Consider the following 51,073-nt stretch of genomic DNA (forward strand, 5'->3'; position numbering starts at 1 on the left):
CAAAGGCACAAGGCCAGTCAGACGAAGGGTCACGCCTACCGCTGCCAGCTATCAGCTCATCACTGCTGAACCGACCCCACCAGCCTCACAGTCAGCCGAGGTCGACGGCCGGGTAGAGCGGGAAGCCACTCAGCAGGTCGCTGGCCTGCTTGCTCACCGTTTCGGCCAGGGCCGGGTCGAGGACGTACTTGGCCTTGGACGGGGTGCCGTCGGCGTTGGCGCCCGGCGTGGTCTGGCCGAGCACGGTGTGGATCAGCTCGGCCGTGGTGTCCATCTCGGTGGCGCCGAGGCCGCGGGTGGTCAGCGCCGGGGTGCCGATCCGGATGCCGGAGGTGTACCAGGCGCCGTTGGGGTCCTGCGGGACGGCGTTGCGGTTGGTCACGATGCCGGAGTCGAGCAGGGCCTGCTCGGCCTGCCGGCCGGTGAGGCCGTAGCCGGAGACGTCGATGAGCACCAGGTGGTTGTCGGTGCCGCCGGTGACCAGCTTCGCGCCCCGCCGCAGCAGCCCGTCGGCGAGCGCCTGGGCGTTGTCGACGATGCGCTGGGCGTAGCCGGCGAAGTCGGGGCGGCGGGCCTCGGCCAGGGCGACGGCCTTGGCGGCCATCACGTGGGGGAGCGGGCCGCCGAGCACCATGGGGCAGCCGCGGTCGACCTGGTCGGCCAGTTCCGGGCCGCAGAGCACCATGCCGCCGCGCGGGCCGCGCAGCGACTTGTGGGTGGTGGTGGTGACGATGTGCGCGTGCGGCACCGGGTCGAAGTCGCCGGTGAAGACCTTGCCGGCGACCAGCCCGGCGAAGTGCGCCATGTCGACCATGAAGGTGGCGCCGACCGAGTCGGCGATCTCCCGCATGATCCGGAAGTTGACCTTCCGGGGGTACGCCGAGTAGCCGGCGACCAGGATCAGCGGCTTGAACTCGCGGGCCGCCTCGGCGACCTTGTCGTAGTCGATCAGCCCGGTGGCCGGGTCGGTGCCGTAGCTGCGCTGGTCGAACATCTTGCCGGAGATGTTCGGCCGGAAGCCGTGGGTGAGGTGGCCGCCGGCGTCCAGCGACATGCCGAGCATCCGCTGGTTGCCCAGCTCGCGGCGCAGCGCGAACCAGTCCGCCTCGGTGAGCTCGTTGACCTGGCGCACCTGGGCCTTCTTGAGCGCCGGGGACTCGACCCGGTCGGCCAGGATCGCCCAGAACGCGACCAGGTTGGCGTCGATGCCGGAGTGCGGCTGCACGTACGCGTGGGCCGCGCCGAACAGCTCCTTGGCGTGTTCCGCGGCGAGCGCCTCGACGGTGTCGACGTTCTGGCAGCCGGCGTAGAAGCGGCGGCCGATGGTGCCCTCCGCGTACTTGTCGCTGAACCAGTTGCCCATGGCCAGCAGGGTGGCCGGGGAGGCGTAGTTCTCGCTGGCGATGAGCTTGAGCGACTCGCGCTGGTCGGCGAGTTCGGCCCCGATGGCGTCCGCCACCCGCGGCTCGACGGCGCGGATCACCTCCAGCGCGCTGCGGAAGGCGGTGGATTCGGCGTTCAGCGACATGCGACCTCCTGGTGACGTGCGGAAGGCCCAGGCGCTCGGCGTGCGTCCTCATGACGGGACCGCTTCCCGATGGTTCTCCATCCTCACGCGCCAGTCACGGCCCGCGCCGATCCTACCGGGTGCGCCGGAGCCGGGCGGGCGCACCTCCGCCGGGTGCGGCCGGGTTGGGCGGCCCGGGGCTGGGCAAACCCCGGGGGGAGGGGCGGGGCCGCGCGGCCCGCGTCCGGGGAGGGAGACCGGAGGATGAGCACACCGACCAGCGGCGGTCCGCTCGCCGTGGTGACGGGCGCGTCCAGCGGCATCGGGTACGAGTTGGCCGCCCAGTTCACCGAGCACGGGTACGACGTGGTGGTGGCCGCCGAGGACCCGGGGATCGCGACGGCGGCGCGGAACCTGCAGCGCGACAGCGGCCCGCAGGCGTACCCCGTGCGGGTGGACCTGGCCACGCCCGACGGGGTGGAGCAGCTGGCGCGGGCCGTGACGGACCTGGGCCGTCCGGTGGACGCCCTGGCGCTGAACGCCGGCCGCGGCGGGCGGGACCTTCGTGGGCGGCACCGACCTGAGCGACGAGCTGAACATCGTCGACCTGAACGTGCGGTCGACCGTGCACCTGGCCAAGCGGCTGCTGCCGGCCATGGTCGAGCGCGGCCAGGGGCGGGTGCTGTTCACCTCGTCGATCGCCGCGACCATGCCGGGGGCGTTCCAGCGGTCTACAACGCCTCGAAGTCGTTCGTGCAGTCGTTCGCCGAGGCGCTGCGCAACGAGTTGAAGGACAGCGGCGTCACGGTCACCTCGCTGATGCCCGGCCCGACCGACACCGGGTTCTTCGCGCGGGCCGACATGGAGGACACCCGGGTGGGCCAGGGGAAGAAGGACGACCCGCGCGCGGTGGCCGAGGACGCCTTCGAGGCCCTCATGAAGGGGGAGCACAAGGTGTCCGCCGGCTCGCTGCTCAACAAGGTGCAGACCGCGGCCGGCAAGATCGTCCCGGACCGGTTAAAGGCGGAGCAGCACCGGAAGATGGCCGAGCCCGGCTCCGGCAGCTGACCCGCACGACGAACGGCGGGACCCGGCCGGGGCCGGGTCCCGCCGACACGTGGTGCGTCAGGCGACGACGGCGTCCAGCGACTTCTTCAGCGCCTTCGGGGCGGTCGGGGTCTTCGGCGCCTTCGGGCGCAGGTCGATCATGCGCTGGCCGATCTCCTGGAGCTGGTTACGGCCGAGCGCCTCGCGGACCTTGGGGAACCACTCCTGTTCCTCCTCCTCGACGTGGTGCAGCACGTTCTCGATCAGCACCGTCGTCTTGGCGTTGTAGCGCTCGTCGTCGGCGTCCATCGTGAACAGCTCGAAGCAGAGCACGTCGGCCACGTGGTGCTCCTCGTACGACTCGAGGATGTCGTCCTCGACGTCCGGCACGAGCTTGCGGACCTCCGGGTACATCACCTCGTTCTCGAGGTAGGTGTGCACCGTCAGTGCCTCGAGGATCTGCGTCACCAGCTTCTTCCGCTGCGCCGCCGGACCCTCTTCGGCGTCCTGGAAGGCCTTGAACAGGCGGCGCATCTCCTTGTGGTCCTCCTTGAGCAGGACGATGGCATCGGTGGACACCGGTTACCTCCTAGAGTCGGCTGATGTCGCCCCGGTACCCCCGTCCCGACCAGGACAAACGGACGGGGCCCGGCGACACGTCGCCGGGCCCCACCACGCTGGTGCTACCGCTACTTGACCACGTTGTACGCGTCGACCATGCCGGCGCCGTAGAACGAGTTGCGCTCCCCGCCGGAGCAGGTCGCGTCGTAGGCGTGCGGGCCGCTCGGGTGCAGCGGCACAAGGTTGTAGACGCCCTCCGGGCAGGACTGCGCGACCGACGTGCGCTCCAGGAACGACGCCAGCTGGCCCGGGGTCATCCCGGGGTGCGCCGACAACGCCAGCGCCGCGACGCCGGTGGCGTGCGGGCCGGACATCGAGGTGCCCTGCTTGTACCCCCAGCCGTTGGTCCGGGTGGCGGTGTTGAAGGTCGTCGACAGGATCTGGTCTGCGGTGGTCGAGCTGGCGCCCTGCGTGCGGACCCACCTGTCGCCACCCGGCGCTGTCACGTCCACCACGCCCTGGCCGTACGAGGAGTAGTAGCTCTTCGCGCCGGTCGGACCGACCGCCGAGACGGTCACCACGCCCGGCGCCTCGGCCGGCAGGTCGAGGCAGGCGTTGGTGAGGTTCTCACGGTTCTCCGGCGTCCCGTTGTTCGGGCTGCCGGTGTCCGTGATCTTGTGCGCCAGGTCGTAGTTGGAGTTGCCCGCGGACGCCACGTTGAGCACGCCCTTGGACTGCGAGTAGCGGATCGCCCGCTGCACGGCCTGCCACACCGGACGCTGGCGGGCGTCGTTGCGGCAGTTCAGCTCCCACGGGTCGATGTAGTAGCTGTTGTTGGTGACCTGCATGCCGTGGTCGGCGGCCCACATGAACCCGCAGACCGCGGCCTCCGGGAAGATGTAGCCGCCGTCGTTGACCACCTTGACGGCGGCGACCTTGACGCCCGGAGCGATGCCGGTCACGCCGACGCCGTTGACGGCGGCGGCGATGGTGCCGGCCACGTGGGTGCCGTGGTCGCTGGTGGTCGGGTTCCACGCCGCCTCGGTGGTGTTGGTGACACCGCCGATGCAGGACGTGCTCTTGTCCTTGGCGATCTGGGTCGCCAGGTCCGGGTGGGTGCTGGAGATGCCGCTGTCCAGCACGCCGACGACGACGTTCGGGCTGCCGTTGTTCACCGCGTGCGCCTGCGGCACGTGGATCATGTCCATGTCCCACTGCTGGCCGTAGAGCGGTTCCTTGGTCGGGTCGCCGGTGGCGGCGGCGACGTCGGCCGCGGAGACCTCCACGGTCTCGCCCTCGTCGAGGGCGGTGCCCAGGCCGGCGGTGGACGCGACCGACTCGACGCCCGCCCCCGCCACCTGGGTGGCGAAGTCCGGGTTGGTCGAGCGGGCGACGAGCACGCCGATCCGGTCGTAGGAGGCCACGACGGTGCCCTTGGCGGCCGCCACGCGGGCGGCGGCCTTGCTGGTGTTGGCGCCCTGCGGGGCGAGGACCAGATAGGAGGTGTCCGGTCCGGCGGCCGCCGCCGGTGCGAGCCCGCCGGTGAGGGCGAGGCCGACGCCGAGCGTCGTGGCGGACGCGGCGGCCAGTGTCTTGCGACGGAGGTTCTTCACACAGACTCCCAGGGGGCCGATCCCGGCCGGATCCCACTCCCTGGAGGGAAGCGGGCCGGCGGAAGACGGGCAGGCTGCCCGCCTTCGAGGGTTCAGCGACGGGAGCCGGTGTGGTGTTACACACACCTGAACCGTCGGACAACACCCGTCAGACGGTGGCCACCGTGTAGGGGATCTCGTCGAGCAGTTCGCGGGCCAGGAAGCCGATCCGCCCGTAGCGGGGGACCAGGCGTTGCCCGCTGACCGCGTGGGCGAACGCGGCCCAGCAGGCGGCCTGGGCCGGCTCGGCGCCCCGCGAGAGCAGCCCCGCGAGCAGCCCGGCCCGGACGTCGCCGCTCCCCGAGGTGCCCAGGCCGGCGTCGCCGCTCTCCTCGCGCCAGGCCCGCCCGTCGGGAGTGGCGATGTGGCCGTAGAGGGAGACCACCGCGTCGTACCGGCGGGCCAGGTGCACGGCCTCGGCGTCCAGGTCGTCGCCGGGTTTCCGGTCGAGCAGGTGCCGGGCCTCGGTGAGGTTGGGCGTGAGCACCACCTTGCGGCCCGAGCCGACCAGCAGGTCCGGCTCGTGGCTGAGCGCGCCGAGGGCGTACGCGTCGAGCACCAGCGCGGTCTCCGGGCCGGCCGCGTCCAGGATCACGTGCAGCAGCGCCCGGGTGGCGTCGATGTCCTTGAGGCCGGGGCCGACCGCCACCACGTCCGCCTCGGCGATCAGGCCGTCGAGCAGCTCGCCGGGGTCGCCCCGGACGGCACCGTCGGCGGTCTCCGGCAGGCCGACCACCAGCGCCTCGGGCACCTGGATGCTGAGCGCGGCGGCGGTGGACTCGGCGGCGGCCAGTTGCAGCACGCCGGCCCCGGCGCGCAACGCGGCCACCCCGGCGAGCAGCACCGCGCCGGGGGTGAACCGGGACCCGCCGACCACCAGCACGGTGCCCCGGGCCTCCTTGCCGCCGGTCGGCACCGGGAGCGCCCAGTCCCGCAGCAGCGCGGGGGTGATGACCTCAGACCGGCTCGGCATGGACCTCGTCCTCCCTGGTCGAACGCGCCCCCTGCCGGTGCAGGTGGGTGACGTCGTTGAACACGTCCGGCGTCAGCCGGCCGGTGGCGTCGGCCGACCAGCCGGTGACGGAGCAGTTGGCGATCACGTGCTCCCGGGTCAGCGCCATCAGCTCCGCCTCGGTGAGCCCCTCCACGAGGTACCGCAGCAGGAACACCAGCGCGTCGTGGCCGAACAGCAGCACCCGGCCGCCGGCGTGGTCCCGGCGCAGGTCGCCGAGGAGCGCGCGCAGCCGCAGCGCCACGTCGGTCCAGGACTCCCCGCCGGGCGGGCGGTAGTAGAACTTGCCGAGCCGGTCCCGGCGCGCCGCCTCGTCGGGGTACCGCCGCCGGACGCCCTGGCCGGTCAACCCGTCGAGGATGCCCAGCTCGCGGTCGCGCAACCGTTCGTCGCGGCTCGCCGGCACGCCGGTGCCGGCGAGGGCCAGCTCGGCGGTCCGCACCGCCCGCAGGTACGGCGACACCACCGCCACGTCCGGCCGCCGCGCCTCGGGCAGCCCGGCCAGCCAGCGTCCGGTCGCCCGCGCCTGCTCCTCGCCGGTGGGCGACAGCGGCACGTCCGCGTCCCGGTGGGTCAGCTCGATCAGCTCGGCGCCCGACGCCTCGGCCGCCGTGGCCGCGACGTTCGCCGTGCTCTCGCCGTGCCGGACGATCCAGAGCGCTGCCAGTTCCGCCATGCGGCCTCCGGTACCCGGGGTCTCCCGGGGGTAACCGTGCCGGTCGGTGGCGGCCGGCACACCCGGGGCGTGAACCGCGGCCGGGCGGGTAAGCGCGGTCGGCCCGGAAGCGGGCGAAGCCGACCCAGGGGAGGGTGCCGTGGCGACGATGGTACGAGAGCCGATGAGCCCGGTAAAGGACAAGAACTACGACCTGATCCACACGGTGCAGATGTCACTGCAGCACGTCTGGCAGATGGAGACGTACATCGCCGACGCAGAGGATCGGGGCGACACCGAGCTCGCCACCTGGTTCCGCAAGATCCAGGAGAACAACCGCAAGGTCGCCGACCAGGGCAAGAAGATGCTCGGCGACCGGCTCCACAAGGAGAACGGCTGACCGTACGCGCCGGTGGCCGGGTGGGTGCGCCCGCCCGGCCACGAGCGTGTCCCGGGACCGCAACGCCGCGCGGGCGGCGCGGGGTGGCATCGACCGGGCAGAATGTCGTCCGGCACCGGCGTGGGCCCGGTGGCGGGGAGGCGGACGCGTGGCGACGGTCATCAGGGGTCTGCGGGAGGCGCTGGTGCTCTTCCTGATCGCGGTGGTGACGATCGGGATCGCGGTGGGCATCTGGGTGGGGGTCAGCGGCGGCGACTTCGTCCACCGGCTCGGCGTGGCGTTCATGCTGGTCGGCGCGGTGATCGGGATGACCGGTGACCTGACGCTGAGCCGGATCGGCATGCTGCCGGCCCGGTCCACCTTCGGCCTGGCTCCGGAACGGGAGGACGGCGGCGGGGGCCGGGTGCTCACCGGCGTCGGCATCTTCCTGTTCGTCTCGGTGCCGCTGATCGTCGTCGGGGTCCTGCTGATCACGTGACGACATCCCCGCGCCGCGACCGTCCGCGTCGTACGGTGTGAGGCGTGGCGACCACGGCGGCCGAGGAGATCCGGGTGGGTGAGCGGCTGGTCCGCGTCTCCAGCCCGGACAAGCCCTACTTCCCGGAACGCGGGCTGACCAAGCTGGACGTGGTCCGCTACTTCCTCGCCGTCGGTGACGGCATCCTGCGGGCGCTGCGCGACCGACCGACCATGCTGGAGCGCTGGCCCCGCGGCGTGTTCGAGGGCGCGACGATCGCCACCCGGCAGACCAACAAGGGTGACGCGTTCTACCAGAAGCGGCTGCCGGCCGGCGCGCCCGACTGGGTGCGCACCGCGCACATCACCTTCCCCAGCGGCCGGACGGCCGACGAGGTGGCCCCGAGCGAGCTGGCCGTGGTGATCTGGGCGGTCAACCTGGGCACCCTGCGGTTCCACCCGTGGCCGGTCTCGGCGGGCGACGTGGAGCGCCCCGACCAGCTCCGCATCGACCTGGACCCGATGCCCGGGGTGGACTTCGCCCAGGTCGTGCCGGTCGCCCACGAGGTGCGCGCGTTCCTCGACGAGCTGGGCCTGGTGGGCTACCCGAAGACCACCGGCGGGCGGGGCATCCACGTCTACCTGTCCATCGAGCCGCGGTGGAGCTTCGGCGACTGCCGGCGCGCGGTGCTGGCGCTGGGCCGGGAGATGCAGCGCCGGCTGCCCGATCTCGTCACCACCACCTGGTGGCGGGAGCAGCGGGACCGGCCGGTCTTCGTCGACTACAACCAGATGGCCCGCGACCACACCGTGACCTCGGCGTACTCGATCCGGCCCACCCCGCGGGCGCTGGTCTCGGCGCCACTGTCCTGGGCGGAGCTGGACGACGCCCGGCCGGAGGACTTCGACGTGGTCAGCATGCCGGCCCGGTTCGCCGAGCGGGGTGACCCGCACGCCGGCCTGGACGAGCGCCGGTTCTCGCTGGAGCCGCTGCTGGAGCTGGCCGACCGGGAGGGCCTGGAGGCCCCGCCGGAGCGGTAGGCGCTCACTGCCAGGGGCTCAGCGTCCCGTCGAACTCCTCGAAGACCAGCCAGGTCCGGGTGGACAAGACCCCGGCGATGCTCTGCACCCGGTCCAGCACCACGTCCCGCAGGGTGGCGTTGTCCGGCGCCCGGACGAGGGCCAGCACGTCGTGCTCGCCGCTGAGCAGCGCCGCGTGCTCGATGTAGCGCACCCGGGCCAGCTCGGCGGACACCTCGCGCCAGGTGTTCTGCTCGATGGTCAGCGCGATGTACGCCGAGGTGCCCAGCCCGGCCGGCTCGGGCGCCACCTGGGCCCGGAACCCGGTGACTACCCCGTCCCGCAGCAGCCGCTCCACCCGCGCGTACGCGTTGGTGCGCGAGACGTGCACCCGTTCGGCCAGCGTACGGATGGACAGCCGGGCGTCCTCGGTCAGTTCGCGCAGGATCCGCCGGTCGACCTCGTCGAGTGGCCCGGCCGAACGTCCCGTTCCGCCCGCCGTGCCCGGTGTGGTTCCGGTCTCCTGGCTCATGAGGGTCGCCTTCCGGTGCCATTCGTCCTGCGTTCACGCCGGATGTTGAGTCAATCATCCGACAGCGGAAGCATAGGGCCACCACACGTCCAGGAGGTCCCCGCCGTGACGACCACACCCCAGGCGGTCCGCAGGGCATCCCCGCGCACCCGCCGGCCGGCAACCCCGGCCGCTCCCGACCCCACCGACGGCCTGTTGCCGAAGAGCGAGCCGGTCCGGCTGCTGAACCCGGACGGCACCCCGCTGCCGGCCCGGGACGACTACCCGGAGCCGCCGGTCGAGGCGCTGCGCGAGATGTACCGCCGGATGGTCGTCGGCCGTCGCTTCGACGTGCAGGCCACCGCGCTGACCAAGCAGGGCCGGCTCGCCGTCTACCCGTCCTCGCGCGGCCAGGAGGCCTGCCAGGTCGGCGGGGTGCTGGCGCTGCGCGACACCGACTGGGTCTTCCCGACCTACCGGGAGTCCATGGCGCTGACCGCCCGCGGCATCGACCCGGTCGAGGTGCTCACCCTGCTCCGCGGCGACTGGCACTGCGGGTACGACCCGACCGCCGTGCACACCGCGCCGCAGTGCACCCCGCTCGCCACCCAGTGCGTGCACGCCGCCGGGCTCGCCTACGGCGAGTCCTACCAGGGGCGGGACACCGTGGCGCTGGCCTTCATCGGCGACGGCGCCACCAGCGAGGGCGACTTCCACGAGGGCGTCAACTTCGCCGCCGTGTTCAAGGCCCCGGTCGTGTACTTCGTGCAGAACAACAAGTACGCGATCAGCGTGCCGCTGTCCCGGCAGACCGCCGCGCCGAGCCTGGCCTACAAGGGCGTCGGCTACGGCGTGCCCAGCGAGCAGGTCGACGGCAACGACCCGGTGGCCGTGCTCGCCGTGCTCAACCGGGCCGTCGCGCACGCCCGCGCCGGCAAGGGGCCGTACCTGGTCGAGGCGCACACCTACCGGATGGAGCCGCACACCAACGCCGACGACCAGACCCGCTACCGGGACGCCGAAGAGGTCGAGGCGTGGCGCGACCGGGACCCGATCGCCCGGCTGGAGGCGTACCTGCGGAACCGGGGCGCGCTGGACGACGCCGCGGTCGCCGAGATCGCCGAGGAGGCCGAGGCGTACGCCGCCGCGCTGCGCGACCGGATGAACGCCCAGCCCGAGGTGGACCCGCTCAGCCTCTTCGACCACGTCTACGCGGAGCCGACCCCGCAACTGGTCGAGCAGCGGGACCAGGTCCGTGCCGAGCTGGCCGCCGCCCGCGCCGAGGAGGGGGACGCCTGATGGCCACCATGACCATGGCGAAGGCGCTCAACGCCGCGCTCGCCGATGCGATGCTGGACGACGAGCGGGTGGTCGTCTTCGGCGAGGACGTCGGGCAGCTCGGCGGCGTCTTCCGGATCACCGACGGGCTCCAGGCCCGGTTCGGCGACAAGCGCTGCTTCGACACCCCGCTCGCGGAGGCCGGCATCGTCGGTTTCGCCGTCGGCCTGGCCATGTCCGGGCTGCGCCCGGTGGTCGAGATGCAGTTCGACGCGTTCGCGTACCCGGCGTTCGAGCAGATCGCCTCGCACGTGGCGAAGCTGCGCAACCGCACCCGGGGCGCGCTCAGCGTGCCGATCGTCATCCGGGTGCCCTACGCCGGTGGCATCGGCGGCGTCGAGCACCACTGCGACTCGTCCGAGGCGTACTACGCCCACACCCCGGGCCTGAAGGTGGTCACCCCGGCCACCGTCGAGGACGCGTACTCGCTGCTGCGCGAGGCGATCGACGACCCGGACCCGGTCGTGTTCATGGAGCCTAAGAAGCTCTACTTCTCCAGCGCCGAGGCGGAGCTGCCGGCCCGGACCGCGCCGTTCGGCAAGGCCGTCGTGCGCCGTGCCGGCACCGACGCCACCCTGATCGCGTACGGGCCGGCGGTGCCGGTCGCGCTCGAGGCCGCCGAGGCCGCCCGCGAGGAGGGCTGGGACCTGGAGGTGGTCGACGTGCGGACCATCGTGCCGTTCGACGACGCCACCGTCACCGCCTCGGTGCGGAAGACCGGCCGCTGCGTGGTGATCCAGGAGGCGCAGGGCTTCGCCGGTGTCGGCGCCGAGATCGCCGCCCGGGTGCAGGAGCGCTGCTTCCACGCCCTGCACGCCCCGGTGCTGCGGGTCTCCGGGCTGGACATCCCCTACCCGGCGCCGATGCTGGAGCACACCCACCTGCCGTCGGTGGACCGGGTGCTGGACACCGTGGCCCGGCTCCAGTGGGACGACCAGCCGGACGAGCGGTGGGTGGCGGCATGAGCGAACGCACCGAGCGAAGCGAGGGCCGTGAGGGCATGCCCGGCCAGCGCGGCATGACCACCGCGACCGGAACGCGCGACTTCCTCCTGCCCGACCTGGGCGAGGGGCTGAGCGAGGCGGAGATCGTCGAGTGGCGGGTCGCCGTCGGCGACGTGGTCACCGTGGACCAGACCGTGGTGGAGGTGGAGACCGCCAAGGCCGTGGTCGACGTCCCCTGCCCGTACGCCGGCCGTGTCGTGGCCCTGCACGGCGCGGCGGGTGAGGTCCGCCCGGTGGGCCAGCCGCTCATCACGATCGCCCCGCTCGACGGCGACGGCGGCGACGACCCGCACGCCACCTACCGCGAGGAGGAGCGGGCCGGCTCCGGCAACGTCCTGATCGGGTACGGCACCGGCCACGGCGGCGCGGGCCGGCGGCGGCGACGCCCCCGGCTGGCCCTGGCGCCCGAGCCCGACGTCACGCCGGCGACCGCCCCGGTCACCGGCACCCCCACGGCCGACGGCCCGGACCGCCCGCCGCGCACCGCGCCGCTGGTCATCTCGCCGATCGTCCGGCGGCTGGCCCGGGAGCGCGGCCTCGACCTGGCGGCCCTGCGGGGCACCGGGCCGGGCGGGGTGATCCGCCGCGCCGACGTCGAGGCGGCGTCCACCGCGCCGGCCGCGCCGCTCGCCGCCGTGCCGGACGCCCCGGCCGCGCACGTCGGGCTGGCCCCGGCCGGCGACGGCGACGTGGTCATCCCGCTCACCGGCATCCGCAAGGTCATCGCCGACAAGCTCTCCCGCAGCCGGCGGGAGATCCCCGAGGTGACCATCTGGGTGGACGTGGACGCCACCGGGCTGCTGGCGACCCGGGCCGCGATCAACGCCGCCACCCCGGAGTCGCCGGTCAGCATCCTGGCCCTGCTGGCCCGGATCTGCCTGAGCGGCCTGCGGAAGTATCCGCAGCTCAACGCCCACGTCGACACCGAGGGGCAGCGGATCGTCCAGTCCGCCGGCGTGCACCTGGGCATCGCCGCGCAGACCGACCGGGGCCTCGTCGTCCCGGTCCTGCGCGATGCCCAGCGGCTGACCACCCGGGAGCTGGCCGCCGCCCTCGCCGAGACCACGGCGGCCGCCCGGGCCGGCACCCTGCCCCCGGCGCGGCTGACCGGCGGCACCTTCACGCTGAACAACTACGGGGTGTTCGGCGTGGACGGGTCGACCCCGATCATCAACCACCCCGAGGCGGCGCTGCTCGGCGTCGGCCGGATCGTCGACAAGCCCTGGGTGGTCGACGGGCAGCTGGCCGTGCGCAAGGTGACGCAGCTCAGCCTCACCTTCGACCACCGGGTCTGCGACGGCGGCGTGGCCGGGGGCTTCCTGCGGCACGTGGCGGACTGCGTCGAGCAGCCCGCCCTGCTGGTCGCGAACGTCTGAGTCCCGGCCCCGGTCCCGGCCACCCCGCGGGGCCGGGGCCGAACCGGTCGTTCACGGCACGCCGCGCAACCCGGTCGCCGCCGTGACGTCCCGCCCGTCGACGTCGCCAATTCCCATTTCCGTACGCCGGAGTCGAAAGCGAAGTCAGCCGCCCCGAGCAATTCCGCCGAATATGCCACGCCGTCCCGAGGGCCATACAGAATGTGAGCCAAGGGGAGCGGAAATGGGGTGCGGAATATGGATGTGAGGCGGCGATTCACGCTGTTGGCGGTAACCATCGCAGCCACACCGTTGGTGGTCGGCGGGTGCACCGCCGGCCAGAGGGATGCCGTGAAACACGGCCACGGCAAGGCGGCCGCGGCGCCGTCGGTGACCGTGACCCCGGCGGACCGGACGAAGGGCGTGCCGGTCAGCGCCGAGGTGGGGACCACGGTCAGCGGCGGCAAGGTCACCGCCGTGAAGCTCACCGACGACAAGGGCCGGCCGGTGCCGGCGCAGCCGCGTGAGGACGGGTCGGGCTGGGTGCCGGACAAGCCGTTGGAGAACTCGCGGACGTACACCGCGGAGGTGACCGCGACCGGCGATTCCGGGCGGACCACCACGCAGAAGACGACGTTCACCACGATGGCGAAATCCACCAAACCGGCCGTCACCAGCGAGCTCTATTTCACCGGTAATCAGACGTACGGGACGGCCATGCCGGTGGTGGTCGCATTCGATCCGCCAATTCCGAAAGAGGCCAGAGCGGACGTGCAGCGCCGGTTGTTCGTGAAGACCGACCCGCCGCAGCCCGGCACCTGGTCGTGGGAGTCGGACGGCAAGCAGGTCGAATACCGGGCGCCCGACTTCTGGAAGTCCGGCACGAAGATCAGTGTGCGGAGCGCCCTGCAGGGGCTGCCGATCGGCAAGGACGCCATCGGCGACGCCGACCACAGCGCGACCGCCAAGGTCGGGCGGCAGGTCTCACTCGAGATCGACAACGCCACGAAGCAGATGTCCGTCTACCAGGACGGCAAGCTGCTCCGCAAGGTGCCGGTGAGCCTCGGCAAGTCGAGCACGCCCACCTCCAGCGGCAAGATGGTGATCATGGAGAAGTTCGACCGCACCACCTTCGACACCCGCGGTTCGGCCGATCCGTACGTGGTCGACGTGGACGACGCCCAGCGGCTCACCTGGGGTGGCGAGTTCATCCACTCCGCCCCGTGGTCGGAGGGGGAGCAGGGCTTCAACAACACCTCACACGGCTGCACCAACGTCTCCGCCACCGCCGCGGACTGGCTGATGGGCATCACGCAGGTCGGCGACCTGGTGACCGTCAAGGGCACCGAGGTGAAGCTGGATCAGGGCAACGGCTTCACGGCCTGGAACGTGGGCTGGGACGAGTTCGTCAAGGGCAGCGCGCTGCCCGTACCGGCGGGGTTGAAGCCCACCCACAGCGCCACGCCGCATCCGGGCGCGGTGGCCGGCGGGTCGTCGCCCGCCCCCGCCCCGTCCAAGAGCAACAGCGGCGGCTGACCACCGGGGAGGAACGGCACAGGGCCGGCCCGTAGACACTGCGGGCCGGTCCCGCGCCGGTCAGTCCAGGTCCACCCGGGCCACGCCCGTCGCGGTCAGGCTGCCCAGCCAGAGGCGCCGCCCGTGCTGCCGCACGCCGGTGACCATCGGGTACGCCCCACTCGGGCCGTGCAGCGTGCGCAGCACGCGCCCGGCCCCGTCCACCAGCGCGACCAGCGCGTAGCGGCGGGGCTGCGGCTGCACCGCCCCGGGGAGCAGGGCGACGAGCTGGCGCACCCGGGGATGTGGCAGCAGCTTCTCCATGATCGGCAGTCGGGGGCTGGGCAGCGCGATCCAGTAGGTCCCGTCGCCGACGGCCGAGACGTTGTCCGGGTAGGCCGGCAGGTCGGCCAGCACGGTGGCCCGGCCGTCGGGCAGGTCCACCCGGAGCAGCCGGTGGGTGGCCGTCTCGACCAGCATCAGCGCGGACTCGTCCGGGGTGAGCGCCACCCCGTTGGGGAAGTAGAGGCCGCCCGCCACCACCTCGGTGCGCCCGGTCCGCCGGTCGTAGGCCAGCACCCGGCCGTTGGGCCGGTGCTCCAGGAGGTCCCGCTTCCAGTGTGAGAGCGGGAACCGGTCCGACGAGTCGGTGAAGTAGATCGTGCCGTCCCGGGCCACGGCGGCGTTGTCGGCCAGGTGCACCGGCGGCGCCGTCCCGGTCAGCTCGTGCACCGCGCCGTCGGGCGTGACCCGCAGCAGCCCCCGGTAGGCGTCGCAGACGATGAGCCCGCCGTCGACCGGGTCCAGCTCGATGCCGAGCGGGCGCCCGCCGGTCTCGGCGAGCAGCGTGGGGCGGGTGCCGGCCGGGGCGTCCGCCGGCCACCACCAGAGCCGGCCGTCCTCGTCGCCGCTGACCGCCCGGCCCTCCGGGTCGATCAGCACGTCCTCCGGGCCGTGCGCGCCGTCGGGCAGTGGCAGCAGGTCGGCCCGGTCGAGCCGTACGTCGGCGGGGGCCCACGGCCCGTCCAGCGGCGGTGGCACGGTGGCCGGCTCACGGACCGGCCGGATCAGCAGGGGCACGCGGGGGCGGGGAACGGCCATCCGGCCATTCTTCCCCGCCGATGCCCCGGCCGGGAATCCCCGGCGGCGTGTCTCCGCCGCGGTCGCGGCCCTGCGGGATGACCCCGAGGCCGCTCAGGGTCGCACCCGGGACGTACCCGGAACCCCGCCCGTGAGCGGCCGGAACTGTCGGTGGTGGGGGATAGGTTCGGGGACATGCGAGAGGGCGGCGACCGGTTCCACGTGGCGACGAGCGTCAGCGACCACGTGGTGGACGTGCGGGCGGTGGGCGAAATCGACATCGCCACCGTGGCGGCGTTCCGGGCTGCGCTCTGGGCCGCGCCGGCACGGCCGGTGCTGCGGCTGGACCTGTCCGGCGTGCGCCTGCTGTCCGCCGCCGGGGTGCGCGCGCTGGTCGCCGCCCACCTGCGGGTGCGGGCCCGCGGCGGCGAGCTGGTGCTGGTCGACCCCGACCCGGTGGTCGCCCGGGTGCTGCGGGCCACCGGCCTGCACCGGGTGCTGCCGATCCGCGAGTCGGCCCGCGATCTGGTCACCTGCGCCGCGGCCTGACGCCGCAGGGCCGCCGGCGCGCCGCCGACGGCCCTGCCACACGGTCTCCGGTCAGCGCACGCCGACCAGGTCCACCACGAAGACCAGCGTCTCGTTCGGCTTGATCGCGCCGCCGGCGCCCCGGGCGCCGTAGCCCAGGTGCGGCGGGATGGTCAGCCGGCGCCGGCCGCCGACCTTCATGCCGACCACGCCCTGGTCCCAGCCGGCGATGACCTGGCCGCCGCCCAGCGGGAACTCGAACGTGTCACCCCGGTTCCACGACGCGTCGAACTCGCGGCCGGTCGAGTGGGCCACGCCCACGTAGTGCACGTTGGCCAGCTGGCCGGGTCGGGCCTCCGGGCCGTCGCCGACCGTGATGTCCTCGATGACGAGATCGGCGGGCGGGGCGCCCTCGATCGGGCCAACCTCGGGCTTCTCCATGAGCGGGTCTCCTCGGTGCTGACAGGTGCGGTCCCCGTCGATCCTGCCGGATCGCGGCCGGCCGATACGCGTCGGTCCCCGTTACGGCGTGGCGGCGGGGACCGGTGGGCGGCACGGGAGTGGCGGGCGCGGCTCTCCGGACCGGCGCCCTGGTCCGGTGTCGACACGGCCCGGTCGGCGCCGGCGGCTCGTTCAGGTGTCCGTGGCGAGCTGGGCGGCGAGCAGGGCGGGGGCCTCGGCGAGCGACGGCCCGTACCAGGTGAGGTGCCGGCCGGAGACCAGCGCGGCCGGCACGCCGGGGAACGCCTCCGGCCCGTCGTCGGCGGTGAACCGGTAGGGCTCGTCCGGCAGCACCACGAGCTCCGGTTCCCGGGTGCGCAGCTCGTCGAGGCCGGGCCGGGGGTAGCGCTCCGGGTGGTCGGCGTACCGGTTGGTGACGCCGAGCCGCAGCAGCACGTCACCGGCGAAGGTGTCCCGGCCGAGCACCACCCAGGGGCGCCGCCACACCGGCACCACCGCCGCCCGTCGCGTGGCCGGCGCGGGCGGCGCGGCCCAGGCCCGGCGCGCGGCTCGCAGCCAGTCCGGCTCGGCGGGCACGCCGAGCGCGGCGACCAGCTCGCCGAGCTGGGTCAGCGCCTCCGGCACGGTACGGGGAAAGGTGACCCGCACCGGCACGCCGGCCGCCCGCAGCGCGTCCGCGTCGGCGAGGCGGTTCTCCTCCTCGTTGAGCAGCACCAGATCGGGCTCGAGCGCGCGCACCCGGTCCAGGTCCGGATACTTGCTCCCGCCGACCCGGGCGACGTCCAGCCCGGCCGGGTGGGTGCACCAGTCGGTGGCGCCCACCAGCACCTCGGGGCGGGTCAGCGCCACCGCCTCGGTCAACGACGGCACCAGCGACACCACCCGCACGACGGCTCCCTCCCTCGCCCCGGCCCATCGTCGCCCATCGACGGTCGTCCGTGCGGGGGCCGGTAGCGGTCAGCCGCTGGTCTCGTCCACCAGCGCCGTCACGTCCAGGTGGGCGGGGCGGCAGCCCACCGTGGCGGCGAACCGGCGTACCGCCGCGTCGACGTGCGCGCGGGCCGCCCCGATCCCGGCGGACGGGGCCAGGCGCACCTCGACCCACACGTCCGGGCCGGTAACCGGGCCGGTGAGGACGACCCGCGCCCGGCGGACGCCCGGCGCCCGCAGCAGATCGCGTTCCAGCGCGCCGGTCAGCACACCGCTCGCCACCCGGGTGCGGCCGGCGCCGTCGCCGCGGTGCGCAAGCGTGCCGCCGAGCCGGTCCGGGACCCGCCGCGCGGCGGCGAGCAGCCGCTGCCCGAGCAGGGCGAGCAGCAGCCCGCCCACGGCCACGGCGAGGCCGCTCCACGGCGCGCCGGCCCGCCACCAGCTCACCGGCCCGGCCCCGACCAGCGGCACGCCACCGCCGGGCAGCCGGCCCGCCCCGACCGCCCACGCCGTGCCGCCCGCCGCCACGAGCAGCAGGGCGAGGACGGTCCACAGCAGCCGGTGGGCGGCGTTGCTCACGGCGTCCGCCGGGCGGGGACGAGCCGGACCTCGATGGGGCCGCGGCGGGGCGCGGTCAGCCGGTCCAGTTCCCGGCGCAGCGCGAACTCGACGTCGGCTCGGGCGGCCGGGTCGCCGGTGGCGGTCACCCGGGGCCGCCAGGCGTCCCCGCGCCGGCGGACGCGGACCCGGGCCCGGCGGACGCTCGGCACCGACCGGACCGCCCGGGCCAGCCGCCGCTCCACCGAGCGGCGGTGCAGGTGCCAGCCGTCGTCGTCGGTGAGCCGCAGCCGGGTCGGCCGCCACCGGCGCAGCTCGGCGCCGAGCACCACGAGGCCGAGGAGGGTGACGGCGGCGGCGACGCCGCGCACCGGCGCGTCCGCCCAGCGGGCCGTGGTCAGCGTGGCCGACCACCCGGACGGCAGGGGACCGGGGCGGCCCAGTGCGGCGAGCAGCCCCGCGACGGCCACCAGCACCCCGCCGCCCAGCAGGGCCACGGCGAGCAGCAGGGTGGCGGCCCGGTTCACCGTGCGCACGGTCCACTCCGCTCGCCCCCGGTGGCGTTCATGTCGCCTCCCGCGGGTCCGCTGCCCGCTGCCGGTCGCGGTCGTCCCGGTCGACGCTCGTCGGCTCGCCGGGCAGGCGCAGGTCGACCACCGTGAGGGTGACCGCCTCGACGGTCAGGCCGGTGTGCGCCTCGATCCGGGCGGCCACCCGGCGGCGGACCGCCTCGGCCACCGCGGTCAGCGGCGCGCCGTGCGTGACCACCACGTCCAGGTCGACCCGGACGGCGCCGCCGTCGACGCGCACCGTGGCCACCGGGCCGGTGACGGACGGGGTGCGGCGCGCCGCGTCCTCGGCGAGCGCGGCGGTCCGCTCCTCCGACCAGGTGGCCGGCGCGCGCGGGGCGGTGGCGCGCCGGGGCAGGGTGCCGGTCATCGTGAACCCGCCTCAGCGACGCCGGTCGGCGGTGGCCCGGTCGGCGAGCCCGGGCAGGCTGACGTCCCCGTCGCGCACCCGGACCAGCAGCCACCCGACCAGGCCGGCCACGGTCGCGGCGGCCGCCGCCCCCGCGCCGCCCAGCGCCCAGACCGCGACCACCAGGAAGCCGGCCAGGAAGCCGAACTGCCCGCGCGTCATGCCCCACCCCCGCTCCGCCTCGATCCGGACCGGCGGGGCGTACCCGTTTCCGGGCCGGGCATGCGGCGGTCAGCCGGCGGGGACGGGCACGCGCTCCGAGGGCAGCGAGGCCACGGGCACGCCCTCGCGCACCGCCCACTCCACCGCGTGCCGCAGGTCGGCGACCGGCAGTGGCCGCCGGGCGGTCACGGTGACCGCCGCGTGCACCGCGTACGCGACGAACGGGTACGAGTGGGCCAACCCGCCCACCGCCTCGTGCAGCCGGCCCACCACGGCGAGCGCCGCCGCCTCGTCCCGCCCGGGCAGGATCAGCTGGAACTCGTTGTCGGCGAGGCGGACCGCCCGGTCGACCGGGCTCAGCACGCTGGTGACCGCCGCGAGCACGGCCTGGCCCTCCCGGGCGGCCCCGCGGCGGCCGAAGCGTTCCGGCGCGCCGGCCGGCTCGTCCACCCGGAGGCCGACCAGCGCCACCGGCAGGGTGCCCGAGGCGGTCACCCCGTCCATGCCGGTCCACCGTCGCAGCCCCGGCTCGTCGAGCAGGCCGTCGGCCGGCTCGACCGGGTGCGCCCGCTCGCCCCGCCGGGCCAGCAGCCGCAGCGCCGCCTCGGCGCGGGACTCGCCGGGGCCGGCCGGGATGTCCCGGACCCGCGCCACCGCCTGCTCCAGCGCCGTCCGCGCCGGCCCGGGCAGCCGCCCGTCGAGCTGTTCCCACAGCCGGAGCACGTCGTGCAGCGCCTCGTCCCGGCGGAAGCCCCAGCGCCCGTCGAAGAGGCGGCCGGCTTCGAGGGTCTCCGCCGGCGCCACCTCGGCCCGGTCGTACGCCACCAGGCTCGCCCCGAAGCGCGGCGTCAGCGCCACCACGCTCCACTCCCGGGCCAGGTCCTCGGCGTCCTCGAGCAGCACCGGGTACGCCCCGGCGGGCAGGTCCGGCGGGGGCCCGCCGACCATCCCGACCACGGTCACCGCGGCCCGGGCGGCGATCCGCCGGTAGACGGCGCTTTCCCGGGCGAAGTACGGCGGCCGCTGGAAGAGGGCGAACACGACCAGCGGTCCGTCCTCGGCCTCGGCCAGCGCGGCCCGTTCGATGGCGTGGGAGACGGCGACGAGGCCGCGTTTGGTCAGCCGCTCCGGGGTCCGTCCGCTGTGCACCCGGCCGAGCCTAGAGGCCCGGAACCCGCCGCGCACCGGACGACGGGTCGGTATCGGTGGCCGGCCGGCGGGCGGCCCACTCCGCGCGGGTCAGCGCGTACTCCACCTCGCCGTGCTCGGAGCCGGGGATCGCCTCCGGCCAGTCCTGGTGGAACGTCCGCCGGTACGCCAGCCCCGCCTTCGCCATGACCCGGCGGGACCCGGTGTTGACCGCCATCGTGGTCGCCACCACCCGTTCCACGCCGAGCGCCGTGAAGCCGTGCTCGACCAGGGCCCGCGCGCCCTCGGTGGCGTATCCGGCGCCCCAGGCGGCCCGGCGCAGCCGGTAGCCCAGCTCCACCTCGCGCGGGTCGCCGTCGCGCAGCGGGCGGAACTCGAACCAGCCGAGGAAGTCCCCGTCGGCCCGCCGTTCCGCCGCCCACCAGCCGAGCCCGGGCGGCCGGCGGTACGCGGCCAGCATGGCGGGCAGCACCCGGTCGCGGATCTCGCCGGCCGGGGTGGGCCGCCCGCCGGTCAGGTAGCGCATCACCGCCGGGTCGCCGTCCAGCTCGGTCAGGAGCGGGGCGTCGTCCGGGGTGAACTCGCGCAGCACCAGCCGTCCGGTCGCCAGGAGGATCGCCATCGGGCGATTCCACCGGCCGGGGCCGGACCGGGCAACCGGATTCCGCCGCACCGCCGAGGCGGCCGCCATGATCGACGCCCTAGACTCGGGCGTCGACCGAGCGACGGATGGATCTGGCGAGATGACGAGCACCGGCAGCGTGGCCACCTCCTGGCTGCGTCCGATCCCGCCCGGGGTCGCGCCGCAGCTCGTCCGCGCCGGCCACGTGGCGTACGCGGCCCGGCGGCTCGGTGAGCTGGTGCAGGGCCGGCCGCCGGGCGTCACCGGGCACCAGTGGAGCACCGCCGGGCGGGAGGGCCTCGACCAGGTCGTCTGCGCCGCCGACACCGGCCTGCCGCTGTTCGCCGTGCAGTTCGCGCCGGCCGCTCCCGCCGGGTCGCCGGCCCGCCGGGCCGAACGGATGACCAGCGCGGTCTGCGCCGCGGTCGGGCTGCCGCTGCTGCGGGTCGAGTCGCCGACGTTGCGCGCGCCCGAGCATGCCCGCCGCCTCGTCGAGTACGTCATCGACGCACGCGACTACGCCGCCGGCACCGACCCGGGCAGCGGCGACGCGGTCGGCTTCCGGGACATCGTCGGCCGGCTTCCCGACGGCCGGCGCGGGCCGGTCAACGACCTCGGAGCGTTGGCCCGGGCCGCCGCCGTCGACGCGTACGTGGAGCGCCGGCTCGCCGACCCGATCGTCCGCGGGCTGCACGTGCGGTGGACGGACGGGCCGGCCGAGGGCTGGGGCTGGGTCGAGGTGCGGCCCGGCCGGTGCCTGGTCGAGCGGGTGCACCTGGTTGCCCAGCGCTTCTCCTGCGGGGTGGACCCGGGCCGGCTGGCCGAGGACCTGGCCGCTGTGGCGATCGGGGAGCGGATGCGTGACCTGGACGCCGCCGACCCGTCCCTGGTGGACCGGGACGAGGTACGCGGGCAGATCCGGCGGCTGGCCGCACGGCGCGACGAGTTCGTGGGCGGCTTCGCCTTCGACCACCTCTGCGCCGACTGACCCGGCGTCGCGGGGCCGCGTCCGGCCGCCCCGGAAATCTCCGCGAATTCTCCCGATCCCCGGTTGAACCTTCGACGTCCTCGCTCCGTACCTAAGCGGGAATGGACGCAGATCTTCCCCGCCGCGCCGGACGGCGCGGGGACGGTGCGGAAAGGGCATCGTCGGTCATCGACGTGCGACCGGAACGTCGCAGTGATCCTCACCCCGAAATTCATCGGTCCGCCGGGGTCACCAGTCAACTACCGGATCGAGAAGGAGAGCAATTCGATGCGCAGGTCCACACGGGCGCGCCGGTCATCCGGTAACCCCCGGAGCAAGCGTCTGCTGGCCGTGGTCGGCACGCTCGCGGTCTTCGGCGGAATCGTCGCCGTCACCCAGATCTCGTCCGCCCAGGACCGGCGGACCACCGTCCGCGCCGCCTCGGCGTCCTGCGTGGCCCCGAGCCCGGGTGCCACCGCGCCGGACGGCCGCGGCAGCACCACCCGGACCTGGCAGAACGGCCGCTGGGTGCGCAACCACTGGGGTGACGGGCAGATGTCGTCCGCCGAGTGCCAGCAGACCAAGGGTGGCGGCGCGGGCGCCGGGACGCCCACCGTGGCCTGCCCGGATGTGCGGAGCAAGCTGCCGCAGGTGCCCCAGCAGGCGCGCGCCGAGGTGGACCGCAACCTCGCCCTGCTGGACAGTCAGATCGCCGAGGCCAACCGGCGGCTGGCGGCCGACGGCGCCCGCAACGGCGGCAGCTTCATCAACAACGCCATCCTGCGGCCGCTCGCCGAGAAGCGGACCGCGACGTTGAACCGGATCGCGACGGCCATCGGCCGGGTCGCCCAGCGCCCGCAGGGCCTGGACCAGCTGGCCCAGTGCGCCATCGCCGACAACGCCCAGAACGGCGGCCAGAACGGCGGCGGCCAGAACGGCGGCGGCAACAACGGCGGGCAGACCGGCGCGCCGAGCAGCACGCCGACCGGCGGTGACAACGGTGGGCAGAACGGCGGCAACAACGGCGGCCAGAACGGTGGCAACAACGGTGGCAACAACGGTGGCCAGAACGGCGGCAACAACGGCGGCAACAACGGCGGCAACAACGGCCTGAACGTGCTCGCCAAGGACTGCACGGACAGCCAGCTCCAGGCGCACGACGGTTTCCAGAACGGCAACCGCTGCGTGAGCACCGCGTTCGGTGAGGTCGGCTCCGCGGCCAACAACCCCTCGCTGCTCATCACGGAGTTCCCGAACCGGGTCCAGCGCAACCAGCCGTTCACCCTCCAGGTCAGCACCCGGAACCTGATCCGTGACCGGTTCCTCGCCGCCGGCCAGGGTGGCTACTACGTCGAGAGCTCGCTGCTCAACGACCAGGGTCTGGTCCGCGGGCACTTCCACACCGCCTGCCGGATGCTGCAGACCACCCAGGCGGCGCCGTCGAACCCGCAGGACGTTCCGGCGTTCTTCGTGGCGACCGAGGACGGCGGCGGCAGCAACCAGGCCGACCAGGTGACCATCCAGGTCCCCGGTCTGCCCCAGTCGGGCCTCGCGCAGTGCGCGGTCTGGGCCGGTGACGGCTCGCACCGCATCCCGATGATGGAGCGGGCGAACCAGACCCCCGCCATCGACGTGGTGCGGATCCGCGTCAACTGAGCACCCACGGCCGGAGCCGCCAAGGGGGTACGCCCCGGGCGGCTCCGGCTGTTCCGTGCGTGCCCTCCCGCGTGGGTGGCCGGCCTCAGCAGCCGCCGGCCGGCCCGGTCGCCGCGCCGATCTCGAAGCCGCCCAGGTCGGTGCAGTGCACGACCGTGGCGTCGTCCGGTTTCGGCGCGGCGGGGCCGGCCGGGCTGTCGGCCTCAGCCCGTCGCACGCGGCGGACGACCTCGGCCGGCCCGCCGTCGGAAAGCAGCCCCAGCACGCCGGCCCAGTCGGTCAGCGCGTACGGGCTCACGAGGCGGCTGGCGCCGTTGCTGAGCAGTGCGACGCCGTCCAGGTCGCGCAGGGGCCGGCTGCCGGTCACGGCCTCCTCCGCCGCGTGCGGGTCGTCCTTGGCGATCCAGTAGCCGCCCGGCTGGTTCCGGCGGGCGCGCAGCGCCCGGGCGCAGGAGGCGCGGACGCGGTCGTACTCCGGTGTGCCCTCGGGAACACCCGCCAGGGGTGCGGAGCAGATGCGCCGGGCCGTGACCTCGCGCTCGTCCGTGACGACCTGCGGGCCGCCGCCGACCCGGTCGAGGACGAGGAAGGAGTCGGCGAGCAGGAGGTGGTCCAGTCGGCCCCGGTGGGCGCGGACGATCGCCACGGTCGCCTGCGGGCTGGCCGGGTTGGTGAGGTCGCAGGTGCCCCGGTGCTCGGCGGCGATCTCGTCGATCGCGGCGGCGAGGATCGCCGCGAGGTCCCGGCCGTCGCCGCGCGACAGCCGGCCGAGCAGCGCGCCGCCGAGCCGGTGGGTGTACCAGGCGACACCGTGGGAGCAGATCGACTCCGTCCCCGGGATGCCGGCGCCGTCGAGCAGCACCGCGGCGCCGGGAACGGCGCCGGCGAAGTCCTCGTTCGGCCGGCCGGCCGTGCCGGCGCTGGTCGCCATGCTGACGTGCACCGATGGGCTCCCGGGTCGGGGAGTGTCGGCCCTGGGGAGGGCCGGCGCGGGACGACGTTGGCTGCCGGGACACCCCACCCGGCTGAAAATTGTTAACGCCGGGAAAAGCCGACCGGGGTCGCGCCGATTTCTCAGCGTGACCCCGGGATGCCCGACGGTGAACCGGGAGGGTTCAGCGGTTCTTGTAGGCCTCCACCACCGAGACGGGGATGCGGCCCCGCTCAGAAATCTCGTAGCCGTTCTTGACGGCCCATTCCCGGATGGCGCGGTTCTGCTCGCGGTCCATTCCCGAGGTGCTCGGGCGGGCGCCCGCACGCGTGGCGCGACCGGCCTCCACCGGGCCGCGCCCGATCCGTCGGCCAGCGCTGATGTACGGGTCCAGCGCCTTGCGCAGGACGCCGGCGTTCTCGTCGGAGACGTCGATCGTGTACGCCACGCCGTCCAGGCTGAACTCGACGGTCCGATCGGCCTTTCCGCCGTCGAGGTCGTCGGTCAGAACGGTGATTACTTTCCTTGCCATCGCCATTACTCCCTGTGTCGGGCGGGGTGTGGCTATGAGTTTGACGTATCTCGTGGCAATTTCGCAACAATACCCGTCCTTCGCCATTCGGCGGGTCGGGTTATCCGCGCGCCGCCAAATGCGTCTTCGCGCGCGTGACGGGTCTGCCGGCACGGCGGGAGTGGCGTGGGTCACAAGCCGGAACAAGGGAGACGGTTTGTTACTTGAGCCTGACACGCTCAACCCAACGCGATAGCAGGTGTTCGATGGCAACTCTTCCGGTACTTCCCCTGACCGACGCCGTCCTGCTGCCCGGCATGGTCATCCCGGTGACCCTCGACCCGACCACCCAGGCCGCGGTCGACGCGGCCCGCGCCAGCGGCGACAAGAGGCTGCTGGCCGTGCCCCGCCTCGACGGCGAGTACGGCTCGGTCGGCGTGATCGCCACCATCGAGAAGGTGGGTCGGCTGCCCAGCGGCGAACCGGCCGCCGTGGTCCGCGGCCTCGCCCGGGCCCGGATCGGCTCCGGCGTGCCCGGACCGGGCGCCGCCCTCTGGGTCGAGGCGACCACCCTCGACGAACCCGCCCCGGCCGGCCGGGCCCGGGACCTCGCCCGCGAGTACCGCGCGCTGATGACCTCGGTGCTGCAGGAGCGCGGCGCGTGGCAGGTCATCGACGCCATGGAGCGGATGACCGACCTCTCCGAGCTGGCCGACGCGGCCGGCTACGCGCCCTGGCTGACCCTGGCGCAGAAGACCGAGCTGCTCGCCGCCCCGGACGTCACCGCCCGGCTGGAGCTGCTGGTCGGTTGGGTGAAGGACCACCTGGCCGAGCAGGAGGTCACCGAGCGGATCAACAGCGACGTCCGCGAGGGGCTGGAGAAGTCGCAGCGCGAGTTCCTGCTCCGCCAGCAGCTCGCCGCGATCCGCAAGGAACTCGGCGAGGACGAGCCGGACGGCTCCGCCGACTACCGCTCGCGGGTGGAGTCGGCCGACCTGCCCGAGAAGGTGCGCGAGGCGGCCCTGCGCGAGGTCGGCAAGCTGGAGCGGGCCAGTGACGCCTCACCGGAGGCGGGCTGGATCCGGACCTGGCTGGACACCGTCCTCGAGATGCCGTGGAGCACGCGTACCCAGGACAACACCGACCTGGCCGCGGCGCGTGCGGTGCTCGACGCCGACCACGCCGGCCTGGCCGACGTGAAGGACCGCATCCTGGAATACCTGGCGGTGCGCAACCGGCGCGCCGAGCGCAACCTCGGCGTGGTCGGCGGCCGCGGCTCGGGTGCGGTCCTCGCCCTGGCCGGCCCGCCCGGCGTCGGCAAGACCAGCCTTGGTGAGTCCGTCGCGCGGGCGCTCGGCCGCACCTTCGTCCGGGTCTCCCTCGGCGGCGTCCGCGACGAGGCGGAGATCCGCGGCCACCGGCGCACCTACGTCGGCGCGCTGCCCGGCCGGATCGTCCGCGCGCTGCGCGAGGCCGGCTCGATGAACCCCGTGGTGCTCCTCGACGAGGTCGACAAGCTGGGCGTCGGCTACTCCGGCGACCCGGCCGCGGCCCTGCTCGAGGTGCTCGACCCGGCGCAGAACCACACCTTCCGGGACCACTACCTGGAGGTCGACCTCGACCTGTCCGACGTGCTCTTCCTGGCCACCGCCAACGTGGTGGACAGCATCCCCGGCCCGCTGCTGGACCGGATGGAGCTCGTCACCCTGGACGGCTACACCGAGGACGAGAAGGTGGCCATCGCCCGGGACCACCTGCTGCCCCGGCAGCGGGAGCGGGCCGGACTGACCGCCGAGGAGGTCACCGTCACCGACGGCGCGCTGGCGCTGATCGCCGGGGAGTACACCCGGGAGGCCGGCGTCCGGCAGCTCGAACGGGCCCTGGCGAAGATCCTGCGCAAGGTCACCGTGGCGCTGGCGTCCGACCCGGCGCCGGTCCGCGTCGACACCGACAACCTCGCCCGCTACCTGGGCCGGCCCAAGTTCACCCCGGAGTCGGCCGAGCGGACGGCGGTGCCCGGCGTGGCCACCGGCCTGGCGGTCACCGGCGCCGGCGGCGACGTGCTCTTCATCGAGGCGACCAGCATGGAGGGCGAGCCGGGACTGACGCTCACCGGTCAGCTCGGCGACGTCATGAAGGAGTCGGCGCACATCGCGCTGTCCTACCTGCGCTCCAACGGGCGACGCCTCGGCATCGACCCGAACGTCCTCGCCGGGCGGCGGATCCACGTGCACTTCCCGGCGGGCGCGGTGCCCAAGGACGGCCCCAGCGCCGGCATCACCATGGTCACCGCGCTGGCGTCGCTGGTGACCGGCCGGCCGGTGCGCCCCGAGTTCGGGATGACCGGCGAGGTCACCCTCTCCGGCCGGGTGCTGCCCATCGGCGGCGTGAAGCAGAAGCTGCTCGCCGCCCACCGGGCCGGCCTGACCGAGGTGATCATCCCGAAGCGCAACGAGCCCGACCTGGACGACCTGCCCGCCGAGGTCCGCGAGGCGCTGACCGTCCACACCCTCGCCGACGTGGCCGACGTGCTCGCCCTGGCGCTGCGCCCGACCGACGTCGACGCGGAGACGCTGGGCGGCCAGCCGCTCGCCGCGGCCTGACCACCCGACACGCCGAGGCCCCCGGTCCACCTGGACCGGGGGCCTCGGCCGTGCTCACCAGCGGTCCCGGCGCTCCCGCCGCTCGCCGCCGTCGCCGTCCCGGCCGCGGCGCTCCCGGCGGTCACCGTCGAAGCGGCGCTCGCCGCCGCCGTCGCCGTCCCGGTCCCGGCGCACCGTGGCCTTGCGGCCCTTGATGGTGCTGCCCCGCAGCCCCTGGATCACCTCGTCGGCGACCCCGTACGGGACCTCGACCAGGGAGAACCGGTCGGCGATCTCGATCGAGCCGATGTCCCGGCCGTTGACCCCGGTCTCCCCGGTGATCGCCCCGACCAGGTCCTGCGGGCGCACCCCGGCGCGCCGGCCCAGACCGATGAAGACCTGTGTGGTGCCGCCGGAGCGGGGACGTGCACCGCCGCCGCCGCGCCGGTCCCGGGCGTCGAACCCGGGTCGGGGCTCGCGGGACGGGCGGACGGCGACCTGCGGGATCTCCTCCTCCTCGTCGGCCGTGCCGGGCAGGGTGGCCTCGTGGGCCAGCCGCACCGCGGCCAGCGCGACCTCCACGAGGTCGAACTCGTCGGTCAGCGACTCGACGATCGCCCGGAACGGCTCCAGGTCGTCCTCCAGCAGCGACTCCCGCAGCGCCGCCTGGGTCAGCTCCAGCCGCCGGGTCCGCAGGTCGGCCACCGTGGGGATCTTGTCGACCGCGATCCGCTGGCCGGTGACCCGCTCGATGGTCTTGAGCATCCGGTGCTCGCGCGGCTCGGCCAGGGTGATGGCCACGCCCTCCCGGCCGGCCCGGCCCACCCGGCCGATCCGGTGCACGTACGACTCGGGGGCCGACGGGACGTCGTAGTTGACCACGTGGGTGAGCTGCTCCACGTCCAGCCCGCGGGCCGCCACGTCGGTGGCGACCAGCAGGTCGGCGGTGCCCGACCGCAGCCGGCCCATCACCCGGTCGCGCTGCTCCTGGCTCATCCCGCCGTGCAGCGCCTCGGCCCGGTAGCCCCGGCCGTTCATCGTCTCGGTGAGCCGGTCGACCTCCTCGCGGCTGCGGCAGAACACGATGGCCGCGGTGGGCGACTCCACGTCCAGCACCCGGCCCAGGGCGGCCGGCTTGTGCGCCCGCGCGACGATGTACGCGCTCTGCCGCACCCGCGGGGCCTCGCCCGCGACCGGCCGCTCGCGCTCGATCTGGATGCGCACCGGGTCGGTCAGGTGCTGGCGGGCCAGCCCGTCGATCCGGGCCGGCATGGTGGCCGAGAAGAGCACGGTCTGCCGGCCGGCCGGGGCGTGCTCCAGGATCGCCTCGATGTCCTCGGCGAAGCCCATGTCGAGCATCTCGTCGGCCTCGTCGAGCACCACCGTGGTCAGGCCGCCCAGCCGCAGGGTGCCCCGGGCGATGTGGTCCAGCGCCCGGCCCGGCGTCGCCACCACCACGTCCACGCCGGCGTCGAGGGCGCGCAGCTGCCGGCCGATCGGCTGGCCGCCGTAGATCGGCAGCACCCGGGCGCCCAGGTCCTTGCCGTAGCGGTGGAACGCCTCGGAGACCTGTACCGCCAGCTCGCGGGTCGGCACCAGCACCAGCGACACCGGGTCCCCGCCGGAGCGGTCGTCGGGCATCCGCTGCAGCAGCGGCAGGGCGAACGCGGCGGTCTTGCCGGTGCCGGTCGCGGCCTGCCCCAGCAGATCCTGGCCGGCGAGCAGCGGCGGGATCGCCTCCCGCTGGATCGGGGTCGGCTCCTCGTAGCCGAGGACGGCGAGCGCGTTCAGCAGCTCGGTGCGCAGCCCGAGGTCCGTGAAGGCGACGGCCTCGTCCTCGGCGGGTTGGGCGGGATCGGTCGGGGTTGGTGCGGAACTCATGGGGCAAGCTTTTCATCACCGCCGCCCGGCCGTCGCGGCGACCGCCGCAAACCGTCGTCCCCGCCACGTCGAGGGTGATCCGGCCGGCCCCGTAACCCGGCCGGATCACCCGGACAGGACGGCCAGCAGGGTGGTCGCCCCCACGGCGACGTCCAGCACGGCGCACCACTCCGCGTACCCCTGGGGCACGACGCGGCCGGTGCGGTGGTGCGCCACGTCCCAGGCGGCGTGCCCGAGCCAGCCGAGGCCCACCAGCACGCCGGCCAGGCCGTCCGGCCCGAGCAGGGCGGCCCCCGCCAGGCCGCCCCAGCCGGCCAGCCCGGCGAGCTGCCACGCCACGGTCCGGCGGTCGCCCCACTGCCGCCGCCAGGTGCCGATGAGCAGGTAGCCGGCGGGCAGCACCAGCAGCGTCCACGGGGAGAACACGGTCGGCGCGACCCAGAGGTCCACGGTCATCAGCAGGGCCAACCCGGTCGGCCACCGGCGCGCCACCGCCGCGGCCACCGGATGGCGGCGGGCCGGCGCCGGATGCGCGTGCCGGTGCCGCAGCGCCACCAGCGCCATCGCCGGCAGCATCAGCAGGTGGCCGCCGAGCATCAGCGCGTCGTCCCCGACCAGCCCGGCCCACCAGGGTGGGAGCAGCAGCAGGAACGGGACGTACATGACGGCCACCATCTCGGCCGTGGCGGCCCATCCGTGGCCCCGGTGCCACATCCAGGCCGCCATGCCCAGGCCCATGTCCGTCGCCATCACCAGCGCGCCGACATCCGCCCGGGCCAGCGCGTCCGCGCCGCCCAGCAGCGCCGTGCCGGCCCGCCACAGCGGGCCGAGCAGCAGCATGCCGACCACCATCGCCACGACCATCCCGGCCAGGTGGCCGGCCAGTCGTCGGGCGTCCGCCCGCAGGGGTACGCGTACCGTCGTCTCCGTCATGCCCCGAGCCTGCCGGCGCCCCGCGCGCGGAACCATGCGCGTCCGTCACCGGAAAGCCGTGCGCCGTGCACGGGTGCGGCGTGACATTCCGCAGGGGTGAACCGGGCGGCCGGCGGCCCTAGGATCGGCGGACATGACGGTCGACGCGGCGGACCGCCGGCTGCGGCGGGCCCGGCAGCTCACGCTGCTGTCGCTGGCCACGAACGTCGGGACCACCCTGCTGCTGCCGTGCGTCGGGCTGGCCCGGGAGCCGGAGCCGCGGCGGGTGGCGCTCGGCGTGCTCGGGCTCGCCGGCTTCACCGCCGCCCAGGCGTCGGTGCTGCACGCGGCGGTCACCCCGTGGCTCGCCGGGCGGGCCCGGCGCCGCCGGCACGCCGCGCTGGCGGTGGCCGCCCTGCTCAGCCTGCCGCTGGTCGGCCCGGTCGCAGCCGGCGCCTGGCCCACCTGGGCATGGCTGGGCGCGTCCCTGGTCGGCATGTCCCCGCTGCTGTTCCGGCCGCTGCCCGCCCTGCTGGCGGCGGCGGGGGTGCTCGGCGCCGCCGCGGCCGTGACGCTGGCGACCGGCGGGCCGCTGCCCACCGCCCTCCTCGTGACCGGTGGTGTCGGCGCCGGCGTCGCCGCGGTCACCTGGCTCCAGGTCTGGTTCTGGGACCTGGTCGTCGAGGCCCGGCAGGGGCAGGCCGCCCGGGCCCGGCTCGCCGCCGCCGAGGAGCGGCTGCGCTTCGCCCGCGACGTCCACGACCTGCTGGGCCACGACCTCACCGTGATCGCGCTCAAGGCCGAACTCGCCGAGCGGCTCGCACCCGTCGACGCCGCCCGGGCGGGGCGGGAGGCCGCCGAGGTGCGCCGGCTGGCCGGGTCGGCCCTGACCCGGGTACGCGAGGCCGTGCACGGTTACCGCGCGGTCGACCTGGCCGAACAGCTGGCCGCGGTGGGGGAGGTGCTGCGGTCCAGCGGGGTGCGCTGCACGGTGGTGCCACCGGCCGGCGAGCTGCCCGCGCCGGTCGCCGCCGACCTGGCCGCCGTGCTGCGGGAGGCCGGGACGAACGTGCTGCGGCACAGCCGGGCCGACTGGTGCCGGATCGAACTCACCCGGGAGGACGGCCTCGTGACCATGACCGTACGCAACGACGGCGCCGGCGGCGCCGGCCCGGACGCGCTCAGCGGCGGGCTGCGCGGGCTGGCCGACCGCCTCGCACCGGCCGGGGGCAGCGTCCGGGCGTACGCCGAGGACGGGGTGTTCCACCTGGTGGCGACCGTGCCGGTGGCGTCGTGATCCGGGTGCTGCTGGCCGACGACGAGGAGCTGATCCGCCTCGCCCTCGCGGCCCTGCTCGACCTGGAGCCCGACCTGGAGGTGGTGGCGCACGCCGCCGACGGCCGGGCCGCCCTGGCCGCCGCGCTGGCCCACCGGCCCGACGTCGCCGTGCTGGACCTGGAGATGCCGCCGCCCGGCGGGGTCCAGGTGGCCGCCGAGCTGGCCCGCGTGCTGCCCGGGTGCGCCACGGTGATCCTCACCGGGCACGGCCGGCCCGCCCACCTCCGGCCGGCGCTGACCGCGGGCGCCCGCGGGTTCCTCGCCAAGGGCGCGCCCGGGGGTGCGCTGGCCGACGTGATCCGCCGGGTGCACGCCGGCGCCCGGTACGTCGACCCGGCCCTCGCCGCCGACGCGCTGACCCTGCCGGAGTGCCCGCTCACGCCGCGGGAGCTGGAGACGCTGCGCCTCGCCGAGCTGGGCACCCCGGTGGCCGTGATCGCCCGGCGGACCCACCTGGCGGCCGGCACGGTCCGCAACCACCTGGCCGCGTGCGTGCAGAAGCTCGGCGCCGCCGACCGGGCCGCGGCGGTCCGGCGGGCCCGCGAGGCGGGCTGGCTCTGAACCCCGGGCCCGAGCGAGGTGACGGCATCGCATCGGCGGGAGCAACCGCCGGCCCGCCGAGCCGCCGGCGACGGGAGGGGTCAGGCGCGGGCGGGGCCGGTGTCGCGCGAGGGCGGGGCCAGGGCGGCGGGATCGAGCGCGAGGGCGGCGGCCAGGGCGGGGCGGCCGGCCGGGGTGAGGCGGACCGCCCGGCCGGCACCCCGGGCGGTCCAGCCGGCGTCGAGGAAGTGCCGGCACAGGGCGGCGCCGAGCGCGCCAGCCAGGTGGGGGCGGCGCTCGGTCCAGTCCAGGCAGTCCCGGACCAGTGGCCGCCGGCCGGCGCGCAGCGGCTCGACGGGCACCCCGAGGTCGGTCAGCCAGCTGATCCCGGCCGGGGTGAGCGCCAGGCCGCCGGCGCGGTCGAGCACGCCCCGGGCCAGCAGGGCGTCGTGCACCAGCACGCCGAGCCGGCCGGCCAGGTGGTCGTAGCAGGTCCGGGCGTACGCGAGGGACGCCTGGGCGGACGCGGCGCGCAGCGTGCGGGGCGGGGCCGCCGGGGCGGGCGCCCGGCCGGCCAGGTCCTCGATGAGCTGGGCCACCGACGGGTCGGCGAGGCGGACGTAGCGGTGCCGGCCCTGCCGTTCCTCGGCCAGCAGCCCGCCCCGGACCAGGCGGGTGAGGTGGTCGCTCGCGGTGGACGGGGCCACCCCGGCGGACCGGGCCAGTTCGCCGGCCGTCCAGGCCCGCCCGTCGAGCAGGGCGAGACAGAAGCCGGCCCGGGTCGGGTCGGCGAGCAGCGCGGCGAGCCCGGCCAGGGTGCGGCCGTCGGTGCGGGTGGTCATGCGGGCAATGCTGGCACGGGAATTGTTCGGTCCCCACCGACGCGTGCGCGTCGCCCTTTACATCGTTGTCTCCAACGTTGTAGAAAGCGGGGGCACCGCAGTGACCTCCGTCTACCTCCAAGGCAGGCCTGATGGGACACCTCCACCGCGGCGGCGGCGTGCTCGCCGCCGCACTCGCTCTGCTGCTGACCACGTCCACGGCCGCGGCGGGCACCCCCGCCGCCGGGGCCGACCGCTACCGGAACCCGGTCTCGGCGGGCTTCGCCGACACCTTCGCCGACCCGGCCGTCGTCCGTGGCGACGACGGCCTCTGGTACGCCTTCGGCACCTCCGACCCGCTGCGCGAGGGCGAACGCCAGGCGCACCGGGTGCCGATCGCCCGCTCCGCCGACCTGGTCGACTGGACCTACGTGGGCGACGCCTTCACGCCCGACCAGCGGCCGTCCTTCGCCGCACCCGGGGCCGCGTTCTGGGCGCCCGACGTGCGCCGCGTCGCCGACCGCTGGGTCATGTACGTGACCGTCACCGACACCACCGTCTCCGGCGACACCTTCGACACCGCGATCGGGGCGGCCACCGCGCCCACCCCGGCCGGGCCGTGGACGTTCTCCGACACGCCCGTGGTCGCCCCGCGGCCGGGCGGGGGCGGCGGCTACCTCTGGACCATCGACCCCAGCCAGTTCACCGATTCCGACGGCCGGTCGTACCTCTACTTCGGCAGCTACTACGGCGGCATCTCCGTCACCGAGCTGTCACCGGACGGGCTGCGCGCGGTCGGCACGCCGAGCCTGGTCGCCGTCGACAACAAGTTCGAGGGCAGCTACGTGCTGCGCCACGACGGCTGGTACTGGCTGTTCGCCTCCACGGCGAACTGCTGCGCCGGCCCGGCCACCGGCTACTCCGTCCAGGTGGGCCGGGCGCGTGACCCGCGCGGGCCGTTCGTGGACCGGGACGGCCAGCGGCTGGACGCCTCCCGGGCCGGTGGCACGCCGGTGCTCACCCAGAACGGCAACCGGTGGATCGGCACCGGGCACAACGCCGTGCTCACCGACCTGTCCGGGCAGGACTGGATCGCGTACCACGCCATCGACCGGGCCGACCCGTACCTGGACGAGCCGTTCGGGATCAACGAGCGGCCGATGCTGCTGGACCGCCTCGACTGGGTGGACGGCTGGCCGACCATCAACGCCGGCGCCGGCCCCTCCGAGGGAGCCCGGCCCGCGCCCGTCACCACCGGCCGGATCGACGCCCGCTTCGACACGGCCGACCTCAGCGGCTGGCGGGGCGGCGCGGGCCACTGGCGGGTGACCGGCGGCGTGCTGTCCGGCACCGCCACGCTGACCGCCCGGGCCGGGCTCGGCGGCGACGTCCGCGCCGAGGCCGACCTGCGCCTCGCCGGCGCGGACACGGCCGGGCTGCGGCTCGGCCGGGTCGAGGTCAGCGTCGGCGGCGGCCGGCTGACCGCCCGTGAGAGCGGCGGCGCGACCGCGACCGTGCCGCTGCCCGCCGGGCTCGACCTCACCGGCCGGCACAACCTGGCCGTGGAGGTCCGCGACCGCCAGCTCGTCGCCGAGCTGAGCCCGGCCCGCCTCGGCGACCAGCTCGCCGTGGTGGCGCTGAAGCTCGCCAGGCCGGCGGCCGGCCCGTTCGCGCTGCGCGCCGACGGTGGCACGGCCGAGTTCGACAACGTCAGCGCGGCCGCGCTGTACCGCCCGGTCCGCCACACCGTCGCCCCGCCCCGCGTCGGTCCGGTGCTGTCCCGGTTCTCCGACGAGTTCTCCGACGGGCTCGACCCGGCCTGGCAGTGGGTCCGGCCCAACCCGGCCGCCACGGTGAGCGGCGGCGCGCTGCGCTGGCCGGTCGAGTCGACCGACCTGGTGGGCACCGGCAACACGGCCGGCGTGCTGCTGCGCGACGCGCCCGCGGGCGACTACGTCGCGGAGACGAAGGTGACCCTCGACCTGGGTGAGGACGTGGTCCGCAACTACCAGCAGGCCGGCCTCGTGGCGTACGTGGACGACGACCGCTTCGCCCGGCTCGCCCAGGTGGCCATCTGGAACACCCGCCAGGTCGAGTACGGCTACGAGCTGCCCTTCGCCGGCCAGCCGGTGTACGGCGGCAGCATCGTCGGCACCCCGGCCACCACGACGTGGCTGCGGCTGGCCCACCACGTCGACCGGGTCACCGGCGAGCACGAGTTCCGGGCCGGCTCCAGCCGGGACGGCAGGCACTGGACGTGGGGCGCGGTCTGGACCTTCCCGGCCGACACCACGCCCCGGATCGGTCTGGTCGCGCACGGCGGCGCCACCCCGGCGGTGACCGCGGAGTTCGACTACCTGCGGTTCCACCGCTGACCGTGCGACCGGGGCCGTCCGGCGACGGGCGGTCCCGGTCGCGGGGTGGCCCCCGGTCCCGGCCAGCGCGCTCATCGGGCGGGCATTCCCCAGCGGACGGCGCGGCACCGCGCCGGCGGCTAGCCTGACGGCGTGCGTACGGTCGAACTGCTCTGTTCCCCGGAGCTGGAGGAGGCGGTACGGGCGGCCTGGGATCGGCTCGCCGCCGCCGGCCTGCCCAGCCTGGCTCGCCACCCGCACCCGACGAACCGGCCGCACCTGACCCTTGCCTCGGTCGACGAGTTCCCGTCCGGGGCCGAGCAGCGCCTGGCCGACCTCTGCGACGCGGCGCTGCCCCTGCCGGCCCGCCTCGACCGGGTGGAGGTGCTCGACGGCAGCGCCCCGCTGGTCTGGCTGGTCCGCCCCGCCCCGCAACTGGTCGCCCTGCACGGCGCGGTCTGGGACGTGCTCGCCGCGGCCCCCGGGCCGCGCCCGTGGCACACCCCCGGCCGGTGGGTGCCGCACCTGAGCCTGGCGCTGCGGTTCCGGGACGCCGACCGGCGCCGGGCCCGGGCGCTGGCGGGCGGCGAGCGCCCCACCGGGGAGTTCGTCGCGGCGCGCAGCTACGACAGCGAGACCCGGACGACCGTCCCGCTGTCCTGCCTCGAGCAGGAGAGACGGCGCTGACGGTGAGTCGACCGGCGGGCACCGGCCGGCGGTCCTCCCTCGGTCCGCCGGCCGGTGCCGCTGCCGTCACTTCTTCGGCTGGGGGATCTTCACCGAGCTGAATCTGCGTGCGGCGGTGCGGGTGAGCATCCTGTGGACCCGGGCGGCGGATTGTTCGGTCCGGGCCGAAAGGTGGCGGACCTACGGTCGGGGAATGAGCTGGCCGATCATCGCCCCCGCCCCCGGTACGCCACCGTGCGGGCCGCCCCTGCCCGGAGCCGACGGCTGGGTGGTCACCCGGCACGCCGACGTGCTCGCCGTGCTGACCGACCCCCGGTGCGTGGTGCCCGCGGCGCCCGGCGGACCGTACGGCACCCTGGCCTGGCTGCGCGGCGCCGTGAGCCGGTTCAGCGCGCCGGACCGGCATCCCGCCCGGCGCGCCATCGGGGTCGCCGCGCTGGCCGACCTCGACCCGGACGAGCTGCGGGCGGCGGCCGCCCGGTCCACCGCCGCGCTGCTCGACGCGATGACCGTGCCGGTGACCAGCACCGTGCCGGACACCAGCACCGCCGCCGGGCCGTCCGGGGCGGTTGTCCTGGCGCCCCGGGTCGGTGTGGAACTGCCGGCCGCCGGGCCAGGTGACGGCCGTCCGCAGCGGATCGACGTGATGGCACTGCTCGCGCGGCGCGTACCCCTGGAGGTGCTGGCGGCTCGGCTCGGCCTGGCCGACCCGGCGGCGGCCGTGCCGGCGGTGACCGCGGTGGCCGCCGCCTACCACCCGGGCGCCGAACCGGCGGCGGTGGCGCGCGCCGACCGGGCGGTGGCCACGCTGCTGGCCCTGTCGCCGCCGGCCCCGGCGGAGGTCGTCGCGAACCGCATCGGTCTGCTCGTGCAGGCCGCCGACGCCACGGCCGGGCTGATCGGCGCCGCGATCCGGCACGGGCTGGGTGCGCCGGCCACGGTCGGCACCACCGACCTGCTGGCCGAGGTGCTGCGCCTGGACCCGCCGGTGCGCGCCACCCGCCGGGTCGCGACCGCCGCGCGCCGCCTGGGCGGCCGGGAGATCGGCCCGGAGGCCGTGCTGCTGCTCCGCTTCGACTCGGCCAACCGGGACCCGGCCGTCCACCCGGACCCGGACCGGTTCCACCCCGGCCGGCCCGTCGGGCCACTGACCTTCGGTGCCGGTCCCCGGGGCTGCCCGGGCGAACGGCACGCCCTCGCCCTCGCCGCCGGCGTGGTCGACGTGCTGCGCGACCGGTGCCGCCCCACCGTGCCGGCCGGGCCGACCGGGCCCGCCTCCGCCGTGCCGGCCGCGCCGACCGGGCCCGCCGGGCCCGGCGCCGAGCCCGTGAGCTACGCCCCGCACCCCACCCTGCGTGTCCCGACCAGCCTTGAGGTGATCGTCCGATGACCGACCGCGCCGCCGCCTTCCGCGCCCTGCACCGGCCGGGCCGGCCCCTGCTGCTGCCCAACGCCTGGGACCACGCCTCCGCCGCGGCGCTCGCCGCCCGGGGCCACCCGGCCGTGGGCACCACCAGCCTCGGGGTGGCCGCGGCCGCCGGCCGGCCGGACGGGACGGGGGCCACCCGCGACGAGACCCTCGACCTGGCCCGCCGCCTGCGGGACCTGCCGGTGCTGCTCACCGTGGACATCGAGGACGGTTTCAGCGCCGACCCGGCGGCCGTGGCCGGGTACGCCGCCGAGCTGGCCGCGCTCGGCGTGGTGGGGGTGAACCTGGAGGACGGCCGGCCGGACGGCACCCTCGCGCCAGCCGAGGAGGTGGCCGCCAAGATCACGGCGGTCCGGGCCGCGGTGCCGGGCCTCTTCGTCAACGCGCGCACCGACGCCTGGTGGCTGGGCGTGCCCGACCCGCTGCCGGCGGCGCTGGACCGGGCGGCGGCGTACCGGGCGGCTCGCGCCGACGGGCTGTTCGCCCCGGGCGCGCCGGACGACACGGTCGGGTTGCTGGTGGCCGAGGTGGGGCTGCCGCTCAACGTGCTGCACCGGCCGGGCGGCCCGGACCTGGCCGCGCTGGGCCGGCTCGGGGTGGCCCGCGTGAGCACCGGCTCGCTGCTGTTCCGCGCCGCCCTGGGCGCGGCGCTGCACCTGGCCGACGCAGTCGTCGCCGGCCGGGACGCCGGCCTGCCGGCCGCACCGGATTACGCCTGGGTGCAGGACCTCTCGGCGGGATGAGCACCTTCGGGGGGAGATAGGAGGATTGTTCGGGGAGCTGCCGATCCTGGTGATTACGGTGTGTTCAGGTTCGACTACGCCGTGTCCTGCCCGGAGAGGGGCCGACCATGCGAGTGCCCAGCCGAAGCCCCGGCCACCAGCCCGGGCCCGCCGTCGCTTCCGCCGCCCCCGCCCGCCGGCTGCCCCCGGCCGCCGACGCGCGCACGAGGCCCGGGCAGCAGCCGGACCTGGCCGCGTACCGAGAGGCGGTGGCGGAACTGCTGGTCGAGGTGGGTGCCCTGGCGGACGCGCCGTCGACCACCGCCCGCCAGGTCCTGCTCGACCAGCGGCTGCGGGAGCCGGCCATCGCCGCCGTCCTCGACGCCACCCCGCAGGGGTTCGTCGGCGCCCGGGAGACCCTGCTGCTGGAGATGGCCCGCTACCAGCCGAACGCCCGCAGCTCGGCGCACGACCTCACCGCGCTGGTCCGGATCTACCTGCTCTCCCGGATCGACGTGCTGTGGTGGCGGGACACCGGGACCTTCCTCACCGACGGCCAGGTCGACACCAGCACCGACCTGGTCGACCTGGAGTGGCTGCGCCGGCGCGGGCTGCTCGCCTTCCGCTACCAGGAGCAGCCCGCCACCGTCCTCGGTCGGGGGCTGCGGGCGGTCCAGCGGCGGCTGCGCCCGGACGCCACCCCGCGTACCGCCGGGTTGCGGTTCCGCCGGGCGCGGCGCGAGGTGATCGCGCTGGTCAACGACGTGGGCCGGGAGTTCGCCGCGGCGGCCCGGCCCGGCACCCCGGCGCTCTGGGTGACCAGCCTCGCGCGCAGCGCCGAGCACCAGTACCGGCTGCGCCGGCTCGGCTACGCCGCCATGGTGCCCAGCGGGCACTGCCTCGGCTGGGCGGCCGACGTGGAGCTGGAGTGGTACGAGCGGTTCGGCGCCCGCGACCTCCTCGCCGAGCTGCTGCTGGCCCGGCAGGAGGCCGGCGAGATCAACGTGGTCGACGAGGGCCAGGCCTGGCACCTCTGCCTCGCGCCCGCCGCCCGCCGCCGGTTCCGGCGCGCCTACGAGGCCGAGATGGGGATCTGAGCCGATGTGCGGGATCGCCTTGAGCATCGGCCCCGAGGCCGACCCGGCCCTCTTCCGGCGGATGCTGGCCGTCCTCGCCCCGCGCGGCGAGGTGACCGAGACCCGGCAGGAGGCCGGCCTGCTCGCCGGCGTACGCCGGTTGCGGGTGGTGGACCGCGAGCGGGCCGTGCAGCCCTGGGTCTCGCCCGACGAGCGGCACGTGCTCTGTTACAACGGCGAGGTCTTCAACCACCACGAGCTGCGGGCCGAGCTGACCCGGCTCGGGCACGAGTTCCGCACCACGGGCGACACCGAGGTGGTGCTCGCCGCCTTCCGGCAGTGGGGCGAGGAGGCGGTCCGCCGGCTGCGCGGCGAGTACGCCTTCGCGGTGGTGGAGCGGGCCACCGGCCGGACCTACGTGGCCCGGGACCCGCTCGGGGTGAAGCCCCTCTACTGGTCCCGCGCGCCCGGCTGCCTGCACCTCGCCTCCGAGGTGAAGGCGCTGGTCGGGCACGGCGCGCCGATCAGCGAGGTGCCGCCGGGGCACCACGGCTGGGCCGTGCCCGACGGGCCGGTCCGGCTGCGCCCGTACGTCGACCTGCTCACCCTCGGCGCCGGGCTGCCGGTGATCGACGACCCGGACGAGGCCGCCCTGCTCGTCCGGGTCGCGCTCACCGACAGCATGCGGGTACGGCTGGACACCGACCTCACCGTCGGGGTGGTGCTCTCCGGCGGCCTGGACAGCTCGCTGGCCCTGCTGCACGCCACCCAGCTGCACCCGGACTGCGTGGCGGTCACCGTCGGCGCCCCGGGCAGCCCCGACGTGGCGTACGCCCGGCGGCTCGCCGCCGACCTGGGTGTGCCGCACGAGGTCATCGAGCTGCGCCCGCGCGACATCCGGCTGGCCGACGTGCGCGAGGCCATCCGGATCTCCGAGCTGACCGAGTACGGCGACATCATCAACGCCGTGGTCTCGGTGCCGATCTTCCGGCGGCTGCGGGAGCTGGGCGTCAAGGTGGTGCTCAGCGGCGACGGCTCGGACGAGCTGTTCGGCGGCTACCCGATGTACCACCAGGTCGGCCCGGAACGCTCCCGGCGGCTCTTCCTCCACAAGATCCGCAACCTGTGCCGCACCGAGCTGCAGCGGGTGGACCGCGCCAGCATGGGCCACGGCGTGGAGGCCCGGGTGCCCTTCCTCGACCTCAGCGTGGTGGAGCTGGCCATGCGGCTGCCGCTGGACCTCAAGCTGCGCGACGGACAGGAGAAGTGGATCGTCCGGCGGGCCTTCGCCGACCTGCTGCCCGACTACGTCCGGCGGCGGCCGAAGAACCCCATGTCGTACTCGTCCGGGCTGCACGAGCGGGCCCGGCTCTACAAGCCGCTCTTCGCCCGGCTGCACCGCTCCTTCGGCTACCAGCTGCTCGAACCGGTCCGGCGTGACTTCGACAGCGTGCTCACCCGGTGCGGCAACGACCTGGACCGGGCCATCGCCGACGGGCAGGCCCGCCCCGACTACACCGTGCTGGAGCACGCCCGGGACCTCGTCGGCGCGGCGAAGTGGAACGCCGTGCCGGTGGTCCGGCGCCTGGTCGGCCCGCGCGCCGTGCGGCGCGTCCCGTCCCGTCCGTGACCGCGGCCTCGCGCCCGCGAGGTCCGATGGCCGCCAGCCACCGGCCGCGTCCCGCGCCAGGCTGGACGCATGACGACGACGCGCATCAGGTACGCCATCCAGCCCGTGCCCGCCGAGGCGCTGGCCGACGTGCGGCGGACCGGCCGCGACGCCTCCGGCCAGCCGACCGAGCGGTGCTGCGCCGAGGGCGGCGAGCCACTGCGCTGCTGCCTCCGCGACGCCACCACGGGTGAGGCGCTGCTGCTCTTCGGGTACGCCCCGCCGCTGCCGCCCGGCCCCTACCGCGAGGTGGGGCCGATCTTCGCGCACGCGGCGGACTGCCCCGGCCCCGCCGACGTGACGGTGTACCCGGCCGACTGGCGGGGGCGACCGCAGGTGCTGCGGGCGTACGACCGGCGGGGCCGGATCGTCGGCGGCCGGCGGCACGACGGGGACGACCCGGAGACGGTCATCGCGGAGCTGCTGGCCGACCCCACGGTGGACCGCCTGCACAGCCGCAACGTGGTGTACGGCTGCTGGATGTTCACGGTGGTCCGCGGCTGAGCCGGGCGTGACCGGCGGCGACCGGGGTATCAGCCCGGCATGACCGGACTGGACGCGATCGTGGTGGGGCAGGTGGCGCGGGACCTCGTGCTGCGGGTGGACGAGGTGCCCGGCCCGTCCGGGACGGCCCCGGTGCGGTGCCGGCGGGAACTGCTCGGCGGCAAGGGCGCCAACCAGGCGGTCGGGTTGGCCCAGCTCGGCGTCCGGGTCGGGCTGCTCGGCGTGGTCGGCGAGGACGAGGTCGGTGACCGGTTGCTGGGCCGGGCCCGCAGCGACGGCATCGACGTGGCCCCGGTGCTGCGCCGGCCGGGGACGCCGAGCGCGCTCATCGTGGACGTGGTGGACGCCCGGGCCCGCTGGCGGTACCTGGAGGACATCCCCGAGGCGACCCTGCTCACCGAGGCGGACGTGACCGGCGCGGCCGGGGTGTTGCGGGCCGCCCGCGCGGTGGTCGTCCAGCTCCAGCAGCCGCTGCCGGCGGCCCTCGCGGCGGTGCGGCACGCCCGCGACGCCGTCCGGCTCGTGGTGCTCGACGGCGCGCCGGCCGACCCGGCCGGCGGGGCGGAGCTGCTGTCCCGGGCCGACGTGCTGCGGGCCGACGCGCGGGAGGCCGGCCTGTTGCTCGGCGGTGACCCGCCGAAGGACGCCGAGGCGGGGCTGGGCGCCGGCCGGGAGCTGGCCGCCCGGGGGCCGGCGCTGGTCGCGATCGAGGTGGCGGGGGAGGGAAACGCGTTCGTCTGGCCGGACGGGGAGCTGTTCGTGCCGCTGAGCGAGACGCCCACGGTGGACAGCACGGGGGCCGGCGACGCCTTCGTGGCCGCCGTCACGGCCGGCCTGCTCCGCGAGGATCCGTACCCCCGGATCGCCCGGTACGCGGTCGCGGCGGCCGGCGCGACCGTCGGCCACGCCGGGGGCCGGCCCGCCCTGACGCGGGAGGCGATCGAGGCGCAGCTGGCGCGGATCCCCGACCGCTGACGTCCCCCGTGGACAACCGTCGCCGCCTCTTCTAGCGTCGCGGGCATGCGGAGGACCCTGCTCGCCACCGGGCTCGCCCTGCTCCTCGTGACCACCGGCTGCGCCGAGGGCCGGCCGGCCGCCGCGCCAGCCGGGGCCGGCACGCCGAGCGCTTCCCGGCAGGACGCCGGCCAGGTCGAGCGGACCCTGGCCAGCCTGCGCCGGGTCGACGACCTGCCGCTGTACGAGATGACGTACGTCGGCGACTACGACCCCACCGTCGGCATCGCGGGCGCCCCGCAGGCGAGCCCCTTCGGCTGCTCCCTCTTCGCCGCGGGCGGCGACCGGAGCCGGCCGCTGTTCGCCCGCAACTTCGACTGGGACGCGAACCCGGCGCTGGTCCTGCGCACCGACCCGCCGGACGGCTACGCCTCGATCTCCCTGGTGGACGTCTCCTACCTGGGGGTCACGGCCGACCCGGCCGGCGACCGCCGGCTGCTGAACGCCCCGCTGCTGCCCTTCGACGGGATGAACGAGCGGGGCCTGGCCGTCGGGTTGGCCGCCGACGACGGCGCGACCGCCGAGCCGGTGCCCGGCCGGCCCACCGCCGGCTCGGTGCGCGTCCTGCGCCTGGTGCTGGACTCGGCCGCCACGGTGGACGAGGCGATCGCCGTGTTCGGGCGCTACAACCTGGACTTCGACGGCGGCCCGCCGCTGCACTACCTGATCGCCGACGCCACCGGGGCGTCCGCCGTGATCGAGTTCGTGGACGGCCGGATGCGGGCCGAGAAGGGCCGGGGCGCCTGGCAGGCGCTGACCAACGTGCCGGCCGTCGGGGTGGCCGACCGGGAGCTGCGCACCGACCACCGCTACGGGGTGCTGGCCGAGGCGCTGGGCCGGGCCGGCGGCGCGGTGGACGCCCCCGCCGCGCTGCGCCTGCTCGACGCCGTCCGGCAGCCGCACACCCGCTGGTCGGTGACCTACGGGCTGCGCACCGGCGAGGTGCGGCTGGTCACCGCGGGCGGCGGCGAGCGCGGCTACCGGCTGCCGATGAGCTGAACCGGGCCCGGCCCCACGAAGGGGGCCGGACCCGGCCGGCGGGTCACCAGCTCAGGTAACCCGTCTGGGTCTGCACGTTCAGCTCGGGCACCCGGAACAGCTGCGCCAGCCAGGTACGCGGGTCGCGCAGCTCCAGCACGTCCAGGCCCTTCTGGATGTCGCTGGAGTAGATGTGGCCGTTGTACCAGTAGGCCGACCAGGAGCCACCGGTGCGGAGCTGACCGGCGTCCAGGGGACCCCGCTCCCAGAAGGCGATCTCCTTGGGCTGCCGCGAGTTGGTGAAGTCCCAGACCGAGATGCCGCCCTGGTACCAGGCCTGGACCATGATGTCCCGGCCGGGCACCGGCACCAGCGAGCCGTTGTGCGCCACGCAGTTCTCGGTGTCGGCGTTGGCCCGGGGGATCTTGTAGTAACTGCGGAACGCCAGCCGGCGGTTGTCGCCGCGACCGGTGATGTCGTAGATGGCGTCCGCGCCGCGCTCGGGTCCGGTGGCCACGTTGCAGGTCGCGGCGCCACCGCCGCCCAGCTCGTCGGTGAACACGACCTTGGTGCCGGAGTTGTTGAAGGTCGCCGAGTGCCAGAAGGCGAAGTTCTCGGTGTCGCGGACCCGCTCGATCACCCGCGGCGCCTCCCGGTTGGCGATGTCGAGCAGGATGCCGTCGCCCATGCACGCGCCGGCCGCGATGTCCTTCGCCGCGTACGCGGTGATGTCGTGGCAGCCGGTGGTGGCCGACTTCTCACCCGGGATGCCCGGGTAGCCGCCGTCCGGGAACAGGTTCGGGGTGGCCACCACGGCCGCGTCGGTCGGCGACCGCAGCGGCACCTTCACGATGGAGATCGAGTCGTGCGGCGGCTGGCAGTCCGGGAACTCGGCCCGCGGGCTGTACGACGAGACGTACAGGTAGACGGTCCTGCGGTCCTTGCCCGGCACCAGGGTGTGGGTGTGCGAGCCGCAGGCGGTCTCCACCGACTTGACGTAGCGGGGGCTGCGCTTGTCCCTGATGTCGAAGATCTTGATGCCCTCCCACGACCCCGCCTCGGAGGCGGGTTGGGCGACGCTGCTGCAGGAGTCGTCGCTGCGGGACGAGTCGGTGGACAGGAACAACAGGTCACCGTGGACGGAGACGTCGTTCTGGGAGCCCGGGCAGAGCACCTGGGACACGACGGTGGGCGCCCTCGGCCGGGAGACGTCGTAGACGACGAAGCCGTCGTAGTTGCCGACGAACGCGTACCGGCCCTGGAATGCGATGTCGGTGCCGAACGCCGCGGAGGTGTCGAACGGCGCCTGCTTCGGCAGGTTGGCGACCTGGCGCAGGTTGGGGCTGCTGGAGATCTCGTCAACCCCGGGGACGGCGTTGTCCACGGTGGCCGGTGCGGCCTGCGCCCGGGAGACCTCCTGGGCGCTGCTGGGCGGGGCGGTGACGACGCCGGCGACGAGCAGGCCGGCGGCGGCAAGACTGACGATCCGGGTTCGGGACGTGCGGATGCTGATCATCGGCGGCACCCTCCGAAAGGGGATGATGATTTTCCACACCTTACCGGTCGGTGACATTCATCAATGTGATGCCGGTCACATTCAGGCAGGATTGTCTATGGATAGGATCGCTCTCACCTCGACCGGAGGGAGTGTCGTATGACCGGCCGGCAGGGACGTGTCTGGCTCGCCGTCACAGCGCTGGCGGTGCTCCTGGTCGTGGCCGGCGTGGCGCTGGCGTGGCCGGGGGACGACCGCCCCACGGCCGCTCCGTCCGCCACCACCACTGCCGCGCCACCGGTCGACGCGCCGCCCGTCGTCGTGCCCGGCCGGCCGGGGGAGTCGGCGGCCACCCGCGCCGCCCAGGAGGTCCGCGACGCCGCACCGCCCCGCTACAACGGCCTCGACGTCTGGTACGTCCGGATGATGATCCCGCACCACCAGCAGGCGCTGGAGATGGCGGCCCTCGCCCCCGACCGGGCCGCCGACCCCCGGGTACGCGCCGTCGCCGACCGCATCCGGGCCGCCCAGGGGCCCGAGATCGGGGTGCTGCGCGGCTGGCTCGGGACCCGCGGGCTGCCCGCCGAGGTCCCCGGTCACGACCACGCCACGATGCGCGGGATGCAGTCCGCCGTGGCCATCCGGCAGCTCGCCGCCGCCCGGGGCGCGGAGTTCGACCGCCTCTTCGTGCGGATGATGACCGCGCACCACGAGGGCGCGGTCGTCATGTCCACCGACCTGCTCAAGGTCGGCGCGGACCAGACCCTCCAGGAGTTCGCCAACGCCGTCGCCGTCGAGCAGTCCGCCGAGATCACCCGCCTCCGCGAGCTGATCGCCCCCTGAGCCTTCGGGCAGTCGGGCGTCGCGCCAGATCCGGGTAGGCGCGAACTGGCGGTCCTCCTCGCTGAGCATGGTGTCGCCGCAGTCGACGGCGGTCGGCCCAGCGGCTCGCGCACCGCGACGGCCCTCGTGACCGGGTGAGGATCGACCGGTCGAGCAGCCCGTACCCTGGGTGACCGTGGAGCGCATCGTCTTCGGCCGCCCGCTGCGCAGCGTCGCGTTCGACGTCGCCGTCTCCGGGCTGGTGGCCCTCTTCGCCGTCCTGGGGATCTTCGCCGAGAACGGCGGCGTCGCGGAAACCGCCGTCGGCCTGCTGATGGCGCTGGTCCTGCTGTTCCGGCGGACCCACCCGTCGGCGGTGGCGGCCGGGGTGGCCGTGCTCGCGCTGCTCCAGGTGGTCGTCGGTTGGGGCCCGCTGGCCTACGACATCGGCGTGCTCATCGCCCTCTACAGCGTGGTCAAGTACGCCGACCGGCTGCGCGACGGCGTCCTGGCCGGGATCGTCGCCGCGATCGGCGTGCTGCTCGCCGCCGCCCAGATGCCCGGGGCGGCGCCCTGGTGGGCCGGCGCGCTCTACTACGGCCTGGTCACCGGCGCGGTGTGGCTCGTCGGGCTGAACGTGCGGACCCGCCGGCTCTACGTGGTGAGCCTGGAGGAGCGGGCCACCACGCTGGAACGCGAGCGGGAGGCCGAGGCGCGGGCGGCGGTCGCCGAGGAGCGCACCCGGATCGCCCGCGAGCTGCACGACGTCGTCGCGCACAGCATGGCCGTGATGATCGTGCAGGCCGATGGGGTGCGGTTCACCATCGACCGCGACCCCGAAACGGCGCGGGAGGCGGCGAAGGTGGTGGCGGACACCGGCCGGCAGGCGCTGGAGGAGATGCGGCGCCTCGTGGGCGTACTCCGGGAACCGAGCCGCCCGGATCCGGCGGCCGCCCCCGACGCCGCTCTCGACGCGGAGCCGGCGCACCGGCGGCCGGCCCTCGTCGAGCTGCCCGACCTGCTGGACCGCTTCCGCGCCGCCGGCCTGCGGATCACCGACACCGCCACCGGCACGCCGGTCGCCCTGCCGCCCGGCCTGGAGCTGACCGTCTACCGGGTGGTGCAGGAGAGCCTCACCAACGCGCTCAAGCACGCCGGCGTGGGCGCGGCGGTCGAGCTGCGCCTCGACTGGTCCGCGGACGCCGTCGTGGTCCGGGCGGTCGACGACGGCCGCGGCCGTCCGGTGGTGCGCCCGGCGCCGTCCGGCGGGCACGGCCTGGTCGGCATGCGCGAGCGGGTCGGGGTGTACGACGGCAGCCTCGCCGCCGGCCCCACGCTGGGTGGGGGCTGGCGGGTCGAGGCGCGGCTACCGCTACCGTCGGCGTCGGGCACCGAGGAAGGGAAGGCGGCGGCATGACCGTCCGGGTGGTGATCGTCGACGACCAGGCGCTGGTGCGCGCGGGCTTTCGGATGGTGCTCGACTCCCAGCCCGACCTGGCGGTGGTCGGCGAGGCCATCGACGGCGCGGACGCGCTGCGGGTGCTGGACCGGGTCGAGGCCGACGTGGTGGTGATGGACCTGCGGATGCCGACCATGGACGGCGTGGAGGCGACGAAGCGGATCTGCGCCCGGCCGGCCGAGCGCCGCCCCCGGGTGCTGGTGCTCACCACCTTCGACACCGAGGCCGACGCGTTCGCCGCGCTGCGCGCCGGGGCCAGCGGTTTCCTGCTCAAGAACGTGCCGCCGGAGGATCTGCTCGCTGCCATCCGGGTGGTCGCCGAGGGCGACTCGGTGGTGGCCCCGTCGATCACCCGGCGGCTGCTCGACCGGTTCGCCGGGCAGCTCGGGCCGGCGCCCACCGAGGATCCGCGGCTGGCCCAGCTCACCGAGCGGGAGCGGGAGGTGCTGCTGCTCGTCGCGCAGGGGCTCTCCAACGCCGAGATCGCCGCGCGGGTGCACGTGGCCGAGGCGACCGTGAAGACCCACGTCGGCCGGATCCTGGCGAAGCTCCAGATCCGCGACCGGGTCCAGGCCGTGGTGCTGGCGTACGAGAGCGGGCTGGTCACCCCGGGCGGCTGACCCCGCGTACGACCTGGGTCGTACGGGTCCGCCCGGTCGGGGACGACCACCGGCGTACCGAGGTCGAGCGCGCAGGTGGAGATCAACGGCAGGGTGCCGCGCATAGCGTCGGAAGGGTCTTCAGGACCCGGCCCGACAGGAGCACCACGTTGTCCGCAACCACCACCACCGGCGTCGCCGTCACCGCCCGTGAGCTGCGCAAGGAGTACGGCACCGGGCTGTCCCGGGTCGTCGCCCTCGACGGCGTCGACCTCGACCTGGCCGCCGCCCGGTTCACCGCCGTCATGGGACCGTCCGGCTCCGGCAAGTCCACCCTGCTGCACTGCCTCGCCGGCCTGGACCGGCCGTCCGCCGGCAGCGTGCGCATCGGCGACGCCGACCTCGCCCGACTGGACGACCGCCGGTTGACCCGGCTGCGCCGGGACCGGATCGGCTTCGTCTTCCAGAAGTTCAACCTGCTGCCCACCCTCACCGCCGAGGAGAACATCGTGCTGCCGCTGGCCATCGCCGGCCGGCGGCCCGACCCGGAGTGGCTCCGCCAGGTGGTGACCGCGGTGGGCCTCGCCGACCGTCTCCGGCACCGGCCCGCCGAGCTCTCCGGCGGCCAGCAGCAGCGGGTCGCCGTGGCCCGGGCCCTGGTCACCCGACCCTGGGTGATCTTCGCGGACGAACCCACCGGCAACCTGGACTCGCGTTCCGGCGCGGAGGTCCTGCGGCTGCTCCGCGAGGCGGTGGACACCCTCGGCCAGACCGTGGTCATGGTGACCCACGACCCGAAGGCCGCCGCCCACGCCGACCGGGTGATCTTCCTCGCCGACGGCCGGCTGGTCGACGAACTGCACGCCCCGACCGCCGGCCAGGTCCTCGACGCGCTCACCCGGCTCGAGGCCGGCGCGACGCCGGTGGGGCGGTGACCGGCATGCTGCGCCTCACCCTGCGCCAGATCCGCGCCGACGGGCTGCGCCTGCTGCTCTCCTCGCTGGCGATCGTCCTGGGCGTCGCCTTCGTGGCCGGCACCCTGATGCTCACCGACGGCATGCGCGCCGGGGCGTACGAGCGGGCCGGCGCCTTCGACCGGCACACCGACCTGGCCGCGTACGCCGGCAAGGCCCCGCTGCCCCCGTCCCTGGTCGACCGGGTGCGCGCGGTCGACGGGGTGGCCGCCGCCGAGGGGGAATTGACCGGCACCGCCGGTGTGGTGGGCGCCGACGGGCGGCCGGTGCTCGGCTACGCCGTGCTCGCCGCGATCCCCACCGACCCGGCCCTCCAGTCGTACGACGTCGTCGCCGGGCGGCTGCCGCAGCGGGCCGGCGAGCTGGTGCTCGACGAGGAGACCGTCGCCGACCAGCACTTCGCCCTCGGCAGCCCGGTGCGGGTCGGCGGGAACGGCGGGCCGGCCCGCCCGTACACCCTGGTCGGCACCGTCGACGTGGCCGGCAGCTCGCGCGACGTGGGCGGCCCCTTCATCGGCCTGGCCGGCCCGGACGCCCTCGCGGTGGGTGGGGAGCGCGGCTACGGCCGGATCATGGTGGCCGCGCGGCCCGGCGTGGACCGCGCGGTGCTCGCCGACCGGGTCCGCGCGGCGGTCGGGCCGGCAGTCGCGGTCCGGGACCGCGCGGAGATCCTCGACGAGGCCGTCGCGGACGCGGTCCGCGACCGGCGGCAGTTCGAGCTGTTCCTGGGCACCTTCGCCGCGGTGGCGGTGGTGGTGGCCGGCTTCGTGATCGCCAACACCTTCGCCATCGTGCTCGCCCAGCGGTCGCGGCGGACCGCGCTGCTGCGGCTCGTCGGCGCCAGCCGGGGGCAGGTCTACCGGGCGGCCCTCGGCGAGGCGGCGCTCACCGGGCTGCTCGCCTCGGCCGCCGGGGTGCTGGCCGGGGTGGGCCTGGCCGCGGGCCTCGGCGTGCTGCTGTCCACCCTCGACGCACCGGTCGCCGGCGCGGTCACCGTCACCGCCCGGACGGTGCTGCTCTCCCTCGGCCTCGGGACGCTGCTGACCGTGGTGGCCGCCGCCGTGCCGGCCTGGCAGGGCACCCGGGTCGCGCCGGTGGCCGCGCTGACCGACGCCGCCGTGCAGCCCGCCGGGCGGGCCGGCCGGGTCCGGCTCGCGGCCGGAGCGCTGGTCCTCGCCGCCGGGGTGGCCGCCCTGGTCGGCGCCGGGGCCCTCGGCCAGGTGCCGCTGGTCGCCGCCGGTGGGGTGCTGGCCTTCCTGGGCATCGTGCTGTTCGGCCCGGTGCTGGTGCCGGCCCTGGTCCGGGTGCTGGGCCTGCCGGCCCGCCGGCTCCTCGGCGTCCCGGCCGCGCTGGCCGTGGCGAACGCCGTGCGCAACCCGCGCCGGGTGGCGGCCACCGCCACCGCCATGGTCATCGGCATCGGCCTGGTCTCCGCGTTCGTGGTCGGCGCGGGCAGCGCGAAGGCGGGCATCGAGCGTGCCGTGGACGCGCAGATCGGGGTGGACTTCGTGGTCACCGGGATCGGCGGGGACCTGCCGGCGCCGCTGGCCGGTGAGTTGGCCGCCCGGCCGGAGCTGGGCGTGGTGCACGAGCAGCGCAGCCGGGTGGTCGACGGGATCGAGGTGCGGGCCGCCCATCCGGCGCTGGTCCGCCGGACGCTGTCCGCCGTGGACGCCGGGGACCCGGCCGCCCTCGGTCCGGGCGCGGTGCTGGTGCACCGTGAGCTGGCCGCGGCGCGCGGCTGGTCGGTCGGCAGCACCGTCCCGCTCGCCGGCCGCTCGTTCCGGGTGGCCGCCGTGGTGGCCGACGACACCCCGGCCCTCGCCGGCAGCGCGGTGCCCGCCGGGCACGTGGTGGACCTCGCCGACGCCGACTTCGCCCGCCTCTTCCCGGCCGAGCGTGGCTACCTCGCCGAGGTTGACCCCGCCGACGGGGTTTCCACCGACGCCGCCCGGGCCGCCGTCGAGTCGGTGCTCACCCGCTATCCGACGGTCAACCTGCTCGACCAGGCGGCCTACAAGAAGATGCTCACCGGCACGGTGGACCTGGTGCTCGGCTTCGTCACCGCGCTGCTCGGCCTGGCCGTGGTGATCGCGCTGGTCGGCGTGGCCAACACGCTCACCCTCTCGGTGGTGGAGCGGACCCGGGAGAACGCGGTGCTGCGCGCCGTGGGCCTGACCCGCGGCGGGATGCGGGCCGTGCTCGCCGTCGAGGCGGTGCTCACCGCGCTGGTCGGCACGCTGCTCGGCGTCGCCCTGGGCACCGGGGTGGCCGCCGGCGGGATGGCCGTGCTGGCCCGCATCGGCGGGGACTTCACCCTGGTGCTGCCCTGGGGACGGCTCGGCCTCATCGTCGCGGTGGCGGTGGTCGCCGCGCTGGCCGCCTCGATCCTGCCGGCCCGGCGGGCGCTGTCCCGTCCGGTGGTGGCGGCCCTCGGCGCGGAGTGAGCCCCGGGCGGCCAAGACGCGTCGAGCCGGCCCCGCGAGAACCGCGGGGGCGGGGGGACCGGCGGCGGGGGCCCCCGGCCGGGGCGGGGGGGGGGCGGGGGGTTTGTGTTGGCGTTGCGCTTTTGGGTGTGCGCGGTGCGGTGCGGGGGCCGCGCGCCGGCGGGGGGCGTCCGCGCGCGCGGCCCCCCCGCCCCCCCCCGCCG

General features: G+C 75.4%; 49 protein-coding genes and 1 riboswitch. Of the genes, 28 read left to right on the plus strand and 21 right to left on the minus strand.

The window, feature by feature from the left end:
- Positions 1–91: 91 nt before the first annotated feature.
- A complete protein-coding gene (locus tag ABZS80_RS31300) occupies positions 92–1,528 on the minus strand; it encodes a glycine hydroxymethyltransferase (RefSeq protein WP_355061535.1) in 1,437 nt (478 codons plus the stop codon).
- A gap of 18 nt (positions 1,529–1,546) precedes the next feature.
- A riboswitch (ZMP/ZTP riboswitch) is annotated at positions 1,547–1,636 on the minus strand.
- Positions 1,637–1,771: 135 nt separating this feature from the next.
- Between ABZS80_RS31300 and ABZS80_RS31305 the strand changes: the two genes are divergently transcribed.
- On the plus strand, positions 1,772–2,575 hold the full coding sequence (locus ABZS80_RS31305) for an SDR family NAD(P)-dependent oxidoreductase (RefSeq protein ID WP_355061537.1): 804 nt from the start codon (positions 1,772–1,774) through the stop codon (positions 2,573–2,575).
- Between the two features lie 57 nt (positions 2,576–2,632).
- Here ABZS80_RS31305 and ABZS80_RS31310 read toward each other — a convergent pair whose 3' ends face one another.
- The 4 genes from ABZS80_RS31310 to ABZS80_RS31325 form a co-directional block, all read right to left on the minus strand.
- The gene (locus tag ABZS80_RS31310; RefSeq protein ID WP_355061538.1) at positions 2,633–3,133 is read right to left on the minus strand and encodes a hemerythrin domain-containing protein; all 501 of its coding nucleotides are present in this window, start codon (positions 3,131–3,133) and stop codon (positions 2,633–2,635) included.
- Positions 3,134–3,243: 110 nt separating this feature from the next.
- Positions 3,244–4,728: a S8 family serine peptidase gene (locus ABZS80_RS31315; RefSeq protein ID WP_355061540.1), complete on the minus strand. Its 1,485-nt coding sequence runs from the start codon at positions 4,726–4,728 to the stop codon at positions 3,244–3,246.
- A 148-nt stretch (positions 4,729–4,876) separates the two neighbouring features.
- The gene (locus tag ABZS80_RS31320) at positions 4,877–5,740 is read right to left on the minus strand and encodes an NAD(P)H-hydrate dehydratase (RefSeq protein ID WP_355061542.1); all 864 of its coding nucleotides are present in this window, start codon (positions 5,738–5,740) and stop codon (positions 4,877–4,879) included.
- Complete coding sequence (locus ABZS80_RS31325; RefSeq protein WP_355061544.1) at positions 5,724–6,455, minus strand: histidine phosphatase family protein; 732 nt, start codon at positions 6,453–6,455, stop codon at positions 5,724–5,726. The genes ABZS80_RS31320 and ABZS80_RS31325 overlap by 17 nt, the downstream gene beginning before the upstream one ends.
- 163 nt (positions 6,456–6,618) lie before the next feature.
- Between ABZS80_RS31325 and ABZS80_RS31330 the strand changes: the two genes are divergently transcribed.
- The 3 genes from ABZS80_RS31330 to ABZS80_RS31340 all read left to right on the plus strand — a co-directional run bounded on the left by ABZS80_RS31330 (position 6,619) and on the right by ABZS80_RS31340 (position 8,331).
- Positions 6,619–6,834 (plus strand): hypothetical protein, encoded by a 216-nt coding sequence (locus ABZS80_RS31330; protein WP_355061546.1) that lies wholly within the window; start codon positions 6,619–6,621, stop codon positions 6,832–6,834.
- A 148-nt stretch (positions 6,835–6,982) separates the two neighbouring features.
- Positions 6,983–7,312, plus strand: a complete 330-nt coding sequence (locus ABZS80_RS31335) for a hypothetical protein (RefSeq protein ID WP_151464761.1) — start codon at positions 6,983–6,985, stop codon at positions 7,310–7,312.
- Between the two features lie 44 nt (positions 7,313–7,356).
- Positions 7,357–8,331, plus strand: coding sequence for a DNA primase small subunit domain-containing protein (locus tag ABZS80_RS31340; protein WP_151464760.1), 975 nt, complete (start codon positions 7,357–7,359; stop codon positions 8,329–8,331).
- Positions 8,332–8,335: 4 nt separating this feature from the next.
- Here the strand turns inward: ABZS80_RS31340 and ABZS80_RS31345 are convergent, their stop codons facing one another.
- A complete protein-coding gene (locus tag ABZS80_RS31345; RefSeq protein ID WP_151464759.1) occupies positions 8,336–8,842 on the minus strand; it encodes an Lrp/AsnC family transcriptional regulator in 507 nt (168 codons plus the stop codon).
- Between the two features lie 72 nt (positions 8,843–8,914).
- On the opposite strand from ABZS80_RS31345, the gene pdhA reads away from it, so the two are divergent.
- From pdhA to ABZS80_RS31365, 4 genes are all read left to right on the plus strand, one after another.
- A complete protein-coding gene (pdhA, locus tag ABZS80_RS31350) occupies positions 8,915–10,120 on the plus strand; it encodes a pyruvate dehydrogenase (acetyl-transferring) E1 component subunit alpha (RefSeq protein ID WP_355061618.1) in 1,206 nt (401 codons plus the stop codon).
- Positions 10,120–11,124, plus strand: coding sequence for an alpha-ketoacid dehydrogenase subunit beta (locus tag ABZS80_RS31355; protein WP_355061549.1), 1,005 nt, complete (start codon positions 10,120–10,122; stop codon positions 11,122–11,124). The genes pdhA and ABZS80_RS31355 overlap by 1 nt, the downstream gene beginning before the upstream one ends.
- A 53-nt stretch (positions 11,125–11,177) precedes the next feature.
- Positions 11,178–12,539 (plus strand): dihydrolipoamide acetyltransferase family protein, encoded by a 1,362-nt coding sequence (locus ABZS80_RS31360; RefSeq protein WP_355061620.1) that lies wholly within the window; start codon positions 11,178–11,180, stop codon positions 12,537–12,539.
- Positions 12,540–12,776: 237 nt separating this feature from the next.
- A complete protein-coding gene (locus ABZS80_RS31365) occupies positions 12,777–14,054 on the plus strand; it encodes an Ig-like domain-containing protein (protein ID WP_355061551.1) in 1,278 nt (425 codons plus the stop codon).
- 60 nt (positions 14,055–14,114) lie between these two features.
- Here the strand turns inward: ABZS80_RS31365 and ABZS80_RS31370 are convergent, their stop codons facing one another.
- Positions 14,115–15,134 (minus strand): SMP-30/gluconolactonase/LRE family protein, encoded by a 1,020-nt coding sequence (locus ABZS80_RS31370; RefSeq protein WP_355061553.1) that lies wholly within the window; start codon positions 15,132–15,134, stop codon positions 14,115–14,117.
- Positions 15,135–15,308: 174 nt separating this feature from the next.
- On the opposite strand from ABZS80_RS31370, the gene ABZS80_RS31375 reads away from it, so the two are divergent.
- A complete protein-coding gene (locus ABZS80_RS31375) occupies positions 15,309–15,662 on the plus strand; it encodes an anti-sigma factor antagonist (protein ID WP_151464755.1) in 354 nt (117 codons plus the stop codon).
- A 51-nt stretch (positions 15,663–15,713) separates the two neighbouring features.
- On the opposite strand, the gene ABZS80_RS31380 is transcribed toward ABZS80_RS31375, so the two are convergent.
- The 8 genes from ABZS80_RS31380 to ABZS80_RS31415 form a co-directional block, all read right to left on the minus strand.
- Entirely contained in the window at positions 15,714–16,082 is a 369-nt protein-coding gene (locus ABZS80_RS31380; RefSeq protein ID WP_151464754.1) for an FKBP-type peptidyl-prolyl cis-trans isomerase, read from the minus strand.
- Between the two features lie 192 nt (positions 16,083–16,274).
- Positions 16,275–16,991, minus strand: a complete 717-nt coding sequence (locus ABZS80_RS31385; protein ID WP_355061556.1) for a helical backbone metal receptor — start codon at positions 16,989–16,991, stop codon at positions 16,275–16,277.
- A gap of 69 nt (positions 16,992–17,060) precedes the next feature.
- The gene (locus ABZS80_RS31390; protein WP_355061558.1) at positions 17,061–17,612 is read right to left on the minus strand and encodes a hypothetical protein; all 552 of its coding nucleotides are present in this window, start codon (positions 17,610–17,612) and stop codon (positions 17,061–17,063) included.
- Positions 17,609–18,127 carry a hypothetical protein gene (locus ABZS80_RS31395; protein ID WP_355061560.1) on the minus strand — a complete coding sequence of 173 codons (519 nt, stop codon included), beginning with the start codon at positions 18,125–18,127 and terminating at the stop codon, positions 17,609–17,611. Before ABZS80_RS31395 ends, ABZS80_RS31390 begins: the two co-directional genes overlap by 4 nt.
- 28 nt (positions 18,128–18,155) lie before the next feature.
- Positions 18,156–18,530, minus strand: coding sequence for an Asp23/Gls24 family envelope stress response protein (locus tag ABZS80_RS31400; protein WP_355061562.1), 375 nt, complete (start codon positions 18,528–18,530; stop codon positions 18,156–18,158).
- Between the two features lie 12 nt (positions 18,531–18,542).
- Entirely contained in the window at positions 18,543–18,731 is a 189-nt protein-coding gene (locus tag ABZS80_RS31405) for a hypothetical protein (RefSeq protein WP_355061564.1), read from the minus strand.
- A 69-nt stretch (positions 18,732–18,800) separates the two neighbouring features.
- Positions 18,801–19,880 carry a DICT sensory domain-containing protein gene (locus ABZS80_RS31410; RefSeq protein WP_355061566.1) on the minus strand — a complete coding sequence of 360 codons (1,080 nt, stop codon included), beginning with the start codon at positions 19,878–19,880 and terminating at the stop codon, positions 18,801–18,803.
- 10 nt (positions 19,881–19,890) lie between these two features.
- Entirely contained in the window at positions 19,891–20,502 is a 612-nt protein-coding gene (locus ABZS80_RS31415; protein ID WP_355061568.1) for a GNAT family N-acetyltransferase, read from the minus strand.
- 121 nt (positions 20,503–20,623) lie between these two features.
- Between ABZS80_RS31415 and ABZS80_RS31420 the strand changes: the two genes are divergently transcribed.
- Both ABZS80_RS31420 and ABZS80_RS31425 read left to right on the plus strand, forming a co-directional pair.
- On the plus strand, positions 20,624–21,490 hold the full coding sequence (locus tag ABZS80_RS31420) for a hypothetical protein (protein ID WP_355061570.1): 867 nt from the start codon (positions 20,624–20,626) through the stop codon (positions 21,488–21,490).
- 267 nt (positions 21,491–21,757) lie between these two features.
- On the plus strand, positions 21,758–23,125 hold the full coding sequence (locus ABZS80_RS31425) for a hypothetical protein (RefSeq protein ID WP_355061572.1): 1,368 nt from the start codon (positions 21,758–21,760) through the stop codon (positions 23,123–23,125).
- An 85-nt stretch (positions 23,126–23,210) separates the two neighbouring features.
- On the opposite strand, the gene ABZS80_RS31430 is transcribed toward ABZS80_RS31425, so the two are convergent.
- On the minus strand, positions 23,211–24,068 hold the full coding sequence (locus ABZS80_RS31430) for a hypothetical protein (protein ID WP_355061574.1): 858 nt from the start codon (positions 24,066–24,068) through the stop codon (positions 23,211–23,213).
- A gap of 172 nt (positions 24,069–24,240) precedes the next feature.
- The gene (locus tag ABZS80_RS31435) at positions 24,241–24,588 is read right to left on the minus strand and encodes an Lsr2 family protein (RefSeq protein WP_151460526.1); all 348 of its coding nucleotides are present in this window, start codon (positions 24,586–24,588) and stop codon (positions 24,241–24,243) included.
- A 245-nt stretch (positions 24,589–24,833) separates the two neighbouring features.
- On the opposite strand from ABZS80_RS31435, the gene lon reads away from it, so the two are divergent.
- Positions 24,834–27,170, plus strand: coding sequence for an endopeptidase La (gene lon / locus ABZS80_RS31440; RefSeq protein ID WP_355061576.1), 2,337 nt, complete (start codon positions 24,834–24,836; stop codon positions 27,168–27,170).
- Between the two features lie 54 nt (positions 27,171–27,224).
- Here lon and ABZS80_RS31445 read toward each other — a convergent pair whose 3' ends face one another.
- Positions 27,225–29,030, minus strand: coding sequence for a DEAD/DEAH box helicase (locus ABZS80_RS31445; RefSeq protein WP_355061578.1), 1,806 nt, complete (start codon positions 29,028–29,030; stop codon positions 27,225–27,227).
- A gap of 105 nt (positions 29,031–29,135) precedes the next feature.
- Complete coding sequence (locus ABZS80_RS31450) at positions 29,136–29,963, minus strand: hypothetical protein (protein WP_355061580.1); 828 nt, start codon at positions 29,961–29,963, stop codon at positions 29,136–29,138.
- A 133-nt stretch (positions 29,964–30,096) separates the two neighbouring features.
- On the opposite strand from ABZS80_RS31450, the gene ABZS80_RS31455 reads away from it, so the two are divergent.
- Both ABZS80_RS31455 and ABZS80_RS31460 read left to right on the plus strand, forming a co-directional pair.
- Positions 30,097–31,239, plus strand: coding sequence for a histidine kinase (locus ABZS80_RS31455; RefSeq protein WP_355061582.1), 1,143 nt, complete (start codon positions 30,097–30,099; stop codon positions 31,237–31,239).
- On the plus strand, positions 31,236–31,841 hold the full coding sequence (locus ABZS80_RS31460) for a response regulator transcription factor (protein ID WP_355061584.1): 606 nt from the start codon (positions 31,236–31,238) through the stop codon (positions 31,839–31,841). The genes ABZS80_RS31455 and ABZS80_RS31460 overlap by 4 nt, the downstream gene beginning before the upstream one ends.
- 80 nt (positions 31,842–31,921) lie before the next feature.
- Here ABZS80_RS31460 and ABZS80_RS31465 read toward each other — a convergent pair whose 3' ends face one another.
- On the minus strand, positions 31,922–32,662 hold the full coding sequence (locus ABZS80_RS31465; protein WP_355061586.1) for a helix-turn-helix domain-containing protein: 741 nt from the start codon (positions 32,660–32,662) through the stop codon (positions 31,922–31,924).
- A gap of 131 nt (positions 32,663–32,793) precedes the next feature.
- Between ABZS80_RS31465 and ABZS80_RS31470 the strand changes: the two genes are divergently transcribed.
- The 9 genes from ABZS80_RS31470 to ABZS80_RS31510 all read left to right on the plus strand — a co-directional run bounded on the left by ABZS80_RS31470 (position 32,794) and on the right by ABZS80_RS31510 (position 43,095).
- On the plus strand, positions 32,794–35,016 hold the full coding sequence (locus ABZS80_RS31470) for a family 43 glycosylhydrolase (protein WP_355061588.1): 2,223 nt from the start codon (positions 32,794–32,796) through the stop codon (positions 35,014–35,016).
- 132 nt (positions 35,017–35,148) lie between these two features.
- On the plus strand, positions 35,149–35,682 hold the full coding sequence (locus tag ABZS80_RS31475; RefSeq protein ID WP_355061590.1) for a 2'-5' RNA ligase family protein: 534 nt from the start codon (positions 35,149–35,151) through the stop codon (positions 35,680–35,682).
- A 193-nt stretch (positions 35,683–35,875) separates the two neighbouring features.
- Entirely contained in the window at positions 35,876–37,072 is a 1,197-nt protein-coding gene (locus tag ABZS80_RS31480) for a cytochrome P450 (protein ID WP_355061592.1), read from the plus strand.
- Positions 37,069–37,854, plus strand: a complete 786-nt coding sequence (locus ABZS80_RS31485) for an isocitrate lyase/phosphoenolpyruvate mutase family protein (RefSeq protein ID WP_355061594.1) — start codon at positions 37,069–37,071, stop codon at positions 37,852–37,854. The genes ABZS80_RS31480 and ABZS80_RS31485 overlap by 4 nt, the downstream gene beginning before the upstream one ends.
- A gap of 107 nt (positions 37,855–37,961) precedes the next feature.
- Positions 37,962–38,930 carry a hypothetical protein gene (locus ABZS80_RS31490; RefSeq protein ID WP_355061596.1) on the plus strand — a complete coding sequence of 323 codons (969 nt, stop codon included), beginning with the start codon at positions 37,962–37,964 and terminating at the stop codon, positions 38,928–38,930.
- A 4-nt stretch (positions 38,931–38,934) separates the two neighbouring features.
- Positions 38,935–40,539 carry an asparagine synthase-related protein gene (locus ABZS80_RS31495; protein ID WP_355061598.1) on the plus strand — a complete coding sequence of 535 codons (1,605 nt, stop codon included), beginning with the start codon at positions 38,935–38,937 and terminating at the stop codon, positions 40,537–40,539.
- A 69-nt stretch (positions 40,540–40,608) separates the two neighbouring features.
- Positions 40,609–41,082, plus strand: coding sequence for a DUF1203 domain-containing protein (locus ABZS80_RS31500; protein ID WP_355061600.1), 474 nt, complete (start codon positions 40,609–40,611; stop codon positions 41,080–41,082).
- Positions 41,083–41,121: 39 nt separating this feature from the next.
- The gene (locus ABZS80_RS31505; protein ID WP_355061602.1) at positions 41,122–42,057 is read left to right on the plus strand and encodes a PfkB family carbohydrate kinase; all 936 of its coding nucleotides are present in this window, start codon (positions 41,122–41,124) and stop codon (positions 42,055–42,057) included.
- A 45-nt stretch (positions 42,058–42,102) separates the two neighbouring features.
- Complete coding sequence (locus ABZS80_RS31510; RefSeq protein WP_355061604.1) at positions 42,103–43,095, plus strand: linear amide C-N hydrolase; 993 nt, start codon at positions 42,103–42,105, stop codon at positions 43,093–43,095.
- Between the two features lie 43 nt (positions 43,096–43,138).
- Here ABZS80_RS31510 and ABZS80_RS31515 read toward each other — a convergent pair whose 3' ends face one another.
- Positions 43,139–44,590: a hypothetical protein gene (locus tag ABZS80_RS31515; RefSeq protein ID WP_355061606.1), complete on the minus strand. Its 1,452-nt coding sequence runs from the start codon at positions 44,588–44,590 to the stop codon at positions 43,139–43,141.
- Positions 44,591–44,728: 138 nt separating this feature from the next.
- Here ABZS80_RS31515 and ABZS80_RS31520 point away from each other — a divergent pair, with 138 nt between their 5' ends.
- From ABZS80_RS31520 to ABZS80_RS31540, 5 genes are all read left to right on the plus strand, one after another.
- The gene (locus ABZS80_RS31520; RefSeq protein ID WP_355061608.1) at positions 44,729–45,412 is read left to right on the plus strand and encodes a DUF305 domain-containing protein; all 684 of its coding nucleotides are present in this window, start codon (positions 44,729–44,731) and stop codon (positions 45,410–45,412) included.
- Positions 45,413–45,581: 169 nt separating this feature from the next.
- Complete coding sequence (locus ABZS80_RS31525) at positions 45,582–46,808, plus strand: histidine kinase (RefSeq protein WP_355061610.1); 1,227 nt, start codon at positions 45,582–45,584, stop codon at positions 46,806–46,808.
- On the plus strand, positions 46,805–47,470 hold the full coding sequence (locus ABZS80_RS31530) for a response regulator transcription factor (protein ID WP_355061612.1): 666 nt from the start codon (positions 46,805–46,807) through the stop codon (positions 47,468–47,470). Before ABZS80_RS31525 ends, ABZS80_RS31530 begins: the two co-directional genes overlap by 4 nt.
- A gap of 149 nt (positions 47,471–47,619) precedes the next feature.
- Entirely contained in the window at positions 47,620–48,384 is a 765-nt protein-coding gene (locus tag ABZS80_RS31535; RefSeq protein ID WP_355061614.1) for an ABC transporter ATP-binding protein, read from the plus strand.
- A 5-nt stretch (positions 48,385–48,389) separates the two neighbouring features.
- Positions 48,390–50,870, plus strand: coding sequence for an FtsX-like permease family protein (locus ABZS80_RS31540; protein WP_355061616.1), 2,481 nt, complete (start codon positions 48,390–48,392; stop codon positions 50,868–50,870).
- Positions 50,871–51,073 lie beyond the last annotated feature (203 nt).

Source organism: Micromonospora sp. NPDC005305 (assembly GCF_040607315.1).
Classification (GTDB): domain Bacteria; phylum Actinomycetota; class Actinomycetes; order Mycobacteriales; family Micromonosporaceae; genus Micromonospora.

What these genes read in the sequence shown, in the direction of transcription:
- ABZS80_RS31300 (WP_355061535.1), bottom strand. Translation starts at nt 1,528, where the DNA reads ATGTCGCTGAACGCCGAATCCACCGCCTTCCGCAGCGCGCTGGAGGTG.
- ABZS80_RS31305 (WP_355061537.1), top strand. Translation starts at nt 1,772, where the DNA reads ATGAGCACACCGACCAGCGGCGGTCCGCTCGCCGTGGTGACGGGCGCG.
- ABZS80_RS31320 (WP_355061542.1), bottom strand. Translation starts at nt 5,740, where the DNA reads ATGCCGAGCCGGTCTGAGGTCATCACCCCCGCGCTGCTGCGGGACTGG.
- ABZS80_RS31325 (WP_355061544.1), bottom strand. Translation starts at nt 6,455, where the DNA reads ATGGCGGAACTGGCAGCGCTCTGGATCGTCCGGCACGGCGAGAGCACG.
- ABZS80_RS31330 (WP_355061546.1), top strand. Translation starts at nt 6,619, where the DNA reads ATGAGCCCGGTAAAGGACAAGAACTACGACCTGATCCACACGGTGCAG.
- ABZS80_RS31345 (WP_151464759.1), bottom strand. Translation starts at nt 8,842, where the DNA reads ATGAGCCAGGAGACCGGAACCACACCGGGCACGGCGGGCGGAACGGGA.
- ABZS80_RS31355 (WP_355061549.1), top strand. Translation starts at nt 10,120, where the DNA reads ATGGCCACCATGACCATGGCGAAGGCGCTCAACGCCGCGCTCGCCGAT.
- ABZS80_RS31360 (WP_355061620.1), top strand. Translation starts at nt 11,178, where the DNA reads ATGACCACCGCGACCGGAACGCGCGACTTCCTCCTGCCCGACCTGGGC.
- ABZS80_RS31365 (WP_355061551.1), top strand. Translation starts at nt 12,777, where the DNA reads ATGGATGTGAGGCGGCGATTCACGCTGTTGGCGGTAACCATCGCAGCC.
- ABZS80_RS31370 (WP_355061553.1), bottom strand. Translation starts at nt 15,134, where the DNA reads ATGGCCGTTCCCCGCCCCCGCGTGCCCCTGCTGATCCGGCCGGTCCGT.
- ABZS80_RS31375 (WP_151464755.1), top strand. Translation starts at nt 15,309, where the DNA reads ATGCGAGAGGGCGGCGACCGGTTCCACGTGGCGACGAGCGTCAGCGAC.
- ABZS80_RS31380 (WP_151464754.1), bottom strand. Translation starts at nt 16,082, where the DNA reads ATGGAGAAGCCCGAGGTTGGCCCGATCGAGGGCGCCCCGCCCGCCGAT.
- ABZS80_RS31400 (WP_355061562.1), bottom strand. Translation starts at nt 18,530, where the DNA reads ATGACCGGCACCCTGCCCCGGCGCGCCACCGCCCCGCGCGCGCCGGCC.
- ABZS80_RS31405 (WP_355061564.1), bottom strand. Translation starts at nt 18,731, where the DNA reads ATGACGCGCGGGCAGTTCGGCTTCCTGGCCGGCTTCCTGGTGGTCGCG.
- ABZS80_RS31415 (WP_355061568.1), bottom strand. Translation starts at nt 20,502, where the DNA reads ATGGCGATCCTCCTGGCGACCGGACGGCTGGTGCTGCGCGAGTTCACC.
- ABZS80_RS31420 (WP_355061570.1), top strand. Translation starts at nt 20,624, where the DNA reads ATGACGAGCACCGGCAGCGTGGCCACCTCCTGGCTGCGTCCGATCCCG.
- ABZS80_RS31425 (WP_355061572.1), top strand. Translation starts at nt 21,758, where the DNA reads ATGCGCAGGTCCACACGGGCGCGCCGGTCATCCGGTAACCCCCGGAGC.
- ABZS80_RS31435 (WP_151460526.1), bottom strand. Translation starts at nt 24,588, where the DNA reads ATGGCAAGGAAAGTAATCACCGTTCTGACCGACGACCTCGACGGCGGA.
- lon (WP_355061576.1), top strand. Translation starts at nt 24,834, where the DNA reads ATGGCAACTCTTCCGGTACTTCCCCTGACCGACGCCGTCCTGCTGCCC.
- ABZS80_RS31445 (WP_355061578.1), bottom strand. Translation starts at nt 29,030, where the DNA reads ATGAGTTCCGCACCAACCCCGACCGATCCCGCCCAACCCGCCGAGGAC.
- ABZS80_RS31450 (WP_355061580.1), bottom strand. Translation starts at nt 29,963, where the DNA reads ATGACGGAGACGACGGTACGCGTACCCCTGCGGGCGGACGCCCGACGA.
- ABZS80_RS31455 (WP_355061582.1), top strand. Translation starts at nt 30,097, where the DNA reads ATGACGGTCGACGCGGCGGACCGCCGGCTGCGGCGGGCCCGGCAGCTC.
- ABZS80_RS31465 (WP_355061586.1), bottom strand. Translation starts at nt 32,662, where the DNA reads ATGACCACCCGCACCGACGGCCGCACCCTGGCCGGGCTCGCCGCGCTG.
- ABZS80_RS31470 (WP_355061588.1), top strand. Translation starts at nt 32,794, where the DNA reads ATGGGACACCTCCACCGCGGCGGCGGCGTGCTCGCCGCCGCACTCGCT.
- ABZS80_RS31480 (WP_355061592.1), top strand. Translation starts at nt 35,876, where the DNA reads ATGAGCTGGCCGATCATCGCCCCCGCCCCCGGTACGCCACCGTGCGGG.
- ABZS80_RS31485 (WP_355061594.1), top strand. Translation starts at nt 37,069, where the DNA reads ATGACCGACCGCGCCGCCGCCTTCCGCGCCCTGCACCGGCCGGGCCGG.
- ABZS80_RS31490 (WP_355061596.1), top strand. Translation starts at nt 37,962, where the DNA reads ATGCGAGTGCCCAGCCGAAGCCCCGGCCACCAGCCCGGGCCCGCCGTC.
- ABZS80_RS31495 (WP_355061598.1), top strand. Translation starts at nt 38,935, where the DNA reads ATGTGCGGGATCGCCTTGAGCATCGGCCCCGAGGCCGACCCGGCCCTC.
- ABZS80_RS31500 (WP_355061600.1), top strand. Translation starts at nt 40,609, where the DNA reads ATGACGACGACGCGCATCAGGTACGCCATCCAGCCCGTGCCCGCCGAG.
- ABZS80_RS31505 (WP_355061602.1), top strand. Translation starts at nt 41,122, where the DNA reads ATGACCGGACTGGACGCGATCGTGGTGGGGCAGGTGGCGCGGGACCTC.
- ABZS80_RS31510 (WP_355061604.1), top strand. Translation starts at nt 42,103, where the DNA reads ATGCGGAGGACCCTGCTCGCCACCGGGCTCGCCCTGCTCCTCGTGACC.
- ABZS80_RS31515 (WP_355061606.1), bottom strand. Translation starts at nt 44,590, where the DNA reads ATGATCAGCATCCGCACGTCCCGAACCCGGATCGTCAGTCTTGCCGCC.
- ABZS80_RS31520 (WP_355061608.1), top strand. Translation starts at nt 44,729, where the DNA reads ATGACCGGCCGGCAGGGACGTGTCTGGCTCGCCGTCACAGCGCTGGCG.
- ABZS80_RS31530 (WP_355061612.1), top strand. Translation starts at nt 46,805, where the DNA reads ATGACCGTCCGGGTGGTGATCGTCGACGACCAGGCGCTGGTGCGCGCG.
- ABZS80_RS31540 (WP_355061616.1), top strand. Translation starts at nt 48,390, where the DNA reads ATGCTGCGCCTCACCCTGCGCCAGATCCGCGCCGACGGGCTGCGCCTG.